The following is a 52,823-nucleotide window of genomic DNA, read 5'->3' as shown; positions in this document are numbered from 1 at the left end:
CGCCGATCTCGCTGTCGACCGAGGCGGCAAGCCCGCTCTCAGCGGCAATCTCGCCGACAATGTCCTTCACCTTCTTCTTGTCCCAGTGCCGCTCCTGGTGCTCCTTCATCTTGCCGGAACGCATGTCGCGCGCCTTGCCGGAAATCGACATGGAATAGGGCAGGCATTTCACATCCACCTTGTCGACGACGAAGAGCCCGAGGCTGCGCGCCGTACCATAGCCGATCCGGATATCGACGATCGCGCCCTTGCGCGGGATGGCAAGGAAGCTGGGCGGACCGTCGTTCAACTCCATCTGGAAAACGTCGGAAGCCAAGCCCTCCTTGTCCGTCACGCTGATGGAGGTCAGCCGCTCATAAAACAGCCCAGCGACGGGCGTCCCGTCCACGGTGATTTCGACAATGGGTCGCATGGCTCAGTTCCAGAGGCTGACAAGGGGCCGCGCCGTGGCGCGCCGGGAGATGTCGGGCATGGTGATGCGCGTGCCCATCGGCAGGATGGGTCCGAGGCCGGCAAGTCCCGGATTGGCATCGAGCACGGCTTCCGTCACCTCGGCGGTGCGTCCGTAATGGGCGAGGCAGGCGAGATCCACGGTCTCACCCTGTTTCGTCACATAGATCGTGGCCATGGCGCGCCTATCGGAAGATATCGACGATGCCGGTCAGCAGCGACGAGCCGGAAAGGCCGCCGCCGTACCGCTTGAGGGAGATGCTGTAGGCGTTGCGCATCGGCGTGCCGCGGCGGGTGTGAAAGGAGCGATCCTCCTCGACACCCTGAACAGTGAACATGCCGTGGATCACGCCGGCCGCCTCGCTGCCCGAGACCAGCATCATCGGCATGCCGGCGCTCGCCGCTGCGAGAATGCCGTCAAGAGATTCCTGCCCGCCGAACTCGACAGGAAAGAGCACGCCCTTGATGGTCACTTCCTCCGACGTCGGGCCGGTCCATTGCTGCTGGTTGAAATCCTGCGCGACCGGAATATCCGCCCACGGCGTCTGGAGACGGCGCTGTACCGTATCGAACCCGAAGCCAAGGGCCTCGAACCCGAAAGAGCCGAGCATCATTGCGACTGGTCCGGACATTTGCGTGCTCTTGTTTGTTCAAGCGACTTGCGCTTAAAACTTTCACTTATAGATTGCAGGGATTATGGGGGATGGAAAATTGACCGCACTTCTGACGATTTGCGTTTTGCTCATCTGCGCAGCGATCACGTCCGCGATTGCGAAACGAAAGGGCCTTAACGCGGGAGCGTGGGCCGTAATTGGTTTCGTTTTCGGAGTGTTTGCGCTGATCGTCGTACCATTTTGGCCAAGGTCAAAAAGCGAGCAACCCGCACAATCTTACGCGCCAAATTTGATCGTTGGCGGGATAGGGCTTGCGGGAGCGCTGGTTGTCCTGACGCAGACGAACGTGCTTACCGAGCTATCCAAAGGCACGTACGATTGCGACAATCTCGTCCCTGAGATAGTTAGCCTATCCGCAGAGCAAGCCAGCGGTGCAAAGATTCTCGGTATCTTTGAGATCAAGACTGTGAAGAAAGAGCCGGAAACGACCGAATGCACAGGACTGGCCGTAATGTCCGACCAGTCCAAGCAGAATGTGAGCTACAAGGCCTACATTGAGTATGATCAATGGTGGATCGTCTACAACTTCATTTAGCCTAGTCGGTATCGGCGGCCTCAACGGCGTTTTTGATCTCCTGCCCGAGTCGAGAGATCGCAGCGTCGGCCGCTGCCTCAGGCGAGGAAACGCCCGTGATCGATATCGGCGCATTGACAATGATTGGCTGAGGTTCGTTGTTGGTGACGCGCACTTCCTGCACGCCATGAGAAGGCTGCAGAAGCTGACTGATCGTACCAGCATCCAGAACCACGGGCTTTTGAACATCGTCGCCCGGAGCTGGAGCAGCACCTAATCCGACGCGATGTCGACCACCCTCGAAAGGCACGTCCCCGAACTGATTTTGCCAGGCAGCTAACCGTGCCGGGAGGTCCGGATCATCCTTTGTGGCAGATGCCATCGCCTTGTGTGGTACGGCGTCCAGTGCTCCGTAGGTGACGCCCGCAGCCGTAATCCACGGGTTCCGTAGCAAGAATTGCCCAACCCCCTTGGAGATAGAACCTATCAAGCCGAGTGCACCGCCGCGAGCCCCGGCCGCTGCTGCCGCGCCTCCCGCCGCCCCCGCTGCGGTTCCCGCAGCGCCTGATGCAGCAGTCGTGGCACCACCCAACCCAAGTGCACCAGCCAGACCGCCTATAGTCTTAACAGCGCCAAATACTGTCGATGCCCCAGAGAGCAACCAGAAAGCTGCGGCGAGCTTGCGGATCGCGCCTGCAACGAGCGCGAAGCCGATGCTCCACTTAAGAACCTCCAAATAATAGGGGCTGAGATCTTCGAAGAACTGCACAAGAGGGTTATCTTCCAGATCTTTCTTGAACTGGCGGATAGACTGACCGTACCCTTCGAACTCCTTGAAAATCCGCCCCAGCTTGTCAGCCGCGCCATCGCCGTCAACCTCGCCGAACAGCAGATCGCCGAGATCCTTGACCATCTCGCGCACGCTGCTGTCATAGCCGAGCCCCTGCATGAATCCCTTCATACCGGCGCTCATCTCGTCGAAAATGGAGGCGCGCTCGCCGAGCGTGTCGAGCACATAGCCGATACCCTCGACGCCCTCACGGACGGTCGGAAGCCACTCCTTGCCGATATCCTCAAAGACGAAGGCGAACTTGTTGCGCAGGATCTGGAGCGCATTTTCCACCGTGCCTGCGCGCGAAACATATTCGCGGAACGCGGAGCCTGCATATTGCGTGCGGTCGGCGACGCTGTCGAGCGCCTGGTCAAGCAGCTTGATATTGCCGACCAGCGGCGCGAAGGCCTTCGCCTCATCGCCGAAGAAATCGGAGAGCAGCGAGATATGCTGGTCCTTCGGTGCCTTGGCGATGGCCGTGAGCACCTTCTTCATGGTGCTCTTGGCGTCCTTCTGCATATCCTTCGCGATCGTGGGCAGGTGCAGACCGAGCGCCTTGGCGGCATCCTTCTGGCCTTTCTTCGCAGACGCACCTCGTGTCAACGCCTTGACGACGTTCTGCATGGCCGTGCCGGCGGTCTCGGCCTCAGCGCCGGCGGCGATCATGGCGCTGCCGATGGCGGCAATCTCTTCCTTCGCGAAGCCGCCCATTTCGGCCAGCGCGCCGACGCGCAGCATATAGGACGTGATGTCCTTCGCCTTCGACGCCATGTTGTTCGAGAGGTGGTTGATGGCGTCGGCCATGTCGCCGGTCTCGGCAACATTCAGCCCGAGCTGCGTCTTCAGCTTGGCGAGACTTTCGCCCGCCTCGCCGGCACCCATGTCGAAGGCGATGCCCACGCGGGCCGCCATTTCCGAGAACGTCTTCAGGTCGTTCGTCGCGACGCCGCTCTCGCCTGCCGCAGCATAAAGTGCTGCAATCTCGGTTGCGGACAGCGGAAGCTGCCGCGACATGTCCTTGATCGAGCGCTCCATGTTCTGGAACTGCTCATCCGTCGCATCGACCACCTTGCGCACATCGGCAAAGGCGGATTCGAACTTGATCGCCGCGCCGACCGTGCCGGAGATGCCCTCTGTCACGCCAAGGTAAGCGCCGCCGAAGGCAAGCGCCTGCGCAGCGATCCCCCGAAACGGAGCGGCAAAGGCCGTCTGCTGGCGCTGGAAGCCGGATAGCACGCCCTGGATGCGCTTCGCGCGGGCTGACACCTCGTCGAGAAGCGTCAGTTTGAGGGTGGACTGGAGAATGCTCATGCGGATCTTCCGAGCAGCTTGCGTGCCTCAAGGGCCTTGTCGAAATAGGCGAGGGTCTTGGATGGGGGCCAGCGCTCGACAATGTCGGGCGATGGCCCCGTAATGGCCGCGATCAGGCAGATGATCAGGCCCCAGTCGTGCCCCCCGGCGGAGTACCCTCGGGCTCCCCCAGCATATGGGCCGCCTCCTTCATCAGCCGCGAGAATTCGCGGGCCTTGATCTTCTTGAAGGCGGGCAGCGGCATTTCGCACATGGCGGAAAGCATGGCGGCCACCTTCGACGTCTGGCCTTCGAACTTGTCGGCAACCATCAGGTCGCCGGTCTCGGCCTCGCGAAACGTGAGGGTGGAATAGGTTTTGCCGGCGTGTTCGATCGGCGCCGACAGCGTGAACGTGAACATGGAATTTCCTCGAAATTTCAGGGTGCGGAAGGATCGCCGATCAGTCGACCAGCATGGCGGCGCGGATGGTCGCATACTGCGACTGGCCGCGGATCTTGATGTCGAAGTCGTCCATCTCGATCAGCTCCTCGCCGTCGACTTCGAGCTTGTAGTAATTGACGGAGACCTGGAAATCGTTCTCGGCCATGTCGCCTCCCTTCCAGGTGCCGTGGTCGGCCTGGCGCAGAAAGCCGCGGATCGTCATCACGGCCGAGTGCACCGTGCCGTCCTCGTCGACGAGAGCCCCGGTGACCATGAACGGATGCTCCGTGCCCGGCGCATAGCCGAAGAGGGTCATGATCTGCGGATCGAGCCCCGGCATCTTGAAGCTGAATTCCAGCTTCTCGAAACCAAGGCGGACCTCGCGGGGCTTGATCATGCCGCCGTTGCGCAGCTCCTCGGCCTTGGCCTGCGGAACCGGCGGCGTGATATCGCCGATCTGGCCGAGCTTGGTTTCGCGATCGGCGAAGAGGGTGCAATCGCGAAGTAGGAAGCGGGGAAGGTATTTTTCGGACATCGGGTTCGCTCCTTAGGCCGCCAGCGTCAGCGGGCCGTTTTCGATCGCGCCGCGAACCTCATCCAGCACAAGCTGGTAATAGAGGATGTTGCGGTGCGTGGTGACGTGGATCTGTTCCATCAGGCCGACAGGCTCGAACTCGACGTTCAGGAAAACCTTGCCGTTGGCATTCAGCGCCGGCACGTTCAGGTCCGCGAGCCAGACCTTGCCGCCGAGGATGTCGTCGTTCTTGGCGAAGACGCGCATTGCCGCGTTGCCGTCCTCGACGAGCATCTTCAGATTGAACTTCTTCATCTTGCGGTCGACATAGAGGAAATAGAGATCCTCGATCGACTCGTTGATCATGTCGGCCGTGGCGCGAACGCTGTCGAACTGCCAGAGCGGATCGTCGATCGCCAGCCGCGAGCCCCACGTACGCAGGCCGCCACGTTCGTTGATGATCGTGGCCACCTGGTTTTCGTTCAGGTAGTTGCTGTCGTTCGGGTATTCGATCGTGCGGGCGACGCCGTCGATCGTGCGGATGAATTTGTTGGAGACGGAGCCGCTGACGCCTTCTTCGGACGCAACGACACGGGCGCGCACGCCAGCGAAAACCGGAGCCGCCGCCTTCTGGATCGGCGTGCCATCGACGTTCTTCAACACGGCGGGGTCGATGATGAGGATGCGCCCGCCCGTCACGGTCTGGCGGAAGCGGATGGCTTCGGCGTTCGTCGTGTTCGGCCCGTCGATATAGGCGCGTGCACGGATCTGCGGGCAGATCGTGTTCAGCGCCGAAATGAACGGATTGGCGACGTCGCCGACATTGGCGGTCGCAGCCGGCAGCACCTTGTCCTCATCGCTGCCGCCGCCGGTAAAGGCGATGCTCGGCGCAGCGGAAAGCTTCTTGCCGGGATTCGTGATGTCGACCCGGATCACCTTGCCGGCGTTCGCACCCTCGCCGAGAACGGCGACGAGCGTCGGCAGCACCTTGCCCGGATCGGAGCCGCCGCCGGAAGCTGTGACGGTCGGAGCCTCCGTCAGGTTTGCGCCCTGGTTGGAAATTGCGATCGAGACAACACCGTCTTCGATCCATGTGCCGGTCTTGCCGGCCGTCACGACGACGCGGGGCTGATAGCCGGTAAGCGCCTTCGCGCGGAGCGCAGCGTAGAGACCCGTGCGCGCAACGGCGTTGCCGATGAGATTGGCTTCGAGCGTCGCCGGCGTGTCGCTGTGCTCGACGCGATTGACAATGACGAAGGAGCCGCCTTCACCGAAGAAGGTTGTCAGCCACTCCAGCAGCGTGCCGGCCGCGCCGAGTGCCGCCGCCTGCGTCAGCGAGGTGACGAGGGTCGGGTAGTTCAGCGGAAACGCTGCGACATCGGCATCGGGCGCCGTGCCGTTCACCATCGTCGTGCTCTGGCGGAAGATCCGCACAAGCGCCGGAGTGTCAGGGCTTTCCACGAGCTTGACGCCGTGGTGATACGAAAGGTCTGCCATCGACAGGCTCCTATGTTTTTGGGGATGTGCGAAAGGGTGCCGCCTGACGCCCCAGCAGACGGTCAGGCGGCGTCGCACCGACGGAAGGAAACACCGGTGCGGACTTCGGAAATTGCGGGTACAACGCGACCCTTAGGGCCAATACGCCTCGTTGGCGGCGTAATCATAAGGCGCACCATTCTCGAATGGCGCGACCCCGTCTTTCATGTCCCAACTCACCTGCATGGTGGCCTCGATCCATGCTGTGCCGTCGCTGACCAACTCGATCACCTGGTCGGGCGTGAGCATGTGGTTGACGTTATTTGCGTCGCGGATCACCAGCAGCGGGTCCGTGACGCCCAGCGCCTTCGCGGTCTGCGCGGCGATGAGGCGGGCTTGCAGGTTCACCTGGTCCTGAATTCGACCCTGAAGGGCGACGTCCCCATAGCCCGTCACAGTGAACGTCTTGCCTGCGGCAATGCGCCGATCACGCTCCGCGTTGATCTCCGTGCCCGAAGGACGGGGAGCGTCGGCAAGCTCATCGATCCATTTCACCAACCCACCGACGATCTCACGGCTCCGCCCGGCCGACACCTTGTTGGGCGGAAGCGGGTCCGCTGGATGGATTGGCCAGTAGCCGAGGCCATCATATTGAGGTGGAACCGGGTCGATAGCCGCGGCGAGGTCAGCAAGGGTTTCGTCGGCAAGGCCGAACAGATCGTCTGGGAGACCGGGCTCGCCATCGATCGTCGGGCCGGAAAGGAGGATGCGCTGGTAGTTCTGCTGTTCCATAATCTCAATCCCAAGCCACAGCTGTCATTTTGAATTGTGCGGTTCGATCTGCCGTCAGAATTAAAGGTAAGGAAGGTCTTACAACTCGACCAATGGGACTGATACGAAGTGTTGAAGCCGAGTTGTCGTAGTCAATAATACCGTTTTTGATACTATCTACTTGAGCAATATCGCCGGTTCCACTCGTGAATACTCCCACCGAACCTTTCCCTAAAATTATCGATCCCGTAGTACCAGCGTTGAATTGCTTGATAATCGACGGCTTCGGATTAGGCGTGAAGAGTTGATAGACCGCGATGACCGCCCCTCCAACTGTTCCAGCTAGCGTCATATCGAGCTTTACGTTTGATTTAGCTTCCTTTTTTACGTAACCAATACCGCAGATCACGGATTGACCGGCTTGAGCAAAACTTCCATCGACATAATCGATTGGAACACCATCAATGAGCCAAGAGGAGATCTGCGGGCCTGAATTATTGTAAAACGCGCTGAATACGAATACTAAAGTTCTATTCGAGGCTGCTGGACCGACGTTGAGAGATGCAAGGCTCTGATTTGACGGTACTGAGGTGACCCCGATGAACTTCAAAGAAGAACCGCCCGACTTCGCAGGATCGACCGGAAACCGTCCCCGATTGCCCAGGGACGGGTAAAGGCCGAAGCGGCGGGAGTTCACGGGAGACGGCATCACATGTCCTCGACCTGACCAGCGAAGGCGATACCGCCCGCCAGAGCGACCCCAGAGGCGACGTAAAGCTTGTCGCCAGCCTTCAAGCGAATTTCCGAAAAACCGGTGAAGACTGTAACGGGCGTCGCCGTCGTTGCCGCCACCGTGTGCGCGGCCATCAGAACGCTGTCCACCAACGTCACCACCGTGCCGGCAGCATCGGAGTGCAGAAGCATCAACTTCGAAGCCGTTACGGTTGCCAGCGGCATAGCGGAGAGCGCCTTAAGGATCGAACCGTTCGTCTCCCCCGTGCACAGCAGTACCGCGTTGGCGATGTCGTTATACGTCGTTTTGGCTGCCGTGGCGGTCGCGCACACGGTTCGGCCGGCCTGCGCGAACACAGGTTCATGGCTAACTGCCATTGTAGTCTCCTAGATTAGAGGGCAATGGCGAAGGCTATCGCCTGCCGGCGGGCTTGCGCTTGAGTGGTGGCGATGGCGGATGCGATCGCAGCCGCCACGCCGCTAGCGGCGGCAGTTGCTGCGCTTGCCGCCGTGGTCGCGGCGCTGGTCGCCGACGCAGCCGATTCCACAGCGGTTGAAATGGATGAGTTCCCGGCCGCCACAGCGGAAGCTATCGCGGCATTGCCCGCCATGACGGCGGCATTGAGCGCTGTGATCGCCAAATCCATGGCATCAAGCTTCGCGTCGATCTGCGGTTGGATCTGTTCCAGCGCACCTTCCGCAGCGGCATTGAGATCCGTTTGCGCTGTGGCCAACATAATCGCCAACGTGGCGAGAGATTGGTCGATCTCCTCGAAGGCTGGACCAAGCACTGCGTCGATGCGGCCGAGACCTTGTGAAGTGAGAAGATCCGTTGCGTCCTGCCACGAGACCTTCAGTTCTTCCAGCGCCGAGACGCGCTGATCGATACGCTTGTTTAGAGGGTTGAAATACGCCTCGCCAAGCCGCGTCTTGCCATCGATCATCTCCGGCATGTTGGGAGTGCCGTATTCCAACGCCATGGGCTTACTCCTGCTCGACGATCTTGCCGGCGACCTTGAGTTCGTCCCGGAGCGCTGGCGAGACGCGCACACGTCCTGGAACAAGTTTCATGCCGGGAAGATCGTGGGTTTGAGTGAGCAAGGCCCACACCATCCCCTCCTGCGCCTCTGCCGGCTTCTTCTTCGTAGCCATGTGGAAGCCTCCTTAGCTGACCGCGACGTCGACGCGTTCGAGGATGAGATACGGCGGCACATCCGCATCGCGGGCACCGGCGATATCGATTTTGTAGCTCGTGATGTTCGAGCCAACGGCAAACGCGAACCGAGCTCGCTTCGTATCGGCCGTATCTTCGCTCACCTGCCCGGCTGTCCCGACGGTCGAGGTGCCGTAGCCGACGCCGTGCTTCAGCGTGATATCGAGATCCTGGCCGGGATCGGTCTGGTCGTAGTTGTCGAGCCACAGGTCTACGACGAAATTCTGCTTACCAACTGCGAGCGTGCGCGCCGTGGACAGGTGGTGCAGCGTCAGCCCCGCCCTGCGAGCTGTGATGACGCCGTTGCCGAGTTTGATAGCCGCCTGGAGCGACGATGTCCCGATGAAGACCCCTCGAAGTTCGATGGTATCGGGCCGGGACGCAAGCACATCAGGCTCCTTCAGGTCACGCCAGACACCTGCAATACGGCCTTCCAGGTAGAATGCCGTACCATCCGGCTCATCGACTGGAATGTTGTAATCGATGCTGTCGATGCCGCCAGCCAGCGTGATCGTTCCGAAGGAGACCTCGGTACGGGTCCGCGTGAATTTGTCGGCGTAGAGCTTGATCTTGAGATCGCGACCGGCTGTTGGTGAAACCCAGTCCTGGTCCTGCCCGTAGAACAGTGTGCCTTCGGTGTAACCGACAGGCGCTGTCTGGATACGATGGTTGCCCGTCGTAATCAGGATGAAGCCATAAAGCTTACCCGCCTCGAAGGAGCCGGGCGGTAGGTTGGCCGTCGTTTCGAGGCCGCCTGTTTTCAGATCGGCGTAAGGCACAGTGACCTTCGAGATGATCCGGCTTTGGTCAGGCTTCGCGTTCTTGGTCTCGCAAAGGAGAACGGTCACATCGCCCGAAGTGTCGAGCTGCGTGAGAAAAAATCCGACCCGCGAGATTTTCATGGCGCGCGCGGTTCGGAACGTCTGCGCGATGGCGACGCCGGTATGTGTTACGGTAGGCATGTCGACCCCTCAGTTAGAGAACTTTTTTGGCGACGTATTGCGTCTTGTACGAGCCATCGGACTGCTTCACCTTCGTCTCGCTGATCACCGAGCCGGACGTCGTTCCATAGGAGTTCGTGAGCGCCTTCTTGGCCGCGGCAACGGACGTGTAGGTGCCGACTGTCACCTGTTTCGAGCTGCTGCTTTTGGTGCTCGTGACGACACCCTGTGTCTGGTATGAGGAGGCCGATAGGTCACCGTTCGAGCCCGGCACCTCCATCAAGACCTCGTAGTCGTGAGCCGGGGTGATCCAGTCTGTATCCCAACGACGGACCAGCGGATCCGTCGGGTTCAGGAGCTGGAGGTTTTTCAGTTCGGTCGTGCTGGCAAAGCCCAGAGCATCATTGGCGATTGTGTGACCTGAGGCCGACGATGGGTCGGTTTCGTCATCATCGGCAAAGCTGTCCGACCCGTAGGCGGAATAGCTGTCCGGCAGGTTCGCTGCTTCCTTGACGCGCGCAAGATCCACCAACGCTTCGATGAGATCGTTGCGGCTCGCCTTGCTGTCAGTGGTCGTGGCCAGCACTGACATCTGAGTAATGAGCGCGCCAATCTGCGGTTCTGCACGCTTGCGGAAATTGTCGAGGTCGGTGAGCTTCTCGCCGTGCTTCTTAAGCGACGGGAGCTTGGTCGATGCCTCCATGACGTAGGACTCGATGCCGGCCGTCCCCAGAAGCACGCTGGCAACAAGGATGCTGCCGGGCGGAAGCGTTGGTAGCTGCGGGTCAATATTGACCGTACCGACGACGCGGCTGACAGCACCCTGGCGCAGCCTACGCATCGCGACGGCCTGCGGCTCCACTTCGTCGTTATCGGCATCGACGAGAAAATCACGTTCCTCGATCTTGTCGTCGATGTCATCGAGACCGCCTGCGACGATCGCAATGTAGCGCTTGTACTGAACGGGAAGCTGCTCATAGAGGTTGAACGGCACGGGGCCGGCAACTGCGTAAACGCGACCCTGCGTGACGAAAGCGCCGGACGCGACAGCAATGCTTGTCGCGCTGGTGGCCGTGACTTCGAGGCCCGAATAGCGCGCCTCATCGGTGACCGCCTCCTTGACGATACGGTCGATCGACGTCCGCGCGATCTCCTGCACCGAGTTGAGATCAGCAGGCGTGATTTCCTGCCGATCGCGAAAGACGACTTGCTGTTCCATTTTAGACCTCTACGAGTTGTCCGGCGGCAATTGACCCCGCAAGGTGCTCGACACCAGCGCGCGCAACGTCCGTGGTTTTGGTGGTAATCAAGATCTTGTCCGACAAGCGCTTGTGCGAACGGATGGCAGCTTTCACCAGGGCGAGCTCGGTCTTCGGTCGCTCCAACACGAAACCGGCCACGAACCTGCCGAAGGCGAACCGGTGGCGCTTGTAGCGAATTTTTACCTTGATCTCGGCATGGTGCGCCGGCATTCCGAGACGGGCCTTACCCAAGAAGGTGAAAGCGCCCTTCTTATTGAGCGCCCTCTTCGGATCAAACAGGTACGTCCGGCGGTAAACGCGTTCTTTCGCGCGCGACGACTGAAGGAACCCGGCGAACCACTTGGCGCCGGGAAACATCCTGCCGGCCGTTGCCGTCCGGCGAATGCCGCGTTGGCGCACCATCTGTGCGACGACGTCGATCGGCACCATGGATGGCAAAACCAGTCTGCGAGCAAGCTGCTCCTGACCGGGCACTTCAAGCGTGTCTCGTGTGTGAACCGAAAAAATTCGTTTCGCCGCGGTGGATTCCAATGCGAAAATCTTGCGATGGCCGAGTGGCCCGAAATGGTTCAGCCGACGTTTACCGCGCTGACGAAGGTCGACGCGCTCCTCCGTCTCCGCAACTTCAGTCGTGTGCCGGCGCTCCAGTACGGTAAGCTCCGTCTCTGCGCCATGGTCCCAGATGAAGGCGCGCGGTAGCGCCCGAAAAAACGCCTCGGTCGGCAGCGGGAAACGACGCTCGACGAACGAATGTTTCGTCCCCGGAAACAAGCCTTTCGATCTGCCACGGTCGCGGCGGGGATAAATTCGCAGCTGCGGATACCGTGCCAGAAACGCTTCGCGCTGCTCGCGCGTCGTGTTCGGCGAAAGAAATGTCTTAGAAGGCGGCGCGACGACACTGACCAGTTCACCGCCGGCCAGCGAGATCGCAAGACGAAGGCCCTCCTCTGTGCCTTTCAGCCGGTGCATACGTACTGCCGCGTCAATAGCGCGGCGTTTCTGGACTTCGTTCCAGCTATCGCTCCAGAGGTCGACAGACCATTCATGCGCCAGATACGGCAACAGATGGGCAGGACACGCCCACGGGTCTTTCGCCCGCCGAATGACGTCGATATCCATCTGTTCCCATCGCTCTGCGGAGCCCTGCTCAAGGACGCGCTCAAACGGTTCGGTGGAGCCGGCTGGAAGCAGTGTAGGAGCCATGGGAACTAGCCTTCGTGTTCAAGGACTTGGACGTTGATGGACAGACAGACGGCGAGGTCGCCGTTCCCTATGACCAGATCGGCGACTGGCGACAGAAGCTGCACGCGATCAACCGGGCCAACCGTCGCTGCGGCGATTATCGCCGAACGGGGAATGTCTCTGGCCGGCATGCGACGGGCCGCCACCATGGCGCCGACGCTCGCTTCGATCGCAGCTTTCACCGCCAACTGGTCCGGGCCGGGCCGCACGTAGGCTATCAACTCGATGGAATACGGCACGGTGTAGACCGATCGGACCGTCACCATATCCGTGAGCGGCTTTATGTCGGGGCGCGCCAGATAGGCTCGAACCGCCTCAACCACTTCGGAAGGCGCAATCCCGCCGCCCTGTCGAGCCTGCAACGCCACGCTGACTTTGCCGGGTCCAGGAGACCAGATATCGGCATTGATGACGCGCGTGTCGGCTGTCAGGGCATGGTATGCATACGCGCCAATCGGACCCGCTGCGGCCCATGCCTCCGGCGCCAGGAGCGTCCGCCGGCGGAATTCTGCATCGCCCTCGATCACGGCCGGCGCAGAATCCGTTGCCGCCGTGATGATGCGTCGAACAACGCCGAAGCGGGCCGCCATATGATCAAGATCCGCGCCGCGTGCGAAAGCCGGCATGACGGCCTTCACCGCGTCGTTGATTTCGCCATAAGCAAGAAGTTCCTGGTAGGCATCATCTTCGGCGTGAATGATAGCCGGATCGCTGGCCAGCGAGGCAACGTCAAATTCGATACCGATGGCTTGAAACAACTCGACGAGGCGCGTCTTGCGCTGCTTCATCAGGACTTCGTAGTCGATACCCTTGATGGCAAGCGGTGCTGGGAACCTTGAAAAGTCCAGTGTTTCTGCGGTCAGGCGAGTCATCGACTACCCCTCAAAGACAATCCGCGCCGTGGCGTCTTCGGAGACCGTGTAGTCGCCGTGGTGGCCGCGCGGATAATAAGTGCCGTAAATGTTGAGGGCGATGACACCCGTGGCTTCGGCGCGCGTGACTGCGCCACCCTTCATGCGAAAACGCGGCTCCCATCGCGCAATTGCGGTCGCCGCAGCCGAATACAGTGCGAGAACGTTGCGCTGCGCCATCTTGGCGTCGATCATGTCGGGCAGGTCAGAGCCGAAATCACGCCGCATGACGCGAGAGCCAATCGGCGTGCGCAGGATCTTGCTGATGGATTGCTCAACATGCGGCCAGCCCGTGAGAACGGCGCCTGTTGCCGCGCTCACGCCTGTTGAATCGGCCATCGTTACTCCTCCAGCCTAGACTGCATAGACGCGCGTTGCGCTTCCTTCGGCTGCATCGCCGTCGCTGTCGAGATCGCCCTTGCGGTGCAAGAGTTTTCCGCCTTCGCCGCCGAGGTGAACTTCGCCGTCGAGAACGATTTTGCTTGCGGTGATGACGACACTTTCGCCGCCCGCCTGGATGACTGTCCCGCCGATTTTGATGTGCAGCGGAACATTTCCGGCATTCTCGCGGGCGTACTGGTCCGAATAGGTCGACATCTCGATCACGGCGTCCGTGAGGTCTCCGCTTTCGGAAACCAGATCCACTTGCTCACCGACCGAAAACACGACGTCGATTTTCGCGCCGCCGGCCGCGAGCGTTCGAGGCTTGCTCCAACGAGACAGGAAGGGCTTTCCGTTCGGCTTGGCGACCTCGACACGATAACGCCCCTGATCGTCCGGCCCTTCGACAATCCTGCCCGTCCGCCGCCGATTGCGGCCACGCCGCCTGATTTCGGCGAGCTGATGATAGATATCCGCGATCTGCTCGGGCGGGGTTTTCGGTATCATGACTGACCTGTGGCTATCGACGTCTCGCCGACGGCAACGCCGGAGATCGACGTATCCTCGGCCGTTCCCGACATGGGAGAGAGATGCAGCGCATCAGTCTCAGCGTGCGTCAGGCCGAAGCGTCTAAGCGCAACCTCCATATCCGTCGCATCCCCCGAGAGCTGCGCTCGCATGAGCGCGATTTGAGCGGCGACAGCATCATCGGCGAGCGTTTCCGCCTTTGCGAAGAAGCGCATAAGAGCGTGTTCCGGCTTCAACTCAGCACCACGGACCGGCTCTGCGATCATCTGTCCACGAACGAGAAGCTGATGCGCCGCAAGCCGAGCGCCCTTGCTGTCTCCGGAAGCCCTGATCCGGCCAAGACTTTTGAAGTCGAGGAACAGGCTACGGAAGATGTCCGCCCATCCGCCTTCAGAAGGATCAAGCAGTGCGTCAAGAATCTGGCGCATGACGAGATCAAGGTAGAATTCGAAGGCGGTGTCCGTCGCCGGAATACCCTCGAAAAGAACCGCCTCGTCCGTTTCGGGGTCAACAACGGCAAACGCCGCTGCAACGCCAGCCTCAAAAAGGAAGCTGGTATGTCCATTGTCGCTAAGGCTGCGTATGCCCGTCCTCGTCTGCTCACCCATCTCGGAGACGTCAGAGTAAACCGAGATAAATTTCTTGCTGACCGCGTTGTCTGCGCCAAGCATAACCTGCCCATCGGCATCGACATCAAGGGCGGCGATCTGGCTATCGAGCACATTGTCCTCGACCAGCGTCTTTCCTCTAAGGGCATAAACCGCTGCTATGCGTCCTGCGATACGAACCAGTGACATATAATTACCTCGCCGCCTCTGTGAGGCTGACAACGATGAGGTGGCTGTACCGGTCGGAGATCGAAGCGACTTCCCACCGTGGCTGGCCGTCGCGGCCCAGGGCACGGACGCTATCCCCCGGCTCGAAAGCCGGGCCGCTATATTCGGAACGGTTCAGGAAAAGCTCGGCCTGTCCTGCCGCCAGCCTGGTCCGGAACGACTGCCCGTCCGTCATGGAAAGCGGAAAGCTGTCATCGCCCCCGGTGTGCAGGACCGCACGAACGACGATCTGCCCGCGGTCGGGATCGGCGCGGCCTCCCTTCATGAAAGAAAGGCGAACCTGTTCGCCGAAGGCGCGCGTCATGGCTTTATCGACACGCGCCTCAAGCGCCCGCCAATCCATCAGATCGAGAGCCGGACCAAGCCCGTCGCGGACGGGTTGGCAGCCGCTTTCGCGGCGTGCCCGATCAGCGCATTGGATCCGGACCCGTCGGCGGTCGTGCATTTCGAGCCGTCCCAGTAGATTTTCGCGCCAACCGTCCAGGCCTGCGCGTTCGTCTTGGGAAGAATCCACACGCCCTTGGTGTTGATTTCGACATCCTCTCCGCTCTTGGCGGTGAACGCAGCAACACCGAAAAGCGCGCCGACGAGGACACCGTCACCAGAGGTGACATCTGCGGGAGCCGGAACCGTGAGCGTATCGCCCGGCTGTACGAAATTCTTGGCCATGCAGGCCTCCTGTTTTTTAAAGGGGTTCCGAGGAGTGGCCCCGCTGCGGGGGACCTAGCGGCGCGGTTACGCGCCGGGGTTCTTGTAGCCGAAGCGGTAGTCGGTCGCGCCGCAGCCGAAGTCGTGCTCGACGGACATGGCGAAGCCCTGCTGTCCAAAGGGCTCGTCCATGCGAACGCGGGGAGCCTCGTACCCTTCCAGATAGCCCCAGCGGTAGTTCGAACCCGCCGAGCCGTCACCGAGGACGTACCAGGCATTGCCGGAGAGCTGCGAGGTTTCGAGCGGTTCCAGGCGGCCCGAGAAGATATTGACGTTCGCCACGGTTGCCGGCGTGATGGAGGCAAGCAACTTTTCCGCCTCGGTCAGCTTGTCCGGGCCGACGAGGAGGATCTTGGCGGGATTGGCAAGAAGCGGGTTGCCGCCGGTGCTCTTCTGCTTCGACATGGCGGCGCGAGCCTTGCCGACATTGTCGACGTCGATCACCGTACCAGCGCCGGCGAGATTTCCGTGGTCGGCATGGAAAACGTCCTTGCCGTCGGCAAGCTTCGCGTTGAACGCACCTGCGTAGAAGGTGACCTCTTCGAACAGGGCGACGGAAGTGCCGTAGCTGGAAAGCAGTTCGGAGATCGCGCCGAGGTCGTCATTGATCAGCATCTGACGCGTGACGCGAAGCGCGATCGCATAACTGAAGGCGCGCACCTGCTCTTTGCCTTCGTTGAAGCTTCCGTATTTGATCTCGCCGCTTTCCAGCACCTTCTCCAGCAACGGGAAATCGCCGAGCTTCACGGTCGTGTCGGGGCGGAAGTCACGGAAGTTGCGTTTGCGGGCAAAGCGACGGAACGTCGGCTGCGCCAGCGCGTAACGCTGTTCAAGTGTCCGGTTGATCGCGCCCTCGAAGATGACAGGGAAGTCGGACGTGGTGTGCGAGGCGCGCGTGAAGATTTCGTCGATCTGGCGCGCATTGAGCATGCGGCCACCTCGATACTCGATGGAGTCGGCGGCGAGATCAACAAGGCCGCGTCCCATGAACTGGCGGGCAGCAGCGCTCGGACCCGCCTGCGGAACCGGCGAGCCCAGCCCATAAGACAGCGCCTCAACCATTGCGGAGCGGCGCGTGTCCGTTTCGTCGCGGCCGACAGCGGCACGAACATTGCTGTCGGTCGGCGTGGTACGTTCAGCGCTGACAAGGCGCTCGATCAGCGCCGCCCGGAAGGCCTCCACCGTGCTGCCGGAACGGACATGCTCGTCGCCGAAATCGGCGAGGTTGGAGCGCCGTGCAAGATCTGTGATCGTGTGCGCGCGGGTGCGCTCGGCAATCGTCGCCAGATCGGATGCGGACCGCTGCGCGTTTTCGCCGGTCTGCGAGGCGGCTTCGGCTGCGGTGATTTCGCCCCGCACCTGGGTAATGTTCGCCAGAAGCGTTTCGTGCTCGGTCTCGATCGAACGCACCGCCTCCGGCGTGAGACCTTCGACGATTTCGGAGCGCTTGCGGACGGCCTGGTCTTCAAGATCGGTCAGCTTGACGCGGAGAGCCGCGAGCACGGGAGAGGAAAGAACGAGGTAGTCGGAGAGATGCCGGCCAGAGCCGACGACCATGTCAGCAGCATAGGCCGTGTCCGACATGGCGGAGACGAGGAAGAGACCGAGACACATAATTGCGGCGACGGTCGCGATGGAGAATGCAGCCTTTTTCATTGGCCAGTTCCTTTGATAAGCCGGGATAACGCGCCGTCGCCCCGCGTCCCGGCGGAACGCAGGCGGCTATTTGGAAGGTGAGAGGCTGTCAGCCGAGAAGGCGAGCCGCGAGAGACATTCGGCGGCGAGCCGCTTCAATGGCCGAGCATGAGCCCCTGAAGTCGAGGGGGAAGCTGGCGAGATCCGCCGAACGAACCTGCGCGGCCGGGTCTGCCGGGACAGTGACAAAGCTGATTTCCATGGGCGTCCAGCGCTCGACAATACGGCGCTCGACATCCCCTTTCTTCTCAGCCTCGATCACACGCGCCTGATCGATAGAATAACCGACCGAGACATTGCGAACGATGCCGTCCTTCACCAGGCCGAACATGCGATCGGCCGCCGGATCGATACCGGCCGAGGGGAACCGGATGGTGGCTTTTCCCTCCTTGCCGTCGATCCAGGCGCGCTCGATCACGCCGACCTGTGAATGAGACGACCACATGGAATGGCTGTCGAGAGCAGGTGCGCCGGCATTCAAGCGCGACAGGTCGACCGCCTTTGTACTCACCTCAAGGACTTCGTCGAAGGGGACAGAGGCGTCCCAACCGACCCACCGGCGGCGACGAACCGCCGCGCCCGTCGTGAACACGACGTCAACGGTTCGCGTTTCGGAGTCGATCGTCGACGGTGATACAGGAGCAAGCCGCGTCTGCATCGGCAACGCGGCCGGCGCTGCGCTATCAATCAGTGTCATCTTCGGTCTTCTCCGGTTTGCGGTCGACGGCTTTCTGCTGGGTCTGGCCCGCGCGCGATAGATAACGCGGATCCGAGTCCAGAACGATCTTGTCCTTGTCGAGCTTGGCGTTGAATTCTGCGATCTCCCGAACCACGTCGTCCGGATTCTCGCCGCCCTCAGCGATGGCGGACGGAAGGGAGCGGAAGCCGGCGCGAACTTCGGCAATCTTGGCTTCGACATCACGGCCCGGATCGGCGGAATAGAAGCGTGGCGGCGACCACTCGGCCGGATGGTCCATATGGTCGATCAGGCCTGCAAGGTATGCCGCCTCAAGAAACCACTGCCAGATAGGCTCGCAGAGCATCGGAATGATCACTTGCCATTGTAAGGCGGAGATCATTCGTTTGAAGCCTTCCAGGCCGACCTTGCTCGACGAGTAATTGACCTTGTCGAGCCGGCCGGAGAGCAGAGCGTGAGGCATGCGCCAGCCAGCGGCAATCGTGTGTAAGCTCGAATTCTTGTAATTGTCGTAGTCGCCTGTCGCGGCCGGCTGGCTGAACTCGATGTCCTTGCCGCCGACGGCATTGTAAAACATGCCGGGCTCGAACTTTTCGACCCGTTCGCCGCGCACATTGTAGATACCCGCTGCCGGCGCATTCCCGTTGCTGTCCTGTTGCAGGCCGATCGGGTCAGCGATATCGCCGCCCGTCATGACCCCAACCATGCAGGATTCGAGACGCTTGCGCGTCATTTCTGCCAGCTCGTATTGCGCAAGGTCGTAGAGTGTCGAAATCGACGGCGCGCCCCACGGTACGCCGCGCACCTGCGTTCTCTGCTTCTCGAAGACGTGCGCGATATCCTCGGCCGGGACCGGTCTGGAAAGCAGCGAAGTCTGCGGGTCGAAGAAGCTGTTGCCGGGATGCGCGCCGAACATCCAGTAGGCGCGACGCCGGCGGAGCGCGTCGAATTCGATCCCTTGAATGGCCACTCCGCCGCCAGCCAGCACACCTTCCTTCGTACTGTCGATAAGGTCAGTTTCCAGCACCTGCAACTGGAGAGGCACCGGCAGGCCGTCCGACAGACGACGACGGCGACGACGAACAAGGCCATCGCCGCTCTCGAACATTTCACGTCCGACAAGAGACTGGATGCCGTAAAAATCTAGATTTCCATCCGCATCACACATCTTCGACCATGAAGCGAAGAGCGCGTTGACCTTCTTGTCTTTTGTCCGCGGAACGATCCCGTCGCCAATGGCATGCGTCACCAGTACGGAGAGCGCATTGGCCGCATGCGGGTTGTTGCGCACCAGGTCGCGCATGCGGTCCCGCAGCACGCGGCTGTCCTTCGCGATTTCCGCATCGGCCGAGGTGGACTTTACCTTCCAGGACGATTTCAGCCGGCCGCGATCCGCGCCTTCGTAGGCGCGAACCATCACGCCCATGGCGGCACGATATTGCTCGCGGCGATAGCCGGCGGAAGGGCTGAAGTAGCCGATCGCCCGATCAAGGATGTTCGCCATCAAAAGCCCGCCAGGATGATACGCGAGCCGCCGGACTTCTGTGCCTCAAGGGCGGCAAGCGCCTCCCGCATATCTTTCAGGCTGTGGTACTCGATCTCGCGCCGGGTTCCTCCGGAATGAAACACGATCTTGCGTTCGCCGGAACCAATGGCGGTGCGGAGAGCGGCGATCTGGTCGTCGAGTGTCATCGGTGGCTCCTACAGCCATGTGGATTCGGCGATCTTGGGTTGCTGCTGCATCGGCTCCTCTGCTTCGAGCGCACCGATCCTGCGATCCCAGTCGATGTTGAGCGTCTTATGCGCGGCCATCGCGTAGACGACGCAATCGAGCGCCTCGTGTCTGCGACCCGACACCGGAACGAATTCGCGGATCGGAGCACCCTTGCGATATCGAACAACCTGCCGTTCGCCGGCGAGCTGCTCGAACCAATCGAGCCCGAGGTCATCAGAGAAACGGAAATGCTGGCGGGTCCGCAGACGAGCAAACAGGGCCGTCTTGATGCCGTCGACGCCGACAATCCAGATCGTGCCGCCTCGCTTCTGTTGCTGGCTACCTAGGATCCAGGGGCGGGAGCCGCCCATGCCCTTGATTGCCATCACCCGTCGACGCGCTCGCGGAAAACAGAATTCGTAGACCCGGTCCATCGTCGCTCCATCGCCGGAGTCGACGCAGGCCGCGTCAATGCCAATTCGCCCGCCGAGCGGATGACGCCACCGCGTCCGCAGGAGATCGTCCAGTTCGGACCATGTCGCATCGTCGTCCCATGCGCCCCAGATGATAATATGGGCAAGCACGCATGCAACGCCGGTCCGGGTCCAACCGATCACTGTTGCCTCTAGACGCCCATGCTGGACGTCGACGCCCAACGTGATGGCGAGCACCTCAGCCGGTATGGCTTCCAGTCCGAACCTCTCGACAGTTCCGGAAAGTTCGACCTCGTCGAGATCCTCTCCGCCATCGCCGGTCCCTTCACCAAGAACGGTGTTGATGAAAACCTTCAGCGTCTCCGGATCGTCCTTGGCCGAGATGAACTCCGCCGCCAACAACCCCCAACGAGCATTCTCCAGTGGCGAGATCAGCGAGCTTAGGCGAAACCCGGCATGTCCACGGACATGAGGCGCTGTCGCACGCCACTGGCCAGCCTCGACCATTCCGCCCTTGAAGCGCTCGTCGATCTCGTTTTCGCAGGCCGGGCAACACCAGTATGCCTTGTGCGGCTCCCCCTCTGGCCAGCGGATGTCTTTCCAGACGATCTCGCTGAAGACCCCGCATTTCGGGCAGGGAACCTCGAAGATCCGTTTATCCGACAGTCCGTACTGGCGTATAGTGTAGCTGGTGGCGAGATCCGTCGGCGTGGAGCCGATCAGGATCTTGCGATCCGGGAACGACATCGTGCGCCGCTCGACGATGACGGGCGCAAGGCCCTCCTTCGTCGGCTCCATCCCGTCGACTTCGTCGAGGATCAGGATGCGGGCAGTATGAGCGCGCAGGTTACGGGGCGCGCGGGCAGCAACGACGCGAAGGGAGCCGCCGGCAAAGCGGCGATAGACCATCGTGTTTCGTCCGCCCTCTTCCTGCGCGCCCGACAGGGCCTTGGAAAGCGCAGGGCTCGCCGAGAAGGTCGGCTCGATCTCATCGACGACGAAGCGGCGGCAATCGTCGTCGGTCGGCAGAACCGCGAGAACCTTCGCCGGATCGTTCACCACATGGTTTGCAATCGCGCCTACGAGCAGGGTGGTATAGCCGACACGGGCGGATTTCAGGACCGTGACACGCGTATAGGCCGGATCGCTTATGGCGTCGGCCATGCCACGCTGAAACGGATAAAGCCTGATCGGACCGGGAAGAGCGACGTCCTCCGGCAACCGAATTTCACGTTCCATCCACTCCGACAGGTTCAGCTTCGCTGGCGGCATCAGCGCCCGCATGGCCGAGGATCGTATCGCCCGTATCATTGGCAAGCTCGCTCAGGGCGTCGCGCAATTCCCGGTCTATGACCTGACCGTCATGCGGCGTGAGGTGAGGAAGGCGGCCCCTGATCCTGCTCGGGCAGGCGAGGACGCGGCTGCGAACGGTGCGAAGGATGTCCGACCATTCGCGCTCGACGAGCTGCGCGGAAAGAAGTTCGCGTCGCAGCTCTGCATTTTTCATCGCCGTGCTATCGGCCTGTTCTTTGGCAAGTCGCCCTCGTTCCGAGGCAAGCGTCTGGTTGGCGTCGCCGCCACGTCCGGCTGCCATTCCGCGCAGATGTTCGCAATAGGCGCGAAGTGATTCCAAAAGTGCATACTGATTCCGTCCCTTGCGAACGATCAGGCCGCGCGTCGCGAACTCCGTAACGGACCTCTTGTCGACGCCGAGGCAGTCGGCAAGTTCCGCCGCACCAACGACAATGTCGCCGATGGCCTTCCCTCCATTGTCATCTTTCGCCTTGCGCGGCTCGTAAGCCTCTGGTGTTTCTGCCTTTTTCTTGATCAGCTTGACGACGCTGCTCGGGCTGACGCCGAAATGTCGTGCTGCCTCCCGCATCGTTCGCCCCGCCTCGACATAGGCAATGATGGCGGTGCGCATCTCGGTAGAGTGCCCGCGACCCATACGAAGCTCCTTGATTCCCAGCGAAGAAACGGAATCCCCTTAGGGAATTTTGCAGCGAGTGGATCGCCGGGCCTTCCTGCCCGCAGGGGTGCTATTTGGCCGGAAGGACCCAAATGGGGGGGGGTATGCTGCATCTGCGAAGTCTGAGAGGTGCGCGTCTTAGCGCAGGCAGCAATGCGCTTCAGGAGACGATGCCCTTCGTCATGACGCGGATCTCGTGCTCGATGCGAGGCTGGAGACGGCGGGCACCGCGTCGCCACGCCTCGGCTGTCGCGCCCTGAACCATTTCGGTTGGGATGAACATGCCGGATTTTTCCTTGGTGAACTTCGTGCCGCTGCGCTTTGCGCCCTTGGACCTGAGACCGTCGTAGCTGTAGCCGTCGCTGTTCGACCGCTTGAAGACCTGCCCGCTCCAATTCGGCTTGACGACCCGCTTCGGCCACCAGCCCGCCTTCATGAACGTTGACGGATAGAGCCGCCGCGAATTCCAAGGCGCAGCGCTTACGCCCTTGCGCGTCTCGCGCGGCTTGAAATACTTGAGGCTGATGTTCCCGCCCTGACCGCTGATAATGTAGTCCAGAGACGCAGGCGTAGACCGGCTGACCTTCCGCCGTACTGCCTTCATGCCGGTGCGCTTGGGAAGTCCTGTCTGATCCGACAGGGCTCGGCCAGCTTCGTTGCCAACAGTCTGGCCCGTGCGGTTTATGGCCCTGCTGAACGCAACGCGGGCTTTGCCCTGCGATCCGAGAATGCGCGCAGCTTCCTCCATTAGGGAAAGGCCACTGCCAACGACCGTGATCTGAACAACCATCGCAACCGCCATCGAACGGAGATGTTACCTATAGGCAGCAAAAAGGCGACCTTTCGGCCGCCTCATCATCTGGACATAGCTTTCGCACTGGCCCTGACTCGATGCCTCGTCTGTGAGGCTGGCAGGGTATGGGCTGGGGCGCTTGTCCCTGAGGCTTTCGCCTGCTCTGCCCCAGCCTAGAGCCGAGGGATCGGAGGGGAGCGTTATTCCAGTTCGTCCGTGGATCGACTCCTCTCACAGCTTTTCGAGAAACGCAAGAGGCATGCTCTCGATGTCGAAGGAGCGGTTTTTCAGGTCGATCCGAACTTTCGCCTTCGCCATCCGCGACCACTTCACCTGCAAGACAAGGCAGGAAAATCCCGCAAAGGGTCCGCTGACGATCTTCGCCCGATCACCATCGGCAAAGGTTTTGTCCGTGGTGACGCGCGGTGGCTCTATGCCCTCGGCGACCTTCTCGAAGAGCCTAACGTCCTCATCCGCAACAACATGATATCTGGATTCATCGCCGACGATGTCGATCACGTATTTGACCTTCCGGAGCGCATGGAACGCCATGGGTGACGGCACGCACCGAACGAGAAGGTAGCCCGGAAAGAACACGCGATCAGTCTCGAACTTCCGGTCAAACCGAACCTTGATGACGCGTTCCGTCGGCAGGAGCGTCGTGACGTCAGCTTCTGCCAGAAGCTTTTCCACAGCGAATTCCCGTCCTGTGACGATCTGAAGGCAGTACCAGCGGGCATCTTTCGGGTGCCTCTCGACGAGATCGCGGTTTGCCGCGCGCAAAAGCTTGACGGCGATTCGCCGCTTGTCATCAGCTTTTTCCATCGTGCGCAGGACGGCTTCAGCATTCACGCCTCGGCCCATTTCGAACTTATGCTGCATATTCATCCCCTCGCACCTCTCTCACACTTGCCGCGAATTGTTCCAGAGCGTTGAAAACTGCCGCGTCGGGATTATCCTCCCAACCCGAGACGACAGGTGGGAAATGAACCCACTCTGGCGGTCTCGTATCATCGATGAAGGGCCAGCCCCGGCGCTCGTGCTCGCGCCGCCAGGCCGCATAGAGATCGCCATCACGGTGCGCCTGCCTGAACTCCTCGGCGAACGGCAGCAGCTCGGAGAGGCACGGATAGCCTTTCGCGTCGGCTGCGCGCTCATGCATGGTGTTTACGAGTGTCCAGCCGCTCCTGCGGATCTTCTCCCGGTACACCTCCTCGGCGGTTTTCTGGCCCGTCTGGACCTGCCGTTGCTCGAAGCCGGTAAGCCCGCCTATTACCCCGTAAGGCTTCCGGAGCAAGTCGGCGATCCGCTCGGCCATCCAAAGCTTTCCGTATGCTGCGGCGAGCCTCGGCCCTGCCGGCGTCTCTGGCTTGTCAGGCACGCTGCGCCAGAGCCGTTCCGAGAAATACGTCGCTGGCGCAGGAGTGTGAGATTTCTTCTGCGCCTTCAAGAGCGCCAGCCAGGCCTCGAAGCGTTCTGCCGCCTGCCGACGATCGTCGGAAGACAGTTTGAACCATTCCGACAGGGCGTTGCGTTTCGGCATGCCGTCGAAGCCCGGCCACGCCTTCACCAGCTTCCAGAAAGCCCGCTCGATTGTCTTGGGATTATCTTCCCCATGCGCATCGTCGTGCTCGCGCGCTCTCTCAAAAGGTTCAGCATCAGGCGTTAAACAAGAGTCGTTAATAGGTGCCGGTCCAGAACCGGCAGGGGGTGCCGACTCTGGACCGGCAGGGGGTGCCGGTATACCGGCAGGGGTGCCGGTGTGCCGGCAGGGGTTCGAGACGATTTCTTCATTGCCGATAGGACCGAATTCCTCTTCATCCTCGCCGTCCCATGCGGCAATTGCATTGCTCGAAACCTCACGGTCATAGATGACGCGATACCAATGCGCGCTGTCCCGTCCGCTTTCGCTTGGCACCTCGCGGCGCTCTACCGCGCCGATTTCGACGAGGCGCGTGATGGATGCAAAAATCGTGGAGCGGGCGCAGGCAAGCTCCAGCGCCATCTTGACCTGACTGCGTCGGCACCAGCCGTGTTTGCGGCTGGTGTGCCTGCCAAGCATGCACAGGACCTGAAGATCCTTGCCCTTGAGCCGAGGGTCATTAACCACCCAGCCCGGAATAATTGAAAATCGCGCATCGCTCATGGCGCCGCACCCCCGTCGTGCGTCGTTAAATAAGTCGGACATTTTTGTCCGAAGCATGTTGACACTCGGACAAAAATGTCCGAATATGACTTCATTGAAACGGAGGCAGTCATGGACAAGCGAGACCGCTTCATCGCCGAACTCAGGGATGAAGCTAAGGATCGCGGCCTAACCTTCCGGGTCGATAAATCGAAGGGCAAAGGCGGGCATGCAACGGTCTGGATAGGAGACCGCTTCACGACCCTCCCGAGCCGGGAGATCGACCCGAAGACGGCAGCGAAAATAAGGAAGGGACTGGGGCTCACCTGAGCCCCTTTCCTGCCGTCCATGACTGCCCGAACGCGAAACGCAACAGGAGCCTGACTATGCGAACATACTTTTACCCGGCCATATTTGAGTCTACCGAGCGGGAAGGCGGCTTCGTCGTGACCTTCCCGGACGTGCCCGAGGCGATCACCGAAGGTGACGACAGGGCGGAGGCGCGCGAAATGGCGGCGGATGCGCTCGGCGTCATCCTGCTCACCTACCTGGAACATGGCCGTACCTTGCCGCCGCCGTCCGTGGTGCCGGATGCCGAGCTTGTCGCCCCTGATGCGGAGGTGGCGGCTAAGATCGCCGTCATCGAGACGTTTACGGCCAGCGGCATCAGCCGCAGCGAGCTTGCGCGCCGGATTGGCAAAAACGAGAAGGAGGCCCGCCGTATCCTCGACCCGAACACGGCCACCAAGCTGCCCGTCCTCGCCGCCGCGTTGGCGGCAATGGGGCAGCGACTGGTGATAGGACTTGAGGCGGCAGAATGAGCTGAAAATGCCTTGGTGCATCATGTCGCCACATCCGCCTTGATGGCCGGTGTCAACGCCGCGCGCTCCAGAAATGTGGCGAAGCGGGTCTCGACCGCCTGTCGCGCCTTTTCCTGGCTCGTCGCCTTTCCTTCTTCGGGCGAGAGTCGCCCGTTGATCCAAATCCGCCAGCGCCATTTGCCCTCCGGGTGCGCGGGTGAGAAGACCGCGCCAACGCTGACCGTGCCGCAGAGGTATACGAGGCGGGATGGTTGCCAAACCCATTCGAACATCAGGTTGCGCCCTCCTGAACCGCCTTTGCGCGCATATCGAGAATGGTCTGCGCCCGCATGATCTGGATTTCGAGCCGGTCCGCGCCATCCGGGCCGCGCACGGCCTCCAGCGCGATCCGCTCAATGCTCACGTAATCGGCGGCTTCCGGAAAACCGGCAACGTTGAGCCGGTGGCGCAGCGCCAATTCGCTTCGCGCAAGATGCAGGCGAGGGCAGGCGAGCAGGATAGCCACGCGTTCAGCGTGCGTGTTAACTTCGTCGATCTGATCGACAATGGGAAAATGGTCGCTCACGCCGCCTCGCATTTTGCGGCGAGCACCATGTGCACGCCGTCGTTATCGGGAAGACCTATCAACCCCCGGTCCATCATTTCGATGATCAGCGCCTCTGCCACGCTGTCGCGCACGCCGATCTCGCGGCGCAGATCACGGCGCGTGAAGCCGTCCTGTCCGCGCGCCCATTGCTCCGCCATCTCGCGGGCCTCGCTGGCCCGTTCGTCCAGCGTCTTGCGCGGCGTCGTGCGCGTGAAATCCTCTTCCGCGTCCGCAAAGCGGATCGGGTCGACATATCCGCCAAGGCCCGGCGAAAGCGGATCGGCGTCGACATAATCGTTCCAATCGACTCGAATCAGGTGCGGCGGGCCGGAACCGTAGGTCCCGTCGTCGTTCCGTTCCCAGACCAACCAGGCCGTGTTCATCTGGCTGCTGGCCTTGGGGCCGTCCCAGCCGTCGCGGTGCATCATCGGCAGGCGGCGCGTGAAGACGTAGACCCGGCTCGGCGGGCACTCGTCCATGACGAAGCGCCGGTCCGGATTCTCAAAACCGCAGATGAAATTGAGGTTGAGAAGCAGCGCCATTTTGCGCGGACGGTGCTCGCGCAGGGCATGAGCGGCGTAGGCGTTGGCCGGGCCGTAGGGCGGATTCGTCACGATATCCCATCCGCCACCCTCCGCGACGGATCGCATGAAGTTCCCGACGCCCTGGCACTCGCCATGCTGGGTCACAATTCCTCGGTCGATGATGTCGGATATGGCGACCTCATAGCCCGCCGCCTCCAGCGGCCGCAGGATCGCGCCGCGCCCGACGCTCGGCTCGACGATGTTGAGCGCGAAACTCTCCAGCGCCAGGAGCGTCCGCATCGCCTCGATCGGCGTCTCGTAAAGGTCGTCGCCGCGATCGTCCTTTGTCGCGGTTCGCGTTCCCACGGCGTGGCGAAGGCTGGCGCGCGTCGGTTCCAATCCCTGCGCAAGACGGGCCTCAACGATGCGATCCACATAATCCGGCTCAGAAAGAACCTTGTTTCGCAGGTTTCGGGCGTCGTGGAGACGGCGTTTGTCGATCCCAACATCCTCCAACGTAAAACGGTCCGAGCTTTGGACCGTTTCCGGTCGGCCACCGCGCAAGGATATCTGACCCTTGGCCTGCGCCTCGTCGACCGCGTCGGCCATGGCGATATCGCATGCGCTCTCGATCTTCAGCGCCTCGGCCTGCATGCGGCGCGCCTTGTCGACTAGCGCACGCGACGCCTTTACCCGTTCCGCCGAGTTTGCTGCGGCCTTCGCCTCGTCGTAGGCGACAGACGAAATCTTGCGGGCAAGCTTGATATCCCCAGCGTCGAAAAGCGCGCGTGCGTGCTCGACGGCAGCAACAAGCTCCGACATGCCCGCCGATGCGACCGGCAAGGCCTCCTCGCCCGGCGGACTTTCGGGCGGCTGCGCAATTCCGAGAGCATATGCCGCCGGAGTCGGGTACCAGATCGCGCCGTCTTTCTGGTCACGCCGAAGCAAGCCCTTCGCATTCAGCTTCCGGCATTTATTGGCGCTTGGCTCGTTTTCTGACCTGAAAAAGCCGCCAGTGATGGCGGCAGAGAGTATCGTGTGCTGATCAAGGCTGAGGGCCATTAGTGCGCCCTCATCAACTTGAGGCAATATTCGCGCCCTTTGACCGTGATGCGCCATTTATGGATTGCGCCGCGCACGGGCAGGAGATAACCGGCGATGCATGCCTCGCGGAACGCGTCACCGCAACCAGTGACGATACCGGAGCCATTGGTGTTTGCATCGCGCACCAATACGCGCGCGGCGTCGGATAGCTTTTCGATGACCTGCGCCGTGGTGTTCATGAGGCTTCGTCCCCGACGACACGCAACTCTGCCCGAGCACCGCCGCGTGCCTTGATGGCGGCCAAGGCGGCGCGAAGGTCGCTCGCGGCGCGCTCCAGTCCCGCCGCGAGACGGTCCACCGTCTGAGCTTCGGTCGGTGTGACCTGCCCGTCGGCGATGGCGAGTGCCATCCCGTTCGCCAGTTCCGCCGCCTGGCGCATAAGCTCCGCATGGGAGATCATCACGCAGGCATGCTGCGCGCGCTCGTCTTCCGGGTCGGTTAGCCGCCGGCCGTTCGCCTCGGCGAGCACCGCCGTCACCAGCGCCACCCGGCAATCCGATTCAAGGGCGCGCACCGCGCCGATCGGCATCAGGTCGGGGTCTGAAGGGTTGTTCCAGCGGCCGACCTGACTTTTCGAGAAGCCGCTGATCGCTTCGACGCGCAGGATGCCACCGCAACGCTCGATCAGGTCGCGCTGCGCGGCTTTCACACGATAGAGGAACGGGTCGGACACGCAGTTTTCTCCGGAGAATATAATGCATTCCCGCGCCGGGAATTCCGGTCGGGTTTTCCCGTGGCGGGAATGGTGGATTTCGGCGAAAAATCAGGGCGTCAGATCACGGAGGCCCACATGGATAGGCGATCAGAGCAAAGCAGGTCACGGAGAGACTGCCTCCCCATCCACGGCCAACTCTCCAACGGTGGGAATAGGGCGCGGAACATTGCGCGGCCAATCAGCTCCCGCCGGCCAGTTCAAAGAAAACCACGCCATTGCCCTTTCGAAGGTTGCGGTAGTCACGTCTGCTTCACCCATTGCAATTCGATCGAGTGTAGAGCCGCGATTGAGAACCACGGTCGATATCCTTTGACGCCCTATGCGCCGGGCGGCACCAAATGCATCGGATACTGAGATGAGCTGTTCGCGCAATGTCGTCATAGATGCGGAACATACGGAATCTATTCCGCATCGTCAACGGAATAGATTCCGCCTTAACGAATTGTCGAAAGCGGATAAGTTTCCGCGCATGGATGAGACGCTTCAAGATCGAGTTAAAAGACTGCTTGCCGCTTCAGGTAAGTCGCCGCAATCCATCTCTAAGGAGGCGGGACTTCACCGAGATTCGCTCGGAAAGCTACTAAACAACCCTTTGCAAGCGCCCTCGGCAAAAACCTTGAAGGGGCTCGCCAAGGTGTTCGACGTGCCTGAGCAGTGGCTCCTAAATGGAGACGACCACGAGCAAAGAAAAAAACTTATCTCCAGCTTTGATCCAGACGTTGCCGATGACCACGACGCGTCCGACTGGCAGGCCGGCGAACATGTCGTGGCGCATTTTAACGGAGGCTTGCATTACAAAGGTGAAATTAAGGGTGCGTCGCCAGAGATCCAAGCTGCCGCCGGTACCGGACAGGGGCAAATATTGGACGATAGGACAGCATCTGTTCGGAGCGGCGGGATTATTACCGGCCATCCGGTCATCAACGAATGGGTGTTGCCCGCTGAATATGTTCGGCACGGCCTTGGCGCAATACCCAGTCAAATCATCCTTGTGCCCATAGTTGGTCATTCGATGGAGCCCCGGCTATTCGCAGGGGATCGTGTTGTCGTGGACCTATCGCAGAATGTTTATGCAGGGGATGCGATCTACGTAATTAACGACGGGGATGAAGTTATGAAGGCGAAAACCTTGTCGAAAATCTCAGGATCAACTCCGCCACGCTTTCGGATAATCTCGGAGGCTACACCAGACCGATTTGATGAACTCTCCTACGATCAATTTCGCATAATTGGTCGGGTCGTCGGCCGCTTTTCGAGGATGTAGCTTTGACCCCTAAAATTCCTTCGTTTCCGGGCACGGTCACTGAATCTCATCCAGATATTGCAGAAGCGATAGGGGCTATCGTAGAGCGCTGGAATCGAATTGATCACATGCTCTACTATTTATTCAGCCGGATAGCTCGTTGTGGGAACGATTTTGCTTTCGATATTTATCACGATAGCGCAAGCCTACCCGGAAAGTGCAATCTCATGAAGAAGCTGCTGCTTCGCTATCCGGACCATCGCGAGAAGATCGATCTGAAAAAGCTTCTTGAGAATGTTCAAAAGCTGTATGCCGACCGAAATATCCTTCTCCATGGCATGTATCTTGGAGCCCCGAGCAATCCTGTCGTCGTTTCTCCGAGAAATACAAGCATGGAGAAGAAGTTGCGACCAGAGATAGAGCGCCACCTCAGCGCCCTTCATGAAACTTGGGTCGGTCTTGCGCGATTTAGTGTCGACGGTCAAATTGAAGGGATTGAATCAAGTCCATTTTTCACTGATTGCGACGACAGAATGCGCATAAAAGATAGGCAGCGTCCATAATTCCAGCCTCGGAAATTGCGATTTCGCTCCATCGTTCTTCACTGTAGTCGAGTGCACGCAGGCATTTTGTGAGTAGATTGGCAACAGAAAGCACTTCTTCATAGGTTAGATCGATGTTGAATGCCTGCGGCAATGGGCTAGGCTCTCCATCGATAACCACCCACTTCCCGCCCTCATCAAAGTGCAAGAGGCTAACCCCAGTCACCTGGCGTCCAGACCTATTCCAAGGCGCGGGGCTCAATTCTCCGCGAGGTGCAAAGAGTCTGATGGCGTCCGTTTTCAGACTTGGCCCTCTGTTTGTCCAATTGCTGAGGTCGTCCTCAAGAAAGTTTGACATTGTCGATCCTCGTGTTCGTTGCTTGGCGCCTACAATTAGCCCTCGCGTGAGATATCCTCAATGTCATGTGCGGAATTAATTCCGTAATGAGCATTGACACGGAATAGATTCCGCATTTATCTGTAACCCGTTCCTCCCGGACGGGTAGGCCGCCGCTGACTCAGGTCCCCAAATGCGGCGGCGGCCAGCCTCTCCGGTTCAACCTGAACGGAGACACCCCATGCAACACGCATCCGCCATCGCCGTATCGATCCCGCTGGAGATCGCCACCTTCCTGCGCAATCGCGGCGAAGAGGCCGCGACGCTCGAAGACATTGCCGCCGGTATCAACCGCACGGAAGGCGAAGCCTCGAAGCACCTTCCCGAGGCCCGCAAACTCATCCGTCGTATGCAGCGCCGCGCCGCCTGATCGCCATGGCCCTGACCGATCTCATCTACGACCAGCGCCTTTGCCTTCGCCACCCCAAGCCGGTGGCGAAGCGGCCGCAGCATCACTTTCGCATCCGTCTTTCCGATGGATCGCGACACGATGTGCTCGCCGCCAATGCCGATGACGCCCGCCTTTTCGTGCGTCGCCGGAACCAGGGCAAGAAAGTGCTCTATACGCGCCGCATCGGCGGAAAGGTTTGATCCCATGACCGAGTACGAAATTCCGGCCGAGCGGTCGACAGTGTTACGCTTCATCGACCGGCTCGCCTGCATCACACTTATCGTTTGCATACCCGTCGGCGCGGCAATGGCCGTCTGCATTCATCTCGGAATCTGACGATGCAGGACGCGCACCCCGACTGGATGGCCGCGTACGAACGTGACCGGAAGCGGCTTCACGCCGCCTATCGTCGCCAGATGGCTATCGTCCTTCTGGTCGTCGGCGGGTTCCTTGCCATGGCCGTCACGGCGGCGGCGCTCTTCCTTGGCAGGTTGTCATGAGCACCCGCCGGGACCGCATCCGCGCAAAGGTGCTCGCACGCGTCGAGATCGACGAGGCGACAGGTTGCTGGCTTTGGCGCGGCCCGACATCCGGCGAGACCGGGCGGGGCAAAGGCTACCCTCGCATGTCGCTCGATGGCCAGACCGTCGCCGTGCATCTCGTCATGTGGACGAACGAGCACGGTTTCATACCGGGCAAAAAGCAGCTCGATCACCGATGCCGGAACCGGCTCTGCGTGAACCCGGACCCGAAGCATACCGAACTTGTGACGCACAAGGAAAACATGCGCCGCCGTGACCGCGCCTTGCGCGCCAGAACCGGCCAACCAATCTGCGAGGAAGTGCCGTGAGAATGTCAACGACAGAACGATCGGCCGCGTCGAGCGGCGGATATGTGCGCACCGGCTCCCCGAAATACGGTGCGCTGATGCAGAAGGCAGACGCGGCAATCGTCGCGGCGACACTCCTCGCACAGGAGTTCATCAAGCTTCCGCTCCGGATCTCGGAGAGCTGCGCGGCCTCTGTCGTTGATCGCGACGGCCGGCCTGTGCTGACCGTCGATCCGAATGGCGATCTGTCCGACGCCGACGCCCATGCGCAGGCGGCGCTGCTTCTTACGGCCCTGGAAAGCCTGTTCGCAATCGCCGCGTGCGGTTCCACCGAGGAGGCGGGCCATGCGTAAGGTGACTGTTTTCACGCCGTTCAAAATCGACCTGAAGGACTTCAGCAATCCCGATCTGGACTGGCTTTGCGGTGAAGTGCCCTCGCTGCGGGACCGGCTACCGGTGATCGAGGATCAGGGGGAGGTGGAAGTTCCGCTGGCCTTGGTCGATGACGATGAGCTTCTGGCCGAACTGGCAGACCGCGGCCTGAACCGCGGCGAATGGCTGGAGAGAACGTATCGCTATCTGGCTGAGGGCGATGTGGCTGCCGCCATGGACGAGCTGCATCGCGAATTCCAGCTTGCCCCCCCGTCCCACGAGTGCCGGATTGCGGACCTGCTCGCAGGCCTTTCAAACGAGGCGCGCGTCAATGGCTGAGACGTGGTTCACCATTCACCGATCCTCACTTCTGCCGGCGCTGTCACGCGTCGCCGATGCCATGGACACGAAGACGAAGATCCCTATCCTGGCGCACGTCCTGCTCCAGCCGGACGGCGAAACGTTGCGTCTGCGCTGCACCAATCTCGATCTGCAAATCGACGCGGAATGCGAGATGATGGAACCGGCGAGTTTCGCTTCCGTCGCTCTGCCTGTCAGCCGCCTCTCGGCGATTTTGAAGGAGATGCCGGAGAGCGCCGAGATTTCTTTCGGCGCCGGCAGGTTGGGCGATCAGGTCGGCATCCGCTCGGGTCGATCGTCTTTTTCAGTACCGTACCTTCCAGGAAGAGACTTCCCTGAAATGGGTACGCGGCTCTCGGGCGGTTGGATCGAGATCGACGGCTCCAAGCTCGCCGACGCCTTGAAAAAAGCAGCCTACGCCGTCAACAAGGCTGATGATCGCCCCTATCTCTGCGGGTTCTGCCTGCACGAGACGAAGGCAGGGGGCGGCATAGTCGTCGCCGCAACAGACGGGCACTACTTGGTTCAGATCGAGGTGCCCGGCGTCAGCAACGTTGGTTTCCCACCAGTCGAGAATTCCTATCCTCATATCATCTTGCCGCCGATGGGCGCGGACCCTATCCGAAAATTGCTCGACGGAGCGAAACAGGGCGCGCGGCTGGCGGTGAGTGCGGAGAAGATCGCTGTTGCCTATGATGGCGTCGAAATCCAGTCCAAGCTCATAGCCGCAACTTATCCCGGCTACGATCGCCTCATCCCTGCGCGCACAGACCAGACGATTGTGATCGCCCGCGAAGTTCTCGCGTCCAGCGTCCGCCGTGTCGGCGCGATGACCGACGACGCCAAGAATGATGGCATCCGCCTGAAGGTCGTGGACGACCGGCTTCAAATAGACATGTTGACCGAGAAGGGCGGCTTCGCCTCGGACGTCGTGCAGGGCGCGATCAGTGCCCCCAACGGCTTCATCGTCGCGCATTCTGCGCCGCGTCTTGAGAAGACGCTGTCCAACATTCAGTCCGTCGACATCGAGATCAGCCTGACCGACGCGGCGACGGCGGTCGTGATGCGTCCGCTCGACGGTTCCCCCGAGCTCTATCTGCTGACGGCCATGCGGCCTCGCTTCACGGCGGAGTGAGGAATATGGCGGGGCACAAGAGCAATGGCCGAGAACGTCTTCAGTCCGTCTTTCGCAAGGGAGTGAAGGAAGGGCGACGCCTTGAGCGGGCAGACCGCCGCGCGGCGGCAAGTAGTTTGACCGAAATCGTCGCGAAGCTTCGCGACGACATGATCGCATCGCCTTTGAACGACGTTACGGTGATCGACCGCGGTCAACTCGATGCGATCGAAGCTGTCGTTTTTTTTGAGCGCGCCGGCTCCCCCATAAAATCGATCGGGGGCGACCATGGCTAGAACAACCGTCGATCGCTATCTGAAAAACAAGGCTTTCGATCATATTGATCACGCCCTCGGTCGCCCTGTGGATCCGCTTGTCGAGAGCCATCGAAACTATTTCGCGACTGACAAGGACAGCGGGATTGCGAAGGGCTTTGCAGCGTCGCCGTTTTGGGCGCTCAACGGAATTCGTGACGATATGGCCTTCTATCGCGTCACGCCCGCAGGCCGCGAGGCGCTTGTAAAGCACCTGAAGGAGATAGGCGATAAGCACCGGCTGTATGACGTGACCTATCAAGGTCAGACCCAAAGCATCGTAGCTATTTCAGCCAGCAAGGCGAAATACCGCATCTGGCTCGATATCTCAGATTGCTTCTGCGACCTGACATTCGGGGCCTTCACCCGGCAGGCCAGCGTCCGCCTTGCGGCAACCACCAGCAAATCATCAGGAGTTTCCCAAAATGACTGACCACGTACTCAAGTGGCTTCCGTCCGCCTATCAGGACGAGGTCATACCGGAAACGCAGACCACGCCGGACGGCTTTCTGCGCAACGATCCAGAACATGGATGGATCATGCTGCCGCCAGAGGAGGAGGTCGATCCGGAAAGCTTCTATTTTACGAAGATGGAGCCCGGCCAGGTGGTCCGGTTCGATGCTACGGAATTCTACGGCCACTACTCGCTACAGGTTCGCGAGAACCGGACATATGAGGTCGGCGCCACGATCCCCGCAAAGGCGAACTGCTTCGTAGTTGATCACGACATCTACACCTTGCAGGACACGCTCGCCTCGCTCGTCAACAGCGACGACAGCTTCGACACGCCACTTTCGCCAGGAGAGTACACGCTGACCGCCTATTGGTGGTCAGAGAAGCCGTCCCTCTTCCGCTTCGAACTAGACGCCGATGGAAACGGGCGGTTCACCCCTTGCGCAGGGGAGAACTGACCATGGTCTCCATAACCACGGAGGGCGGCAATGCCAGCAGCGATTCCGCTTAAGCGTTCGGAAATGAAGCGTCTCGCCGACTTCGCAAAGCGCGAGGGCGTACGGGCGGAAGTCGAATTCAACGGCTTCATTTTCCGCGTAGCGCCAGATCATGCGCCAGCAAAGGTTGACGACAGTGAGGAATCCGCGCTTGCTCGTGAACTCGCGGAGTTCGATAGGAAACATGGTTACAGTTGAGTACAAAGGCCTTCATATCGTGAAGGCGAAGGGAAAAACCTACTATTACGCATGGCGCGGCGGCCCGCGGATCAATGCAGAACCAGGCACGCCCGGATTTCAGAAGGCCTATGCTGAAGCCGTCGAGAGCACCAGGATACCTGACGAGACGAAATTCTCGGCGCTGATCACACTCTACAAGCGCAGCGACGAATATAAGAAGCTTGCGGATAGCACCAAGAAAAACTGGTCAGGCTGGCTGGACCGCATCGACGAGCACTTCGGCCTTCTCCGAATCAAGCATTTTGATCAGCCCGAGGCTATCCGGCCTCGTATTCGCAAGTGGCGCGGGACATACGCAGCCACCCCCCGCGCAGCAGACTACGGCATGCAGGTTCTTTCGCGCATCCTCTCCTATGCGGTCGATCCCCTCGCCAAGATCGGCACGAACCCATGTGAAGGCATCGGCCGGATCTACTCCGCCAACCGCGCCGCCATCATCTGGGAGGCTGACGAAATGGCACAAGTCCTAAGCGCGTGCTCCACCGAAGCAAAATTCGCCGTCCGCCTCGCGGCCTTGACCGGATTGCGGGCTGGCGATCTCTTTCGGCTGTCCTGGTCGCACGTCGGCGAGAACGCGATCATCATGACGACGGGCAAAAGCCGGCACACCCGTGAGGTCGTTGTACCGATCTATGGCGAGCTGCGCGAGCTTCTCACAGAGATCCCGCGTCAATCACCCGTCGTTCTGACGAATAGTCGAAAACGCCCCTGGACCGTCAACGGATTTGCATCGGTTTTCAATAAAGCCAAGACGGATGCGAAGCTCGACGAGCGGGATTTACACTTCCACGATCTCCGCGGAACGGCGGCAACGAAATTCTACAGCGCCGGCCTGGACAAGCGTGTCATCGCTGAAATTTTGGGCTGGGAAGAGGACCACGTCGACAAGATTATTCGTCGCTACGTCGGCCGCAACGCTGCAACCGAAGCGGTTATCCGAAAACTCGACGAGGCCAGAAGCAGAACAGAAGCTGTAAAACTTGCTGTAAAACCGCACGAAAAAGGATCTGCATGAATGTCGCGCAATGCCCTGAGAAACCGGGCTGGAGCGGGTAGCGGGAATCGAACCCGCGCGTTCAGCTTGGGAAGCTGACAGGCTACCATTACATCATACCCGCAAGGCAGCGCGACGGCGCAGTCATTCAACAGTTCGCCGGACGTGTCAAGCGAGGGTGCGGAGAAGCGTCGGCCAGCCGGCCGATTTCATGCTGCGCCGCGATGCCGGGCCGCTATCGCTCCAACCAGCCTGTGTTAGGGTGCCGCGGCGACCCGCCCACCGCGACAAGACAGGACACGATGATCAAGTTCAAGACCTCCACCGGAACCGTCTCGGTCGACAACTGGGGCTACGAATTGCAGGGGCTGAACGGCAATGCCCTCGACCCCACCCTGCTCGCTTCGGCAACGCACGACCTCCTGGTAATGGATGCCTCGCGCGACGGAACCGATGCCGGACGGTTTTCCGCCGACGACCTCACCCGGATGAAGGACGGCATGGGCGGGCGCTCCGTCGTCGTCTCCTATACCTCGATCGGCGAAGCCTCCGATTTCCGCGACTACTGGCGTGACGGCTGGACGACCACGGGCATCGCAACGGGCAAACTGACCGACAAGGCACCCGACTGGCTGGGACCGGTCAATCCGGACTGGCCGGAAAGCCGCAAGGTCCGCTACTGGGATAGCGACTGGCAGAAGATCATCTTCAACGACAAGAAGACCGGCGAGGTGGACGCCATCGTCAAGGCCGGCTTCGACGCGGCCTATCTCGATATCGTCGACGGCTATTATTTCTGGGGTGCGGAAGTCTCGGCCAAGGACCGCGAAGCGGGCGATCCGAAGACCGTCAAGCAGGCGGCGCAACGCATGGTGGATTTCATCGTCGCGCTGACAGACCACGCGCGCGAGACGAATCCCGATTTCTTCGTGATCCCGCAGAACGGCGCCTGGATCCTCAACGATCTCGGGTCCGACACTGCGCGCAAAAAAGCCTATCTCGACGCCATCGGCGGCATTGCGGTGGAGGACCTCTACTTTCGCGGCGACAAGGACGAGAACAATACGCTCCGTCCGGACGAGGAGACCATCGCGATCCTCAAACGCGATTTTCTCGACAAGGGCAAGCCGGTCTTCGTCGTCGATTACATCAACGGCGAAAAGCGGGTCGCCGACTTCAACAAACTGGCGCTGGAGGATGGCTTCATTCCCTTCGCCTCGCCCGATCGCGATCTCGACCGGCTGGTCGGCACCCATGACGGCGACCCGGCCTACATCAAACCCTCGGCGAAGGCCGATGTGCTGCGCGGCTCCAAGCTCGCAGACACGATCCATGCGCTGGCGGGCGACGACAGGATCGACGGCCGGACCGGAAACGACTCGCTCTATGGCGGTGCAGGCAGGGACACGCTGACGGGTGGGGCTGGCGCGGACCAGCTCAAGGGTGGTGCCGGGGCCGATATTTTCGTCTTCAAGTCCATCAAGGAGACGACGGTCGCCGCCTCCGGGCGCGATACCGTCCTCGATTTTTCCCGGAAGGACGGCGACAGGATCGACCTGAAGGCTATCGATGCCAACACGAAATCCGGCAGCGACCAGGCGTTTGCCTTCATCGGCGCGCAGGCGTTCCACAAGAAGGCGGGCGAGTTGCGCTATGAGGCGAAGGGCGGCGACACCTTTCTCTCCGGCGATGTTGATGGAGACGGCAAGGCGGACTTTTCCATCCGGTTCAATGCCACCCTCGCCTTCGCGAAGGGCGATTTCATCCTCTAACCCTTTGCCAGCCGGTCGTCCGAACGCTCGATCAGTTTCGGCATGATGAGGGTCTGCAGCGCCTCGGGCGCTTCGCCCTCCATGCGGCGCAGGATGTAGTTGCCGAGCATTTCGCTCGGCTCGTGGATCGGCAGGAAGTAGGTGGTGATCGGCGGCGCGAAATACTGGCTGACATTGAGGTCGTCGGTCGCGTTGATGACGGCATCGCGGCCGTGCACGAGGCCGCGCGCGTGGAAACCGGAAAAGGCGCCGAGGGCGGAGGCTTCGTTGGCGCAGATATAGGCGGTCGGCGGGTCCGCCAGCTCGGACATGTGCAGCACGTTCTCGCGGCCGAAGGCGGGGGTCAGGTGGCCGTGCGCGATGAGCGCGGGATCGAAGGCGAGGCCGGCGGTTTCCAGCGCCTGACGATAGGCTTGCAGGCGCGTCATCGCGTAGCTGAGTTCGGCCATCGGGTTGATCAGCGCAATGCGGCGGTGGCCGCGCTCGGCAAGACGCGCGACGGAGTGGCGGATCATCTGCTCGTTGTCGGCGTCGACATAGGCATGCGGCGCGTTGCGGATCGTCGTGCCGTAGGTGACGAAGGGGAAATCCGCATCCTGCATGATGCGCACGCGCGGGTCGTCGGCGCGAGTACCGGAGACGATGATGCCGTCGGCCTTCTTCAGCGAGACGATCTGCTGGATGGTCGCAAGGCTTTCCTCGAAATTGCGCACGGCATAGAGCGAGACGCGGTAGGGGCTTTCCTCCAGCGCCCAGGAGATGCCGCTGAGGAGCTGGGCGTATTCGACGCCTTCCCATTCGTTCTGCTTGGGGCCGGGCGCGGTCATGATGGCGGCGACCTGGTAGGTCTTTCCGGTGCGCAGCTGCACGCCATGCATGTTGAGCTGGTAGCCGACGCGCTCGGCGGCGGCGACGACGATGGCGCGGGTTTCCGGCCGCACCTGCGGGCTGTCGTTCAGCGCCTTCGATACGGTGGCGATCGAAAGGCCCGTTTCCTGCGCGATGGTCTTGATCGTCGGTCTTTGCATCGCGTCTCGGCTCGCTACGGCTGGTCCTGGCTGAGGGAGGCGGCGAGGAGAATATAGGCGGCGGATGTCCAGGCGAACGCCCGGTCCCGCAAGCCCCTCCCCGACCGGGCATCGAAGTTCTCGGCCATACCGTTTTTGGAGGCAAGAGAACAGAACTTTTCCGCGATCGTCGTCGCGAGTTCCATTTCCCCTTGCCGGCGAAGGCCATCCCAGAGGAGCAGCGTCGTCGGCGCCCAGATGGGGCCGCGCCAATAGCCGTCGTCCTCGTAGAGTGGGCTTTTCGGGCTTTCCGTCGCCGGCCCCCATTCGGTGATGAAACCACCGTCCGTTAGCCGGGCAAGGAGTTTTTGTACGATCGCGCGCGGCAGGCGGTCGCCGAGGAGAAGCGGCATGAACTGGATGAGGTTCTGGTCGGGCAGCACGCGCTGCGGATCGTCGGCGAGCCGGGCGCAAAACGTTTCGCCGGTCCAGAGGGTTTTGATCAGCAGGTTTTTCAAACCTTCCGCCTTCGCCCGCCAGGCGGCGGCGCGGACAGGCTCGTCTTCCAGAAGGGTGGAGAGCGTGTCGCAGGCGAGGATCAGAAAGGTCGGCAGATCGGGAGAGACGACGGGGCCGCCCTCGGCGAAGAAGGTGGCGTTGTCCCAGCCGCTATCGTTGCCGTGGAAATAGCCCGGCAGGTTTCCTTCGCCGGCGCGGGCGTGGGTGAGCCAGTAGTCGACCTGTTTTCCGATTTTGTCCCTGAGATAGGTTTTGCGTTCGGGCGTCAGGAAGCCGGGATGTTCGGCCTCGATCAGCGAGACGGCCCAGCCGTGCACCGGCGGCTTGGTGAAGGCGAAGAGCACGTCACGGTCGTTGATGTAATCGGGCAGCAAGCCGGAGGCATCCTGATGGTCGAAGATGACGGCGAGCTGGTCAAAGGCGAGGCTTGCATCGGCTCCCGCGACGCCGAGCGCGGAAAAGGCGTTGTCCCAGCTCCAGATGTTGATCATGTGGTTCTTGGACATGTAGATCGCCGGCCGCGTCAGCACGCCGCCGGCCGGCACGCCATTCGCCCAGAGCAGGTAACTGGCGAGACGGTGCGCCTCCCCCTGCCCGGCGAGGGCTATTGGCATGCGCGTGCGCCAGCCGGCAAAATCCGCCGATGCGCCCGCCAGCGCATCCCCATAGCGTCCCGGATGCTCCGTGCACGGCACCGTGCGGAAGAAATCGACGCTGGCCTCGAAGGTTTTGCCGGAGAAGGAAAAGCTCACCTTTTCCGAATGGTCGCGCTGCCAGGCGCCGGTGACGTCGAGCGTACCCGTGACGGTGCGCGGGATGAATTTGACGTTTTCGACGGCCGCGACGAGGCACTGTTCGCCCTGCGGCGTGCGGTAGACGTAATCGTAACGCGAGCCTTCGAGGTGGAAGCGCACACCGGCCGCGACGCCGGCGACGTGTAGCCGCTCGCCCTCACCGATGACGAAGGCGACTTCGCCTTTGCCGATCCGCGCGACAAGCTTTTCAGGCGCGAGTTCGAAGATCGGCGTCGCCGGGTTGCCGGCCGCATCGAAAAACGCCACCCGGCAGAGGCGGCCGAGCGAGGGACGCTCGTCGCCGCCAGTGACAAAGCGGAGGTAAAGGGCACGTTCACCCTCGCCACCCGGTACCGCCATCATCGACAGGGTGAGGAAACGGCCCTTCCGGCTGAACGGGATATGGTCGATGTCGAAGAGCATCGTCACCCCTTGACCGAGGAGCCGACGGCGCCGTCCATGATGTAGCGCTGCGCCAGGAAGAACAGGGCGAGCGGCGGCAGGCAGAGCACGACGGTGATCGCCGCGATCGATGTCACGTCCACCTCATGCAGGCCCTTGAACATGGAGAGGCCGAGGGTGAGCGTGTACATGGACTGGTCGTTTAGGAAGATCAGCGGGCCGAGATAGTCGTTCCAGGCATTCATGAAGTGGAACGTGCCGACCAACACCAGCGCCGGCATCATCAGCGGCAGGTGAATGCGCCAATAGATATCGAAGGCATTGGCCCCGTCCATGCGCGCGGCCTCGTCGATTTCGACCGGTACCGTCATGATGTACTGGCGCAGCAGGAAGACGAAGAAGGCATCGGCGAAATAGGCGGGCACGATGAGCGGCTTCAACGTGTTGATCCAGCCGAGCAGGTTGAACTCCATGTAGAGCGGGATCATCTTCACATCCCACGGGATCATCATGGTGGCGAGCAGCAGGATGAACAGCGGATCACGGCCGGGGAACCGAAAGCGCGCGAAACCGTAGGCGACGAGCGACGACGAGATGAGCTGGCCGATGGTGGAGAAGGTGACGACGATCAGCGAGTTCGTGAGGTACGTGCCAAAGGGCTGCTTGTTCCAGGCGATGAAGAAGTTTTCAAAGTGCCATTCGGAGGGCCAGAAGACCGGCGGGAACTGGTAAAGGTCCGCCTGACTTTTGACGGCCGTCATGAAGGTCCAGTAGAAGGGCGCGATGAACAGCGCCGACAGCAGGATCAGCGCGGAGTAGAGCAGCGTCTTACGCATCGCGGTCGCCTCCCTTCACTTCGCCCTCGTAATAGACCCAGGCCGAGGACCAGCGCATGACGAGCAGGCTCAGCACCAGCACGATGAGGAACATCACCCAGGAGCCGGCGGCGGCATAGCCCATGTCGAAATACTTGAAGGCGTTGTCGTAGATATACATGGCGAAGAAATAGGTGGAGCCGAGCGGGCCGCCCTTGGTCATCAAAAGCGCGATCGTCAGTTGCTGGAAGGCGGCGATGATCGAGGTGATGAAGGTGAAGAGCAGCATGGGACCGAGCATCGGCAAAGTGATGAACAGCATCTGTGCCCAGCCCGGCACGCCGGAGACGGTCGCCGCCTCGTAAAGCTCCTTGGGAATGGCCTTCAGGCCCGTCAGCAGGATCAGCATGGTGCCGCCGAACCCCCAGAGGCTGGCGATGATGATGGCGACGATGGCAAGGCCAGGTTCGCCGAGCCAGTTCGGCCCGTCCACGCCGACGAGCGACAGCATGAAGTTCAGGAGACCATATTCGCGACTGTAGATCCAGCTCCAGATCGTCACCAGCGCGACGCCGGAAATGACGCTCGGGAGGTAGAAGGCCGTCCGGAAGAAGCCGCTGGCAAAGGTCGCGTGATGCAGCATCAGCGCGACGAGGAAGGACATGACGATGTTGAAGGGCACGTAGATCGCGGCAAACTTCACCGTGATCCAGAGGCTTTCCCAGAATTGCGGGTCGTCGAACAGCATCGTCCGGTAGTTGTCGAAGCCGATGAAGGTGCGCTCGCCGACGACCGGCCAGTCATGAAAACTCATGGTGAGCGAGAAGAGCAGCGGGCCAAGGGTAAAAAACAGAAAACCCAGGATCCACGGGGAAATGAACAGATAGGCCGTCAGATGGCGCGAGAAGGTGGATCGCCGTTTCTGCACGACCTCGGGTACGGTTGTAGCAATGGTCACGTTTCACTCCCCCAGGATTTCGCTTTGGAACGAAAAGGGCGCCTTCTGCCCCTTCTCCCGGTAGAGAGAAGGGGACAGCAAGGAGGCGGGATTACTTCAGGAAACGTTGCGAGCGCTTCACGGCGTCGTCGAGATGCGCCTTGGCGTTGCCCTGGTCGATCATCGTCGCCTCGATGGCGCGGGCGAGGTTGTCCTGCACCTTGCCCCAGTTCCGGCTCTTCAGGAAGGCGTGTGTCTCGGTGTTGGAAGTCGCGAGGATATCGAAGAACGGCTTGTAGACCGGGTCCTTGGTCATGCCCTTCCCTTCCGCCACGCTGGTGCGGACCGGAAGGTCATTGGTGCGCATGGCAACCGCCTCCGGCGAGGAGAAGAACTTGACGAACTCCCAGGCAAGATCCGGCTGCTTGGCATCCTTCGCGATCGACATGGCCGAAACACCGAGCGCCGAATGGGCCGGCTTGTCGCCGAATTTTGGCAACGGCGCGACACCGTAGCTGAAGCCGGCGGAATCGATACCCGACTTCGACCACATGGCACTCTGGAACATGGCGATCTTGCCACCCTTGAAGAGCGTATCGCCGGACGTGTCGTCACCCACATGCAGCGTGGCAGCCTCTTCCTTCTTCGCCATGTCGCCGAACATGTCGAGCACCTGAACCGCCGCTTCGCTGTTCATGTTGCCATCGATCGTCTTGCCGTCGTCAGAGATGTACTTCGTGCCGTTCGACCAGAGGAACTGTTCGAAATCATAGGGATCCGGCTTCGCGTCGACCGCAAAGCCGTAGACCTTGTTCTCCTTGTTGCGGAACTTCGCCGCCTTGGCGCGCAGATCGTCCCAGGTCCAGCCGTCCTTCGGCTCTTCGACACCCGCCGCCTTGAACATGTCCTTGTTGTAGAACACGACCTGGGTCGTGAAACCCGCCGGCATGCCATAGGTCTTGCCCTCGACGCGGGTCGTGTTCATCAGACCTTGCGGAATGTCGTCCGGCTTGATCTCGGCGGCGTCCCTGGCGATCAGATCGTCGAGCGGCATCAGCGACGTGTAGTATTGCGGGAAGTTCCACATATACATGACGTCGGGCGGGCTGCCCGCGCCGAAGGCAGCGACGAGCTTCTGGTCGTAGCCATCGGCATAGGGCTCAACCTGCACCTTCACGCCCGGATGCTTCTCCTCGAACTTCTTCGCGATGGCCTGCTGGATGGCAAGGCTCTCGTCGGAATCCCAGGTCGCGAAGCGCAGCACGTCTTCGGCATGCGCCGACACGCTGCCCGCCAACAGGAAGGCAGCCAGCGAACCGGCGATGACTGTCGTGTTCTTCCTCATTCCATTTCCTCCTTTGGCAGGTCAGGCGACCCGCTTCCCCTTTTCGTTGACGATGAGCGCCTCGGTCTCCGCATCGAGGCGGCGGTGCACTGCCCGGCCTTCCGCGTCGAACAGGTAGCAATGCTGCGGCGGCAGGCAGAGATGGACCGTTTCGCCGTTGGCGACCGGATGCGTGCCGCGCACCACCGCCGTCATGTCGCGGCCGTCCTCGAGGCTCAGATGGACGTGGCTTTCCGTACCGAGCCGCTCGACGAGGCGCACAGTGCCGGCAAGCTCCCCTTCACTGGCCGGGACGATCTCGATCCTGTCCGGCCGGATGCCGAGCGTGACCTTGCCGGCAATCGCCGGGGTGGCGTCGGCTTCGAAGACGACCGGCTGCTTCAGGCCGCCGCCCGACAGCGTGATGTGCGTGCCTTCCTGCCCCGCGACCTCCGCCTCCACGAAATTCATGCGCGGCGAGCCGATGAAGCCGGCGACAAAGAGGTTGGCGGGCTGATAAAACAGCTCCAGAGGCGTGCCGAACTGGCTGACCTTGCCCTTGTCGAGCACGACGACACGATCGGAGAGCGTCATCGCCTCGACCTGGTCATGCGTCACATAGATCATCGTTGCGCCGAGACGGGCATGCAGCGCGGCAAGCTCGACGCGCATGGTGACGCGCAGGCCCGCATCGAGGTTCGACAGCGGCTCGTCGAGCAGGAAGAGTTTCGGCTCGCGCACGATGGCGCGACCGATGGCGACACGCTGGCGCTGACCGCCGGAGAGCTGGCGCGGCTTGCGGGCCAGCAGCTCCTTGATGCGAAGGATATCCGCGGCGCCTTCGACGCGGCGGTCGATCTCGTCACGCTTCATGCCGTTCAGCGCGAGACCGAAGGAGAGGTTTTTCCGCACGTTCATATGCGGGTAGAGCGCATAATTCTGGAAAACCATGGCGATGTCGCGCTTGGCGGAAGGCACATGGGTGATATCGCGCTCGCCGAGGCGGATGGCGCCGCCATCCAGCTCCTCGAGACCGGCAATGGAGCGCAGCAACGTGCTCTTGCCGCAGCCCGAGGGGCCGAGGAAACAGACGAATTCACCATCGGCGATTTCAAGGTCGATACCCTTCAGCACCTCCAGAGCGCCAAAACCTTTTCGGAGATTTTCGATGCGGATCGATGCCAACGGCGTCCTCCCTGTCGGCGAAACGTCCGGGCTCCCCAGCCCTTGTTAAACGTTTATATCATAATAAAAACGTTTAACTTAATTTGTAAAGCAGAAAATGAAATGCGAGAAACACCCTGCCGGACCGATGGTCACGGCAGGGCGCCGGCCACGATACGACCGGCGCAAGCTCTTGTGAAATTGGCGTTATCCGACGCGGAAATGCTTCGACAGCTTCAGGCCCTGCGCCTGATAGTTTGAGCCGAGGCCGGAACCGTAGAGGCCTTCGGGCGCACCCAGCATGTGCTCGTAGACGAGGCGGCCGACGATCTGACCGTGCTCCAGGATGAAGGGCACTTCATGGCTGCGCACTTCCAAGACGGCGCGGCTGCCGGAGCCGCCCGCCGGGGCATGACCGAAGCCGGGATCGAAGAAGCCGGCATAATGGACGCGGAATTCGCCGACGAGCGGATCGAAGGGGGTCATTTCGGCGGCATAGAGCGGCGGGACGTGAACGGCCTCGCGGGAGACGAGGATATAGAACTCGTCGGGATCGAGGATCAGTTCGTTGCGGCCGCGGCTGAACAGCGGCTCCCAGAAATCGAAGATGTCATGCTGGTTCTTGCGGTCGACATCGACGACGGACGTGTGGTGCTTGCCGCGATAGCCGATGAGCCCGTCCGGGCCGGTGCCCTTGAGGTCGATGGAAAGCGCGATGCCGCCGCCGGAGACGTTCGGCGTCTCGCTGGCGACAAGCGTGTCCGTGCCGTGGAGGGCGAGCAGCTCGCTTTCACCGAGCAGGGCATTGCCCTTGCGAAAGCGTACCTGCGACAGACGCGAACCGCGACGCACGACGATGGGGAAGGTGCGTGGTGAGATCTCGAGATAGAGCGGGCCGGAATAGCCGGCTGGAATCTTGTCGAATTCCTGCGCGCGATCGGTGATGACGCGGGTGAAGATGTCGAGGCGGCCGGTGGAGCTCTTCGGATTGGCGGAAGCCGCCAGTTCCGCCGGCAGGTCGAGGCTTTCCATCAGCGGCACGATATAGACGCAACCCGTCTCCAGCACCGCGCCGTCGGTGAGGTCGATGACGTGCAGCTGCAGCCGGTCGAGCTTGTCGGCAACGAGGTGGGACGGCCCCGGCAGGAAACTCGCCCGGACGCGAAAAGCCCTTGCGCCGAGCCGCAGGTCGAGACTTGCAGGCTGGATCTGGTCGTCATCCAGCGCAGCCTCGCTCTTCAGCCGGCCACTTTCGAACAAGCCGCGAATGGCGCTGTCCGCCAGAATGCCCGTGCTGCGCGTTGCAGAACCACTCATCGTCATACCGTCCCGTCACAGCAGCGGGCCAGATGCTCCGGCCGCCTGCTTTTCGTATCGTTTCTTCCGAAAGCCGATGCCCACGTTTCGGAACAATACCCGGAAGGCCCGCACAAAACCAAATGCCGCCAATTGACGCAAGCGCGGGGGCGCAGTATTAGCAGATTATCCCGTGGTGATTTGGCCGGCCGGCTTGCAGCCACGTAAAACAAGTAGCTAAAAAGGCCGGGTTCGAAACCGGCCTGCTTTTGCGGCCGGTTTTTTTGTTTGAAGGCGACGATCACATGAGCAAGTCTTGGCGCCCGGCCACCCAACTCGTTCACGGCGGAACCACCCGCTCCCAGCACGGTGAAACCGCAGAAGCAATCTTCCTCACGCAAGGCTTCGTCTACGACACCTCGGCGGCGGCCGAAGCCCGCTTCAAGGGCGAAACCGACGGTTTCATCTACGCCCGCTACGGCAGCCCGACCAACGACATGTTCGAAAAGCGCATGTGCATGCTGGAAGGTGCCGAAGATGCGCGCGCCACCGCGTCAGGCATGGCCGCGGTTACCGCCGCAATCCTCTGCCAGCTCAAGGCCGGTGACCATATCGTGGCCGCCCGTGCGCTCTTCGGCTCCTGCCGCTGGGTGGTCGAGACGCTCGCGCCGAAATACGGCATCGAATGCACGCTGGTCGACGGCCGCGACCTTTCCAACTGGGAAAAGGCCATCCAGAAGAACACCAAGGTGTTCTTCCTCGAAAGCCCGACCAACCCGACGCTCGAAGTGATCGACATTGCGGGCGTCGCCAAACTCGCCAACCAGATCGGCGCCAAGGTCGTGGTCGACAACGTCTTTGCGACACCGCTCTTCCAGAAGCCGCTGGAGCTCGGCGCGCATGTCGTCGTCTATTCGGCCACCAAGCATATCGACGGCCAGGGCCGCTGCCTTGGCGGCGTGGTGCTTTCGGACAAGCAGTGGATCGACGAGAACCTGCACGACTACTTCCGCCACACGGGCCCGGCCATGTCGCCGTTCAATGCCTGGACGCTTCTGAAGGGCATCGAAACGCTGCCGCTTCGCGTCAAGCAGCAAACCGAGAATGCGAGCCGCATCGCGGACTTCCTCGCCGACCAGAGCCAGGTCGCCCGCGTGATCTATCCGGGCCGCAGGGACCATCCGCAGGCCGACATCATCGCCAAGCAGATGACGGGCGGCTCGACGCTCGTCTGCTTCGAGTTGAAGGGCGGCAAGGACGCGGCCTTCGCACTGCAGGACGCGCTGGAGGTCGTAAAGATCTCCAACAATCTTGGCGACGCCAAGAGCCTCATCACCCATCCGGCGACGACGACGCACAAGAACCTCACCGACGAGGCGCGCGCCGAGCTCGGCATTTCGGCCGGCACGGTGCGCCTTTCGGCGGGTATCGAGGACAGCGAAGACCTGCTCGAGGATTTCGCGCGGGCACTTTCCAGGGTCAAGGCCTGAGCCCTTCGCCAGAGCGATGGACAAATACGGAAGCACCGGCCGAGGAGGCCGGTGCTTTCTCTGCTTATCCTTGACGAAACCACATTCGTGTAGAATAGCAGAAGCTAATCAGTTCAAGGCTTGCCTATGTATCGTGCGCTGACCCGCGACATCGAAGTGACCGTAGAGCCGTATTACCTGGCCGACCAGTCCGACCCCGACGACAGCCGCTATGTGTGGGGATACCGGGTGGTCATCGCAAACCATTCCGACGTCGCCGTCAGGCTGATGACACGCTACTGGCACATTACCGACCAGAACGGCCAGGTCGATGAAGTGAACGGCCCCGGCGTCATCGGCGAGCAGCCGGTGCTGCGCCCCGGCGATACTTACGAGTACTCTTCCGGCTGCCCGCTCGAAACGCCCTCGGGCATCATGTTCGGCCGCTACCGTATGGAAGCGGAGAACGGCGAAGCCTTCGACGTCGCCATTCCCGCCTTTTCACTGGATACGCCAGGGCAGGCGCGTACCCTCAACTGAGGGCGGAGAAAATCCCCCTACTGCGGCAGGACTTCCGCCGCCTCGAAGCGGTAGGTCGTCGAGCAGAACTCACAGGTGACCGCGATCTCGCCCTTGTCGTCGGCGGTATGCGCGATTTCCTCGGCACTGAGACCGGCCAGAACACCCTTCAGCTTCTCGCGCGAACAGGAGCAGCGGTCGAAGACCTGCTGCGGCTGGTAGACGCGCACGCCCCGCTCGTGGAAAAGGCGGAACAGCAGCCGTTCGGTGCCGACAGTGGGATCTGTCAGCTCGTCTGCGTCGATCGTTTCGACCATGGCCTTGGCTTCGGCCCAGTTGTCGTCATCGGCGATCTTGTGCCCGGCCTCCTCGCCGTCGCCGCCCGGAAGATCGGCCTGGCGCATGCGCTCCGGCGCCTGAGGCAGGAACTGCGCGACCATGCCGCCCGCTCGCCAGCGATGGCGCGCCTTGCCAGCGGCATCGCGGTCGTAGAGTTCGGCAACGCCGAGGCGCACCTTGGTCGGAATCTGCTCCGACTGGCGGAAATAGACGCCGGCGATCTCCTCCAGCGTATGTCCGTCGAGCGGCACGATGCCCTGGTAACGCTGGGTATGCGCGCCCTGGTCGATGGTGAAGGCGAGAATACCCTTGCCGAGAAGCTCATGCGGCTCCGTTGCACCGGCGGCAATCGCAGCGTCAAGCGCCGCCTGGTCGAAGCGGGCGTAGGCGCGGACATTTTCCGGAGCGGAGAAATCGGCCACCAGCAGATCGACAGGGCCGTCGCCCTTCGTCTGGACGATCAGCTTGCCCTCGAATTTCAGCGAGGTGCCGAGCAGCACGGTGAGCGTGATCGCCTCGGCAAGCAGCCGGGCGACGGGCGCGGGATAGTCGTGCCGACCGAGAATGCCGTCGAGCATCGGGCCAAGCTGCACGGCGCGGCCGCGCACATCAAGGCCATCCACCTGGAACGGCAGGACATGGTCATCGCCGGTAAAACCGGGCTCACCGAGTTTCAGGGCATTTTCAGCCATCATCATCATTCTGCTCCTTGCACGCTTCGGCCCCGCCGAGGCCATGGGCCCGGCCTGCTGCCGACAGGCGTTCTACCGTGATATCGCGCTCGCTCTTGCCCGATCATTCCACACCGGGCAGGCATGCGCCAGAGAAAGCGCCTCGCGACGCTCCGTGATGGCCCCTAGATCGTGCCGCTGGCGGCATTTTTCAAGATGAGCGTCAGACGACGCCGAAGCACCAGGCGAGGATCGACTTCTGCGCATGGAGGCGGTTTTCCGCCTCGTCGAAGACCACGGACTGCGGGCCGTCGATCACCTCGTCGGTCACCTCTTCGCCGCGGTGGGCGGGCAGGCAGTGCATGAAGAGCGCATCCTTGCCGGCGCGCTCCATCAGCTGCTTGTTGACCTGGTAGGGCTGGAAGATGTTGTGGCCACGGGCGCGATGCTCCTGGTTCATCGACACCCAGCAGTCGGTGACGACGAGGTCGACGCCGTCGACGATCGCCTCGGGATCATGGCCGAGCAGGATGTCGCCGCCATTGTCGCGCGCCCAGTTCAGGATCTTGTCGTCCGGCTCGGAGCCCATCGGCACGGCCATCTTCATCTTGTAGCCGAAGCGGGCGGAACCCTCGACAAAGGAATGCAGTACATTGTTGCCGTCCCCCGTCCAGGCGAAGGTCTTGCCCTTGGTGGAGCCGCGATGCTCCTCGAAGGTCATGATGTCGGCCATGATCTGGCAGGGATGCGTCATGTCCGTCAGCGCGTTGATGACGGGCACGGTGGCGTGTTCGGCAAGCTCCAGCATGCGTGCATGGTCCGTCGTGCGGATCATGATGGCATCGACATAGCGCGACAGGACCTTCGCCGTGTCGCCGATCGTCTCGGCGCGGCCAAGCTGCATTTCCGTACCCGACAGGAACAGCGTCTCGCCGCCGAGCTGACGCATGCCGACGTCAAAGGAGACGCGGGTTCGCGTGGAGGGCTTCTCGAAGATCATCGCAAGCATCTTGCCGGCAAGCGGCTTGGCTTCCGTGCCAGCCTTGCTGGCAGCCTTGCGCGTGTGCGCATCGTCCATGATGACGCGAAGATCGCTTTCCGAAACGGCGGAAAGATCGAGAAAATGCTTGGCCATGATATGTCCTGTCTGTCCCGGGATCCTTTTGTGGCTGCAGCGCCCCTGGCGCGCCATCACGACGCACGGCGCTGCAGGCCTATGCGGCCTTGGCAGCCGTGAGTTTTTCCGCAGCGCGCTCGATGCGGGCAAGCCCCTCGCGCGCTTCCTCCGCGGTCACGGTCAACGGCGGCAGCAGTCGCAGCACATTGTCGCCGGCCGGCACGGCAAGCAGGTTTTCCGCCCGCACGCCCTTCAGGAGATCGGCGACCGGGATTTTTGCCTTGATGCCGAGCATCAGGCCCTCGCCGCGGACATCCTCGATGACATCGGGGAAGCGATCCTTCAGCGCGGCCAGCCCCTGGCGGAAGACGAGCGCGACATCACGCACATGCTCGAGAAAGCCGTCTTCCAGCACCACGTCCAACACGGCGTTGCCGACGGCCATGGCAAGCGGGTTGCCGCCATAGGTAGAGCCGTGCGTACCGGCAACCATGCCGGCCGCCGCCTCGTTCGTGGCAAGGCAGGCACCGAGCGGGAAACCGCCGCCGATACCCTTGGCAATCGCCATGATGTCAGGCGCGACCCCTGCCCATTCGTGAGCGAAGAGCCGCCCCGTGCGACCGACGCCGGTCTGCACCTCATCGAGGATGAGCAGCAGGCCGTATTCGTCACAGAGCTGGCGCAGCTCCTGCATGAACTCCTTCGACACCGGGCGCAGCCCGCCCTCGCCCTGCACCGGCTCGATCAGGATACCGGCCGTTTCCTCGGTGATCGCGTCCTTGACGGCCGTGATGTCGCCGAAGGGGACCTTGAGAAAGCCCGGCGCCTTGGGGCCGAAGCCCTCGATGTATTTTTCCTGACCGCCGGCGGCGATCGTCGCGATCGTGCGCCCGTGGAAGGCACCCTCGAAGGTGATGATGTGGTACTTGCCGGGATGGCCCTTGGCAAAATGGTAGCGCCGGGCGGTCTTGATCGCACATTCCAGCGCCTCTGCACCTGAATTGGTGAAGAACACCTTGTCGGCGAACGTGGCCTGCGTCAGCCGGCTGCCGAGGCTTTCCTGGCCCGGAACCTCATAGAGGTTCGACAGGTGCCAGACCTTGTCGGCCTGCTCCTTCAGCGCGGCGACGAGATGAGGATGCGCATGGCCGAGCGAGTTGACGGCAACACCGGCGGCAAAATCGAGATATCGCTCGCCATCTTCGGTGGTCAGCCACACGCCCTCCCCGCGCGTGAACCGGAGCGGCGCACGCATGTAGGTTTCATAGAGCGGCGCGACATCGGCCATGCGTGGATCCTCCGAAAAGAGATGCGGAAAAACAGAAATGCAACTTGACTTTTCCAAGCCTCAGAAAAACCAAAAGCCGCCTTTCGGCGGCATGCCGCACTATCAGCATTTCATGTTGGGATGTCAACAAAATCGCACCCGAAATGGCGCTGAACATCCCGCAAGGTGAGGATTCGCGACGCGCATGGAAGGTGTCTCTATCGAGTCACACCCGACCAGCAAGTTGGGGAAAACTCCGAAATCGATTCGCCCGGATTCCGGCGACTCTTGTCACAGAGTCCACCGGTCTCTAGGTTAAAGACCAATTACTAGACTGCATGCGGCGGAACTAGTCAGCAAGAGAGTTAGGGCGTTCAGGTTCCGGACCCGTCCGGAGCACGACGAGGGATTCCCGCATCCTGAACGCCGAGCGGAGACAAAAACATGAACTGGACAGACGAGCGCGTCGAGAAACTCAAGAAGCTCTGGAGCGAGGGCCTGAGCGCGAGCCAGATCGCGGCGCAGCTCGGCGGCGTCAGCCGCAATGCCGTCATCGGCAAGGTGCACCGGCTGAATCTGCCCGGTCGCGCCAAGGCCGGCGGCACCCAGACCGCGACACGCGCCAAGCGTCCGGCTCCGGCGACGCCGCGTCCGTCGAACTTCGCTGCCCGTCCCGTCGCCGCCCGCCCGGTCGCCCGTCCGGCCGGCAACGCCATTGTCAAGGAAGAGATCGACGCCGATTTCGAAATGCAGGCCGAGACCCTTCCGGTT

At 61.4% G+C, this 52,823-nt stretch carries 67 protein-coding genes, 1 tRNA gene and 1 riboswitch (2 of these 69 running past the window's edge); of the genes, 22 read left to right on the top strand and 46 right to left on the bottom strand.

Annotated features, from left to right (window positions below; all coding sequences use genetic code 11):
- The 3 genes in view from K0P03_RS00875 to K0P03_RS00865 are tightly spaced (at most 7 nt apart) and all read right to left on the bottom strand, a layout consistent with a single transcriptional unit that may run on beyond the window.
- Positions 1–412, bottom strand: partial view of a phage late control D family protein gene (locus tag K0P03_RS00875; protein WP_272788665.1) — the 5' portion only. It extends 740 nt beyond the left edge of the window; the window shows 412 of its 1,152 coding nt (coding positions 1–412); its start codon is at positions 410–412; its stop codon lies off the left edge, out of view.
- 3 nt (positions 413–415) lie between these two features.
- Positions 416–628 carry a tail protein X gene (locus K0P03_RS00870; RefSeq protein ID WP_272788664.1) on the bottom strand — a complete coding sequence of 71 codons (213 nt, stop codon included), beginning with the start codon at positions 626–628 and terminating at the stop codon, positions 416–418.
- 7 nt (positions 629–635) lie between these two features.
- The gene (locus K0P03_RS00865) at positions 636–1,082 is read right to left on the bottom strand and encodes a phage tail protein (protein WP_272788663.1); all 447 of its coding nucleotides are present in this window, start codon (positions 1,080–1,082) and stop codon (positions 636–638) included.
- A 79-nt stretch (positions 1,083–1,161) separates the two neighbouring features.
- On the opposite strand from K0P03_RS00865, the gene K0P03_RS00860 reads away from it, so the two are divergent.
- The gene (locus K0P03_RS00860) at positions 1,162–1,659 is read left to right on the top strand and encodes a hypothetical protein (protein WP_272788662.1); all 498 of its coding nucleotides are present in this window, start codon (positions 1,162–1,164) and stop codon (positions 1,657–1,659) included.
- Position 1,660: 1 nt separating this feature from the next.
- On the opposite strand, the gene K0P03_RS00855 is transcribed toward K0P03_RS00860, so the two are convergent.
- The 27 genes from K0P03_RS00855 to K0P03_RS00725 form a co-directional block, all read right to left on the bottom strand.
- Positions 1,661–3,610 carry a phage tail tape measure protein gene (locus K0P03_RS00855; RefSeq protein ID WP_272788661.1) on the bottom strand — a complete coding sequence of 650 codons (1,950 nt, stop codon included), beginning with the start codon at positions 3,608–3,610 and terminating at the stop codon, positions 1,661–1,663.
- 295 nt (positions 3,611–3,905) lie between these two features.
- Positions 3,906–4,181, bottom strand: coding sequence for a phage tail assembly protein (locus tag K0P03_RS00850; protein WP_272788660.1), 276 nt, complete (start codon positions 4,179–4,181; stop codon positions 3,906–3,908).
- A gap of 40 nt (positions 4,182–4,221) precedes the next feature.
- On the bottom strand, positions 4,222–4,737 hold the full coding sequence (locus tag K0P03_RS00845; protein ID WP_272788659.1) for a phage major tail tube protein: 516 nt from the start codon (positions 4,735–4,737) through the stop codon (positions 4,222–4,224).
- Between the two features lie 12 nt (positions 4,738–4,749).
- Positions 4,750–6,213: a phage tail sheath C-terminal domain-containing protein gene (locus K0P03_RS00840; RefSeq protein ID WP_272788658.1), complete on the bottom strand. Its 1,464-nt coding sequence runs from the start codon at positions 6,211–6,213 to the stop codon at positions 4,750–4,752.
- A 132-nt stretch (positions 6,214–6,345) separates the two neighbouring features.
- On the bottom strand, positions 6,346–6,984 hold the full coding sequence (locus K0P03_RS00835; RefSeq protein WP_272788657.1) for a DUF4376 domain-containing protein: 639 nt from the start codon (positions 6,982–6,984) through the stop codon (positions 6,346–6,348).
- 4 nt (positions 6,985–6,988) lie between these two features.
- Positions 6,989–7,672: a hypothetical protein gene (locus K0P03_RS00830; protein WP_272788656.1), complete on the bottom strand. Its 684-nt coding sequence runs from the start codon at positions 7,670–7,672 to the stop codon at positions 6,989–6,991.
- Positions 7,672–8,073 carry a hypothetical protein gene (locus K0P03_RS00825; protein ID WP_272788655.1) on the bottom strand — a complete coding sequence of 134 codons (402 nt, stop codon included), beginning with the start codon at positions 8,071–8,073 and terminating at the stop codon, positions 7,672–7,674. The genes K0P03_RS00830 and K0P03_RS00825 overlap by 1 nt, the downstream gene beginning before the upstream one ends.
- 14 nt (positions 8,074–8,087) lie before the next feature.
- Complete coding sequence (locus K0P03_RS00820) at positions 8,088–8,675, bottom strand: hypothetical protein (protein WP_272788654.1); 588 nt, start codon at positions 8,673–8,675, stop codon at positions 8,088–8,090.
- Positions 8,676–8,679: 4 nt separating this feature from the next.
- The gene (locus tag K0P03_RS00815; RefSeq protein WP_272788653.1) at positions 8,680–8,847 is read right to left on the bottom strand and encodes a hypothetical protein; all 168 of its coding nucleotides are present in this window, start codon (positions 8,845–8,847) and stop codon (positions 8,680–8,682) included.
- Between the two features lie 12 nt (positions 8,848–8,859).
- The gene (locus K0P03_RS00810) at positions 8,860–9,870 is read right to left on the bottom strand and encodes a hypothetical protein (protein WP_272788652.1); all 1,011 of its coding nucleotides are present in this window, start codon (positions 9,868–9,870) and stop codon (positions 8,860–8,862) included.
- A 13-nt stretch (positions 9,871–9,883) separates the two neighbouring features.
- Positions 9,884–11,068 carry a hypothetical protein gene (locus K0P03_RS00805; protein WP_272788651.1) on the bottom strand — a complete coding sequence of 395 codons (1,185 nt, stop codon included), beginning with the start codon at positions 11,066–11,068 and terminating at the stop codon, positions 9,884–9,886.
- Between the two features lies 1 nt (position 11,069).
- On the bottom strand, positions 11,070–12,314 hold the full coding sequence (locus K0P03_RS00800) for a phage tail protein I (RefSeq protein ID WP_272788650.1): 1,245 nt from the start codon (positions 12,312–12,314) through the stop codon (positions 11,070–11,072).
- A gap of 5 nt (positions 12,315–12,319) precedes the next feature.
- Positions 12,320–13,225: a baseplate assembly protein gene (locus tag K0P03_RS00795; RefSeq protein WP_272788649.1), complete on the bottom strand. Its 906-nt coding sequence runs from the start codon at positions 13,223–13,225 to the stop codon at positions 12,320–12,322.
- Between the two features lie 3 nt (positions 13,226–13,228).
- Positions 13,229–13,603, bottom strand: coding sequence for a GPW/gp25 family protein (locus K0P03_RS00790; RefSeq protein WP_272788648.1), 375 nt, complete (start codon positions 13,601–13,603; stop codon positions 13,229–13,231).
- 15 nt (positions 13,604–13,618) lie between these two features.
- Positions 13,619–14,152 (bottom strand): phage baseplate assembly protein V, encoded by a 534-nt coding sequence (locus K0P03_RS00785; protein WP_272788647.1) that lies wholly within the window; start codon positions 14,150–14,152, stop codon positions 13,619–13,621.
- Complete coding sequence (locus K0P03_RS00780; RefSeq protein ID WP_272788646.1) at positions 14,149–14,970, bottom strand: hypothetical protein; 822 nt, start codon at positions 14,968–14,970, stop codon at positions 14,149–14,151. The genes K0P03_RS00785 and K0P03_RS00780 overlap by 4 nt, the downstream gene beginning before the upstream one ends.
- 4 nt (positions 14,971–14,974) lie before the next feature.
- Positions 14,975–15,313 (bottom strand): hypothetical protein, encoded by a 339-nt coding sequence (locus tag K0P03_RS00775; RefSeq protein ID WP_272788645.1) that lies wholly within the window; start codon positions 15,311–15,313, stop codon positions 14,975–14,977.
- 38 nt (positions 15,314–15,351) lie between these two features.
- Positions 15,352–15,678, bottom strand: coding sequence for a DUF2190 family protein (locus K0P03_RS00770; RefSeq protein ID WP_272788644.1), 327 nt, complete (start codon positions 15,676–15,678; stop codon positions 15,352–15,354).
- Between the two features lie 66 nt (positions 15,679–15,744).
- Positions 15,745–17,373, bottom strand: a complete 1,629-nt coding sequence (locus tag K0P03_RS00765) for a phage major capsid protein (RefSeq protein ID WP_272788643.1) — start codon at positions 17,371–17,373, stop codon at positions 15,745–15,747.
- An 88-nt stretch (positions 17,374–17,461) separates the two neighbouring features.
- Positions 17,462–18,109, bottom strand: a complete 648-nt coding sequence (locus tag K0P03_RS00760) for an HK97 family phage prohead protease (protein WP_272788642.1) — start codon at positions 18,107–18,109, stop codon at positions 17,462–17,464.
- Positions 18,096–19,535: a phage portal protein gene (locus K0P03_RS00755; protein ID WP_272788641.1), complete on the bottom strand. Its 1,440-nt coding sequence runs from the start codon at positions 19,533–19,535 to the stop codon at positions 18,096–18,098. Before K0P03_RS00755 ends, K0P03_RS00760 begins: the two co-directional genes overlap by 14 nt.
- Positions 19,536–19,612: 77 nt before the next feature.
- Complete coding sequence (locus tag K0P03_RS00750; protein WP_272788640.1) at positions 19,613–19,801, bottom strand: phage head-tail joining protein; 189 nt, start codon at positions 19,799–19,801, stop codon at positions 19,613–19,615.
- A 9-nt stretch (positions 19,802–19,810) separates the two neighbouring features.
- Positions 19,811–21,541, bottom strand: coding sequence for a phage terminase large subunit family protein (locus K0P03_RS00745; protein WP_272788639.1), 1,731 nt, complete (start codon positions 21,539–21,541; stop codon positions 19,811–19,813).
- Positions 21,486–22,205, bottom strand: a complete 720-nt coding sequence (locus K0P03_RS00740; protein WP_272788638.1) for a helix-turn-helix domain-containing protein — start codon at positions 22,203–22,205, stop codon at positions 21,486–21,488. The genes K0P03_RS00745 and K0P03_RS00740 overlap by 56 nt, the downstream gene beginning before the upstream one ends.
- 181 nt (positions 22,206–22,386) lie before the next feature.
- Positions 22,387–23,028, bottom strand: coding sequence for a hypothetical protein (locus tag K0P03_RS00735; protein ID WP_272788637.1), 642 nt, complete (start codon positions 23,026–23,028; stop codon positions 22,387–22,389).
- Between the two features lie 222 nt (positions 23,029–23,250).
- The gene (gene nusG / locus K0P03_RS00730; RefSeq protein ID WP_272788636.1) at positions 23,251–23,901 is read right to left on the bottom strand and encodes a transcription termination/antitermination protein NusG; all 651 of its coding nucleotides are present in this window, start codon (positions 23,899–23,901) and stop codon (positions 23,251–23,253) included.
- Positions 23,891–25,165, bottom strand: a complete 1,275-nt coding sequence (locus K0P03_RS00725; RefSeq protein ID WP_272788635.1) for a hypothetical protein — start codon at positions 25,163–25,165, stop codon at positions 23,891–23,893. The genes nusG and K0P03_RS00725 overlap by 11 nt, the downstream gene beginning before the upstream one ends.
- Before the next feature lie 111 nt (positions 25,166–25,276).
- Here K0P03_RS00725 and K0P03_RS00720 point away from each other — a divergent pair, with 111 nt between their 5' ends.
- Together K0P03_RS00720 and K0P03_RS00715 are read left to right on the top strand one after the other, a co-directional pair.
- Entirely contained in the window at positions 25,277–25,474 is a 198-nt protein-coding gene (locus tag K0P03_RS00720) for a hypothetical protein (RefSeq protein ID WP_272788634.1), read from the top strand.
- 56 nt (positions 25,475–25,530) lie between these two features.
- Complete coding sequence (locus K0P03_RS00715) at positions 25,531–25,965, top strand: type II toxin-antitoxin system HicB family antitoxin (RefSeq protein ID WP_272788633.1); 435 nt, start codon at positions 25,531–25,533, stop codon at positions 25,963–25,965.
- 20 nt (positions 25,966–25,985) lie between these two features.
- Here K0P03_RS00715 and K0P03_RS00710 read toward each other — a convergent pair whose 3' ends face one another.
- From K0P03_RS00710 to K0P03_RS00690, 5 genes are all read right to left on the bottom strand, one after another.
- The gene (locus K0P03_RS00710) at positions 25,986–26,237 is read right to left on the bottom strand and encodes a hypothetical protein (protein WP_272788632.1); all 252 of its coding nucleotides are present in this window, start codon (positions 26,235–26,237) and stop codon (positions 25,986–25,988) included.
- Entirely contained in the window at positions 26,237–26,530 is a 294-nt protein-coding gene (locus tag K0P03_RS00705) for a hypothetical protein (RefSeq protein ID WP_272788631.1), read from the bottom strand. Before K0P03_RS00705 ends, K0P03_RS00710 begins: the two co-directional genes overlap by 1 nt.
- Complete coding sequence (locus K0P03_RS00700; protein ID WP_272788630.1) at positions 26,527–27,918, bottom strand: hypothetical protein; 1,392 nt, start codon at positions 27,916–27,918, stop codon at positions 26,527–26,529. Before K0P03_RS00700 ends, K0P03_RS00705 begins: the two co-directional genes overlap by 4 nt.
- A gap of 218 nt (positions 27,919–28,136) precedes the next feature.
- Positions 28,137–28,358 (bottom strand): hypothetical protein, encoded by a 222-nt coding sequence (locus tag K0P03_RS00695; RefSeq protein ID WP_272788629.1) that lies wholly within the window; start codon positions 28,356–28,358, stop codon positions 28,137–28,139.
- Entirely contained in the window at positions 28,355–28,852 is a 498-nt protein-coding gene (locus tag K0P03_RS00690; RefSeq protein ID WP_272788628.1) for a hypothetical protein, read from the bottom strand. The genes K0P03_RS00695 and K0P03_RS00690 overlap by 4 nt, the downstream gene beginning before the upstream one ends.
- Before the next feature lie 397 nt (positions 28,853–29,249).
- On the opposite strand from K0P03_RS00690, the gene K0P03_RS00685 reads away from it, so the two are divergent.
- From K0P03_RS00685 to K0P03_RS00615, 15 genes are all read left to right on the top strand, one after another.
- Positions 29,250–30,158 carry an XRE family transcriptional regulator gene (locus tag K0P03_RS00685; RefSeq protein WP_272788627.1) on the top strand — a complete coding sequence of 303 codons (909 nt, stop codon included), beginning with the start codon at positions 29,250–29,252 and terminating at the stop codon, positions 30,156–30,158.
- Positions 30,159–30,160: 2 nt separating this feature from the next.
- Positions 30,161–30,700 carry a hypothetical protein gene (locus K0P03_RS00680; protein ID WP_272788626.1) on the top strand — a complete coding sequence of 180 codons (540 nt, stop codon included), beginning with the start codon at positions 30,161–30,163 and terminating at the stop codon, positions 30,698–30,700.
- A gap of 557 nt (positions 30,701–31,257) precedes the next feature.
- Entirely contained in the window at positions 31,258–31,446 is a 189-nt protein-coding gene (locus K0P03_RS00675; RefSeq protein ID WP_272788625.1) for a hypothetical protein, read from the top strand.
- Between the two features lie 5 nt (positions 31,447–31,451).
- Positions 31,452–31,667 carry a hypothetical protein gene (locus tag K0P03_RS00670; RefSeq protein WP_272788624.1) on the top strand — a complete coding sequence of 72 codons (216 nt, stop codon included), beginning with the start codon at positions 31,452–31,454 and terminating at the stop codon, positions 31,665–31,667.
- Between the two features lie 4 nt (positions 31,668–31,671).
- The gene (locus K0P03_RS00665; protein WP_272788623.1) at positions 31,672–31,803 is read left to right on the top strand and encodes a hypothetical protein; all 132 of its coding nucleotides are present in this window, start codon (positions 31,672–31,674) and stop codon (positions 31,801–31,803) included.
- Positions 31,804–31,805: 2 nt separating this feature from the next.
- Positions 31,806–31,967: a hypothetical protein gene (locus tag K0P03_RS00660; RefSeq protein WP_272788622.1), complete on the top strand. Its 162-nt coding sequence runs from the start codon at positions 31,806–31,808 to the stop codon at positions 31,965–31,967.
- The gene (locus K0P03_RS00655) at positions 31,964–32,317 is read left to right on the top strand and encodes an HNH endonuclease signature motif containing protein (RefSeq protein ID WP_272788621.1); all 354 of its coding nucleotides are present in this window, start codon (positions 31,964–31,966) and stop codon (positions 32,315–32,317) included. The genes K0P03_RS00660 and K0P03_RS00655 overlap by 4 nt, the downstream gene beginning before the upstream one ends.
- 2 nt (positions 32,318–32,319) lie before the next feature.
- Complete coding sequence (locus K0P03_RS00650) at positions 32,320–32,649, top strand: hypothetical protein (protein ID WP_272788620.1); 330 nt, start codon at positions 32,320–32,322, stop codon at positions 32,647–32,649.
- Positions 32,642–33,007 carry a hypothetical protein gene (locus K0P03_RS00645; RefSeq protein WP_272788619.1) on the top strand — a complete coding sequence of 122 codons (366 nt, stop codon included), beginning with the start codon at positions 32,642–32,644 and terminating at the stop codon, positions 33,005–33,007. The genes K0P03_RS00650 and K0P03_RS00645 overlap by 8 nt, the downstream gene beginning before the upstream one ends.
- On the top strand, positions 33,000–34,163 hold the full coding sequence (gene dnaN / locus K0P03_RS00640; RefSeq protein ID WP_272788618.1) for a DNA polymerase III subunit beta: 1,164 nt from the start codon (positions 33,000–33,002) through the stop codon (positions 34,161–34,163). The genes K0P03_RS00645 and dnaN overlap by 8 nt, the downstream gene beginning before the upstream one ends.
- A 5-nt stretch (positions 34,164–34,168) precedes the next feature.
- Positions 34,169–34,438 carry a hypothetical protein gene (locus K0P03_RS00635; RefSeq protein ID WP_272788617.1) on the top strand — a complete coding sequence of 90 codons (270 nt, stop codon included), beginning with the start codon at positions 34,169–34,171 and terminating at the stop codon, positions 34,436–34,438.
- On the top strand, positions 34,431–34,889 hold the full coding sequence (locus K0P03_RS00630; protein WP_272788616.1) for a hypothetical protein: 459 nt from the start codon (positions 34,431–34,433) through the stop codon (positions 34,887–34,889). Before K0P03_RS00635 ends, K0P03_RS00630 begins: the two co-directional genes overlap by 8 nt.
- Complete coding sequence (locus K0P03_RS00625) at positions 34,882–35,367, top strand: hypothetical protein (protein ID WP_272788615.1); 486 nt, start codon at positions 34,882–34,884, stop codon at positions 35,365–35,367. Before K0P03_RS00630 ends, K0P03_RS00625 begins: the two co-directional genes overlap by 8 nt.
- 30 nt (positions 35,368–35,397) lie before the next feature.
- Positions 35,398–35,604 (top strand): hypothetical protein, encoded by a 207-nt coding sequence (locus K0P03_RS00620; RefSeq protein ID WP_272788614.1) that lies wholly within the window; start codon positions 35,398–35,400, stop codon positions 35,602–35,604.
- Positions 35,591–36,661 carry a tyrosine-type recombinase/integrase gene (locus tag K0P03_RS00615; protein ID WP_272788613.1) on the top strand — a complete coding sequence of 357 codons (1,071 nt, stop codon included), beginning with the start codon at positions 35,591–35,593 and terminating at the stop codon, positions 36,659–36,661. The genes K0P03_RS00620 and K0P03_RS00615 overlap by 14 nt, the downstream gene beginning before the upstream one ends.
- A gap of 29 nt (positions 36,662–36,690) precedes the next feature.
- Here the strand turns inward: K0P03_RS00615 and K0P03_RS00610 are convergent.
- Positions 36,691–36,764 (bottom strand) — tRNA-Gly (locus K0P03_RS00610).
- Between the two features lie 178 nt (positions 36,765–36,942).
- On the opposite strand from K0P03_RS00610, the gene K0P03_RS00605 reads away from it, so the two are divergent.
- Entirely contained in the window at positions 36,943–38,412 is a 1,470-nt protein-coding gene (locus K0P03_RS00605) for an MJ1477/TM1410 family putative glycoside hydrolase (protein ID WP_272788612.1), read from the top strand.
- Here the strand turns inward: K0P03_RS00605 and K0P03_RS00600 are convergent.
- The 7 genes from K0P03_RS00600 to K0P03_RS00570 all read right to left on the bottom strand — a co-directional run bounded on the left by K0P03_RS00600 (position 38,409) and on the right by K0P03_RS00570 (position 46,691).
- Positions 38,409–39,440 carry a LacI family DNA-binding transcriptional regulator gene (locus tag K0P03_RS00600; protein WP_130516443.1) on the bottom strand — a complete coding sequence of 344 codons (1,032 nt, stop codon included), beginning with the start codon at positions 39,438–39,440 and terminating at the stop codon, positions 38,409–38,411. The two genes, K0P03_RS00605 and K0P03_RS00600, sit on opposite strands and share 4 nt — an antisense overlap.
- 14 nt (positions 39,441–39,454) lie before the next feature.
- On the bottom strand, positions 39,455–41,155 hold the full coding sequence (locus K0P03_RS00595) for an amylo-alpha-1,6-glucosidase (RefSeq protein ID WP_272788611.1): 1,701 nt from the start codon (positions 41,153–41,155) through the stop codon (positions 39,455–39,457).
- 2 nt (positions 41,156–41,157) lie between these two features.
- On the bottom strand, positions 41,158–41,970 hold the full coding sequence (locus K0P03_RS00590) for a carbohydrate ABC transporter permease (protein WP_024270204.1): 813 nt from the start codon (positions 41,968–41,970) through the stop codon (positions 41,158–41,160).
- Entirely contained in the window at positions 41,963–42,907 is a 945-nt protein-coding gene (locus tag K0P03_RS00585; protein WP_272788610.1) for a carbohydrate ABC transporter permease, read from the bottom strand. The genes K0P03_RS00590 and K0P03_RS00585 overlap by 8 nt, the downstream gene beginning before the upstream one ends.
- 91 nt (positions 42,908–42,998) lie before the next feature.
- Complete coding sequence (locus K0P03_RS00580) at positions 42,999–44,231, bottom strand: ABC transporter substrate-binding protein (protein WP_272788609.1); 1,233 nt, start codon at positions 44,229–44,231, stop codon at positions 42,999–43,001.
- Between the two features lie 21 nt (positions 44,232–44,252).
- Complete coding sequence (locus tag K0P03_RS00575; RefSeq protein WP_050742602.1) at positions 44,253–45,395, bottom strand: ABC transporter ATP-binding protein; 1,143 nt, start codon at positions 45,393–45,395, stop codon at positions 44,253–44,255.
- Between the two features lie 186 nt (positions 45,396–45,581).
- Positions 45,582–46,691, bottom strand: a complete 1,110-nt coding sequence (locus tag K0P03_RS00570; RefSeq protein WP_272788608.1) for a 2'-deoxycytidine 5'-triphosphate deaminase — start codon at positions 46,689–46,691, stop codon at positions 45,582–45,584.
- A gap of 162 nt (positions 46,692–46,853) precedes the next feature.
- Positions 46,854–46,932: riboswitch (SAM riboswitch) on the top strand.
- Positions 46,933–46,975: 43 nt separating this feature from the next.
- Here K0P03_RS00570 and K0P03_RS00565 point away from each other — a divergent pair.
- Together K0P03_RS00565 and apaG are read left to right on the top strand one after the other, a co-directional pair.
- A complete protein-coding gene (locus K0P03_RS00565; RefSeq protein ID WP_272788607.1) occupies positions 46,976–48,160 on the top strand; it encodes an O-succinylhomoserine sulfhydrylase in 1,185 nt (394 codons plus the stop codon).
- Positions 48,161–48,286: 126 nt separating this feature from the next.
- Complete coding sequence (gene apaG, locus K0P03_RS00560) at positions 48,287–48,679, top strand: Co2+/Mg2+ efflux protein ApaG (RefSeq protein WP_023516605.1); 393 nt, start codon at positions 48,287–48,289, stop codon at positions 48,677–48,679.
- A 17-nt stretch (positions 48,680–48,696) separates the two neighbouring features.
- Here apaG and K0P03_RS00555 read toward each other — a convergent pair whose 3' ends face one another.
- The 3 genes from K0P03_RS00555 to K0P03_RS00545 form a co-directional block, all read right to left on the bottom strand.
- Positions 48,697–49,689 (bottom strand): Hsp33 family molecular chaperone, encoded by a 993-nt coding sequence (locus K0P03_RS00555; RefSeq protein ID WP_272790429.1) that lies wholly within the window; start codon positions 49,687–49,689, stop codon positions 48,697–48,699.
- A 202-nt stretch (positions 49,690–49,891) separates the two neighbouring features.
- Positions 49,892–50,803 (bottom strand): ornithine carbamoyltransferase, encoded by a 912-nt coding sequence (gene argF / locus K0P03_RS00550; RefSeq protein WP_024270207.1) that lies wholly within the window; start codon positions 50,801–50,803, stop codon positions 49,892–49,894.
- Positions 50,804–50,882: 79 nt separating this feature from the next.
- Positions 50,883–52,073, bottom strand: coding sequence for an aspartate aminotransferase family protein (locus K0P03_RS00545; RefSeq protein WP_023517494.1), 1,191 nt, complete (start codon positions 52,071–52,073; stop codon positions 50,883–50,885).
- A 423-nt stretch (positions 52,074–52,496) separates the two neighbouring features.
- On the opposite strand from K0P03_RS00545, the gene K0P03_RS00540 reads away from it, so the two are divergent.
- A protein-coding gene (locus tag K0P03_RS00540) for a GcrA family cell cycle regulator (RefSeq protein WP_023511853.1) crosses the window boundary here: on the top strand, positions 52,497–52,823 show its 5' portion. 210 nt of this gene lie beyond the right edge of the window; the window shows 327 of its 537 coding nt (coding positions 1–327); the start codon lies at positions 52,497–52,499; the stop codon falls past the right edge of the window.

Origin of the sequence: Shinella sp. HY16, assembly GCF_028534175.1 — a bacterium.
In the GTDB taxonomy this organism is placed as follows: Bacteria; Pseudomonadota; Alphaproteobacteria; order Rhizobiales; family Rhizobiaceae; genus Shinella.
The sequence above is the reverse complement of the archived record's forward strand: the minus strand, read 5'-3'. Positions and strand labels throughout refer to the sequence as shown.

Bases quoted from the DNA above. Each gene is read 5' to 3' on its own strand.
- K0P03_RS00665 (WP_272788623.1), top strand. From the start codon at position 31,672: ATGACCGAGTACGAAATTCCGGCCGAGCGGTCGACAGTGTTACGCTTC.
- K0P03_RS00785 (WP_272788647.1), bottom strand. From the start codon at position 14,152: ATGATACCGAAAACCCCGCCCGAGCAGATCGCGGATATCTATCATCAG.
- K0P03_RS00870 (WP_272788664.1), bottom strand. From the start codon at position 628: ATGGCCACGATCTATGTGACGAAACAGGGTGAGACCGTGGATCTCGCC.
- K0P03_RS00820 (WP_272788654.1), bottom strand. From the start codon at position 8,675: ATGGCGTTGGAATACGGCACTCCCAACATGCCGGAGATGATCGATGGC.
- K0P03_RS00685 (WP_272788627.1), top strand. From the start codon at position 29,250: ATGAGCTGTTCGCGCAATGTCGTCATAGATGCGGAACATACGGAATCT.
- K0P03_RS00570 (WP_272788608.1), bottom strand. From the start codon at position 46,691: ATGAGTGGTTCTGCAACGCGCAGCACGGGCATTCTGGCGGACAGCGCC.
- K0P03_RS00790 (WP_272788648.1), bottom strand. From the start codon at position 13,603: ATGGCCGATTCAACAGGCGTGAGCGCGGCAACAGGCGCCGTTCTCACG.
- K0P03_RS00590 (WP_024270204.1), bottom strand. From the start codon at position 41,970: ATGCGTAAGACGCTGCTCTACTCCGCGCTGATCCTGCTGTCGGCGCTG.
- K0P03_RS00725 (WP_272788635.1), bottom strand. From the start codon at position 25,165: ATGAGCGATGCGCGATTTTCAATTATTCCGGGCTGGGTGGTTAATGAC.
- K0P03_RS00565 (WP_272788607.1), top strand. From the start codon at position 46,976: ATGAGCAAGTCTTGGCGCCCGGCCACCCAACTCGTTCACGGCGGAACC.
- K0P03_RS00655 (WP_272788621.1), top strand. From the start codon at position 31,964: ATGAGCACCCGCCGGGACCGCATCCGCGCAAAGGTGCTCGCACGCGTC.
- K0P03_RS00545 (WP_023517494.1), bottom strand. From the start codon at position 52,073: ATGGCCGATGTCGCGCCGCTCTATGAAACCTACATGCGTGCGCCGCTC.
- K0P03_RS00850 (WP_272788660.1), bottom strand. From the start codon at position 4,181: ATGTTCACGTTCACGCTGTCGGCGCCGATCGAACACGCCGGCAAAACC.
- K0P03_RS00825 (WP_272788655.1), bottom strand. From the start codon at position 8,073: ATGGCAGTTAGCCATGAACCTGTGTTCGCGCAGGCCGGCCGAACCGTG.
- K0P03_RS00840 (WP_272788658.1), bottom strand. From the start codon at position 6,213: ATGGCAGACCTTTCGTATCACCACGGCGTCAAGCTCGTGGAAAGCCCT.
- dnaN (WP_272788618.1), top strand. From the start codon at position 33,000: ATGGCTGAGACGTGGTTCACCATTCACCGATCCTCACTTCTGCCGGCG.
- K0P03_RS00865 (WP_272788663.1), bottom strand. From the start codon at position 1,082: ATGTCCGGACCAGTCGCAATGATGCTCGGCTCTTTCGGGTTCGAGGCC.
- K0P03_RS00675 (WP_272788625.1), top strand. From the start codon at position 31,258: ATGCAACACGCATCCGCCATCGCCGTATCGATCCCGCTGGAGATCGCC.
- K0P03_RS00740 (WP_272788638.1), bottom strand. From the start codon at position 22,205: ATGGGTCGCGGGCACTCTACCGAGATGCGCACCGCCATCATTGCCTAT.
- K0P03_RS00755 (WP_272788641.1), bottom strand. From the start codon at position 19,535: ATGGGCGTGATGGTTCGCGCCTACGAAGGCGCGGATCGCGGCCGGCTG.
- argF (WP_024270207.1), bottom strand. From the start codon at position 50,803: ATGGCCAAGCATTTTCTCGATCTTTCCGCCGTTTCGGAAAGCGATCTT.
- nusG (WP_272788636.1), bottom strand. From the start codon at position 23,901: ATGCAGCATAAGTTCGAAATGGGCCGAGGCGTGAATGCTGAAGCCGTC.
- K0P03_RS00835 (WP_272788657.1), bottom strand. From the start codon at position 6,984: ATGGAACAGCAGAACTACCAGCGCATCCTCCTTTCCGGCCCGACGATC.
- K0P03_RS00795 (WP_272788649.1), bottom strand. From the start codon at position 13,225: ATGACTCGCCTGACCGCAGAAACACTGGACTTTTCAAGGTTCCCAGCA.
- K0P03_RS00555 (WP_272790429.1), bottom strand. From the start codon at position 49,689: ATGGCTGAAAATGCCCTGAAACTCGGTGAGCCCGGTTTTACCGGCGAT.
- K0P03_RS00735 (WP_272788637.1), bottom strand. From the start codon at position 23,028: ATGGCGGTTGCGATGGTTGTTCAGATCACGGTCGTTGGCAGTGGCCTT.
- K0P03_RS00670 (WP_272788624.1), top strand. From the start codon at position 31,452: ATGGCCCTGACCGATCTCATCTACGACCAGCGCCTTTGCCTTCGCCAC.
- K0P03_RS00595 (WP_272788611.1), bottom strand. From the start codon at position 41,155: ATGCTCTTCGACATCGACCATATCCCGTTCAGCCGGAAGGGCCGTTTC.
- K0P03_RS00830 (WP_272788656.1), bottom strand. From the start codon at position 7,672: ATGCCGTCTCCCGTGAACTCCCGCCGCTTCGGCCTTTACCCGTCCCTG.
- K0P03_RS00635 (WP_272788617.1), top strand. From the start codon at position 34,169: ATGGCGGGGCACAAGAGCAATGGCCGAGAACGTCTTCAGTCCGTCTTT.
- K0P03_RS00660 (WP_272788622.1), top strand. From the start codon at position 31,806: ATGCAGGACGCGCACCCCGACTGGATGGCCGCGTACGAACGTGACCGG.
- K0P03_RS00845 (WP_272788659.1), bottom strand. From the start codon at position 4,737: ATGTCCGAAAAATACCTTCCCCGCTTCCTACTTCGCGATTGCACCCTC.
- K0P03_RS00710 (WP_272788632.1), bottom strand. From the start codon at position 26,237: ATGTTCGAATGGGTTTGGCAACCATCCCGCCTCGTATACCTCTGCGGC.
- K0P03_RS00800 (WP_272788650.1), bottom strand. From the start codon at position 12,314: ATGGCTCCTACACTGCTTCCAGCCGGCTCCACCGAACCGTTTGAGCGC.
- K0P03_RS00645 (WP_272788619.1), top strand. From the start codon at position 32,642: ATGCGTAAGGTGACTGTTTTCACGCCGTTCAAAATCGACCTGAAGGAC.
- K0P03_RS00715 (WP_272788633.1), top strand. From the start codon at position 25,531: ATGCGAACATACTTTTACCCGGCCATATTTGAGTCTACCGAGCGGGAA.
- K0P03_RS00720 (WP_272788634.1), top strand. From the start codon at position 25,277: ATGGACAAGCGAGACCGCTTCATCGCCGAACTCAGGGATGAAGCTAAG.
- apaG (WP_023516605.1), top strand. From the start codon at position 48,287: ATGTATCGTGCGCTGACCCGCGACATCGAAGTGACCGTAGAGCCGTAT.
- K0P03_RS00815 (WP_272788653.1), bottom strand. From the start codon at position 8,847: ATGGCTACGAAGAAGAAGCCGGCAGAGGCGCAGGAGGGGATGGTGTGG.
- K0P03_RS00630 (WP_272788616.1), top strand. From the start codon at position 34,431: ATGGCTAGAACAACCGTCGATCGCTATCTGAAAAACAAGGCTTTCGAT.
- K0P03_RS00780 (WP_272788646.1), bottom strand. From the start codon at position 14,970: ATGTCACTGGTTCGTATCGCAGGACGCATAGCAGCGGTTTATGCCCTT.
- K0P03_RS00770 (WP_272788644.1), bottom strand. From the start codon at position 15,678: ATGGCCAAGAATTTCGTACAGCCGGGCGATACGCTCACGGTTCCGGCT.
- K0P03_RS00805 (WP_272788651.1), bottom strand. From the start codon at position 11,068: ATGGAACAGCAAGTCGTCTTTCGCGATCGGCAGGAAATCACGCCTGCT.
- K0P03_RS00745 (WP_272788639.1), bottom strand. From the start codon at position 21,541: ATGCGGGCGCTGATGCCGCCAGCGAAGCTGAACCTGTCGGAGTGGATG.
- K0P03_RS00605 (WP_272788612.1), top strand. From the start codon at position 36,943: ATGATCAAGTTCAAGACCTCCACCGGAACCGTCTCGGTCGACAACTGG.
- K0P03_RS00620 (WP_272788614.1), top strand. From the start codon at position 35,398: ATGCCAGCAGCGATTCCGCTTAAGCGTTCGGAAATGAAGCGTCTCGCC.
- K0P03_RS00650 (WP_272788620.1), top strand. From the start codon at position 32,320: ATGTCAACGACAGAACGATCGGCCGCGTCGAGCGGCGGATATGTGCGC.
- K0P03_RS00695 (WP_272788629.1), bottom strand. From the start codon at position 28,358: ATGAACACCACGGCGCAGGTCATCGAAAAGCTATCCGACGCCGCGCGC.
- K0P03_RS00810 (WP_272788652.1), bottom strand. From the start codon at position 9,870: ATGCCTACCGTAACACATACCGGCGTCGCCATCGCGCAGACGTTCCGA.
- K0P03_RS00625 (WP_272788615.1), top strand. From the start codon at position 34,882: ATGACTGACCACGTACTCAAGTGGCTTCCGTCCGCCTATCAGGACGAG.
- K0P03_RS00615 (WP_272788613.1), top strand. From the start codon at position 35,591: ATGGTTACAGTTGAGTACAAAGGCCTTCATATCGTGAAGGCGAAGGGA.
- K0P03_RS00775 (WP_272788645.1), bottom strand. From the start codon at position 15,313: ATGACGCGCGCCTTCGGCGAACAGGTTCGCCTTTCTTTCATGAAGGGA.
- K0P03_RS00600 (WP_130516443.1), bottom strand. From the start codon at position 39,440: ATGCAAAGACCGACGATCAAGACCATCGCGCAGGAAACGGGCCTTTCG.
- K0P03_RS00765 (WP_272788643.1), bottom strand. From the start codon at position 17,373: ATGAAAAAGGCTGCATTCTCCATCGCGACCGTCGCCGCAATTATGTGT.
- K0P03_RS00760 (WP_272788642.1), bottom strand. From the start codon at position 18,109: ATGACACTGATTGATAGCGCAGCGCCGGCCGCGTTGCCGATGCAGACG.
- K0P03_RS00750 (WP_272788640.1), bottom strand. From the start codon at position 19,801: ATGACACTCGACGACCAGATCGCCGCTCTCCGCACCGCCATTGGTTCC.
- K0P03_RS00580 (WP_272788609.1), bottom strand. From the start codon at position 44,231: ATGAGGAAGAACACGACAGTCATCGCCGGTTCGCTGGCTGCCTTCCTG.